The 57,671-nt window shown below is 48.1% G+C and carries 52 protein-coding genes (2 of these 52 cut by a window edge); 15 read left to right on the top strand and 37 right to left on the bottom strand.

Going from position 1 to position 57,671, the window contains the following annotated elements; translation table 11 throughout:
• Positions 1 to 158 carry the 5' end (the start) of a hypothetical protein gene (locus ABV409_RS01150; protein ID WP_353875694.1) on the bottom strand. Its footprint begins 358 nt before the window's first position, so 158 of the gene's 516 nt are visible here — the first part of the coding sequence; the start codon lies at positions 156 to 158; its stop codon lies off the left edge, out of view.
• Positions 158 to 1,792 (bottom strand): hypothetical protein, encoded by a 1,635-nt coding sequence (locus tag ABV409_RS01155; protein ID WP_353875696.1) that lies wholly within the window; start codon positions 1,790 to 1,792, stop codon positions 158 to 160. Before ABV409_RS01155 ends, ABV409_RS01150 begins: the two co-directional genes overlap by 1 nt.
• Before the next feature lie 110 nt (positions 1,793 to 1,902).
• Between ABV409_RS01155 and ABV409_RS01160 the strand changes: the two genes are divergently transcribed.
• The 9 genes from ABV409_RS01160 to ABV409_RS01200 all read left to right on the top strand — a co-directional run bounded on the left by ABV409_RS01160 (position 1,903) and on the right by ABV409_RS01200 (position 10,020).
• Positions 1,903 to 2,670, top strand: a complete 768-nt coding sequence (locus tag ABV409_RS01160) for a DUF6090 family protein (RefSeq protein WP_353875697.1) — start codon at positions 1,903 to 1,905, stop codon at positions 2,668 to 2,670.
• Between the two features lie 112 nt (positions 2,671 to 2,782).
• Positions 2,783 to 4,117, top strand: coding sequence for a purple acid phosphatase family protein (locus tag ABV409_RS01165; RefSeq protein ID WP_353875698.1), 1,335 nt, complete (start codon positions 2,783 to 2,785; stop codon positions 4,115 to 4,117).
• Between the two features lie 69 nt (positions 4,118 to 4,186).
• On the top strand, positions 4,187 to 4,780 hold the full coding sequence (locus ABV409_RS01170) for a DUF8453 domain-containing protein (RefSeq protein WP_353875699.1): 594 nt from the start codon (positions 4,187 to 4,189) through the stop codon (positions 4,778 to 4,780).
• A gap of 197 nt (positions 4,781 to 4,977) precedes the next feature.
• Entirely contained in the window at positions 4,978 to 5,787 is an 810-nt protein-coding gene (locus ABV409_RS01175; protein WP_353875700.1) for a hypothetical protein, read from the top strand.
• A gap of 89 nt (positions 5,788 to 5,876) precedes the next feature.
• Positions 5,877 to 6,275 carry a VOC family protein gene (locus tag ABV409_RS01180; protein WP_353875702.1) on the top strand — a complete coding sequence of 133 codons (399 nt, stop codon included), beginning with the start codon at positions 5,877 to 5,879 and terminating at the stop codon, positions 6,273 to 6,275.
• A 244-nt stretch (positions 6,276 to 6,519) separates the two neighbouring features.
• Entirely contained in the window at positions 6,520 to 7,431 is a 912-nt protein-coding gene (locus tag ABV409_RS01185; protein ID WP_353875704.1) for a hypothetical protein, read from the top strand.
• 101 nt (positions 7,432 to 7,532) lie between these two features.
• Positions 7,533 to 7,976, top strand: coding sequence for a hypothetical protein (locus ABV409_RS01190; protein ID WP_353875706.1), 444 nt, complete (start codon positions 7,533 to 7,535; stop codon positions 7,974 to 7,976).
• A gap of 74 nt (positions 7,977 to 8,050) precedes the next feature.
• Positions 8,051 to 9,226: a DmpA family aminopeptidase gene (locus ABV409_RS01195; RefSeq protein WP_353875708.1), complete on the top strand. Its 1,176-nt coding sequence runs from the start codon at positions 8,051 to 8,053 to the stop codon at positions 9,224 to 9,226.
• Between the two features lie 38 nt (positions 9,227 to 9,264).
• Positions 9,265 to 10,020, top strand: a complete 756-nt coding sequence (locus tag ABV409_RS01200) for an SOS response-associated peptidase (RefSeq protein WP_353875710.1) — start codon at positions 9,265 to 9,267, stop codon at positions 10,018 to 10,020.
• A 36-nt stretch (positions 10,021 to 10,056) separates the two neighbouring features.
• On the opposite strand, the gene ABV409_RS01205 is transcribed toward ABV409_RS01200, so the two are convergent.
• From ABV409_RS01205 to ABV409_RS01250, 10 genes are all read right to left on the bottom strand, one after another.
• Positions 10,057 to 11,097, bottom strand: a complete 1,041-nt coding sequence (locus ABV409_RS01205; protein ID WP_353875712.1) for a UDP-glucose--hexose-1-phosphate uridylyltransferase — start codon at positions 11,095 to 11,097, stop codon at positions 10,057 to 10,059.
• A 3-nt stretch (positions 11,098 to 11,100) separates the two neighbouring features.
• Entirely contained in the window at positions 11,101 to 12,219 is a 1,119-nt protein-coding gene (gene galK / locus ABV409_RS01210) for a galactokinase (RefSeq protein WP_353875714.1), read from the bottom strand.
• Between the two features lie 23 nt (positions 12,220 to 12,242).
• Entirely contained in the window at positions 12,243 to 14,021 is a 1,779-nt protein-coding gene (locus ABV409_RS01215) for a glycoside hydrolase family 36 protein (protein WP_353875715.1), read from the bottom strand.
• 146 nt (positions 14,022 to 14,167) lie between these two features.
• Positions 14,168 to 15,763 (bottom strand): RagB/SusD family nutrient uptake outer membrane protein, encoded by a 1,596-nt coding sequence (locus ABV409_RS01220; protein WP_353875717.1) that lies wholly within the window; start codon positions 15,761 to 15,763, stop codon positions 14,168 to 14,170.
• Positions 15,764 to 15,777: 14 nt separating this feature from the next.
• Positions 15,778 to 18,837, bottom strand: coding sequence for a SusC/RagA family TonB-linked outer membrane protein (locus ABV409_RS01225; RefSeq protein ID WP_353875718.1), 3,060 nt, complete (start codon positions 18,835 to 18,837; stop codon positions 15,778 to 15,780).
• A gap of 149 nt (positions 18,838 to 18,986) precedes the next feature.
• A complete protein-coding gene (locus ABV409_RS01230; RefSeq protein ID WP_353875719.1) occupies positions 18,987 to 20,000 on the bottom strand; it encodes a GntR family transcriptional regulator in 1,014 nt (337 codons plus the stop codon).
• Between the two features lie 111 nt (positions 20,001 to 20,111).
• Positions 20,112 to 20,309, bottom strand: a complete 198-nt coding sequence (locus tag ABV409_RS01235) for a helix-turn-helix transcriptional regulator (protein WP_353875720.1) — start codon at positions 20,307 to 20,309, stop codon at positions 20,112 to 20,114.
• The gene (locus tag ABV409_RS01240) at positions 20,309 to 20,743 is read right to left on the bottom strand and encodes a hypothetical protein (protein ID WP_353875721.1); all 435 of its coding nucleotides are present in this window, start codon (positions 20,741 to 20,743) and stop codon (positions 20,309 to 20,311) included. The genes ABV409_RS01235 and ABV409_RS01240 overlap by 1 nt, the downstream gene beginning before the upstream one ends.
• A gap of 95 nt (positions 20,744 to 20,838) precedes the next feature.
• On the bottom strand, positions 20,839 to 21,864 hold the full coding sequence (locus ABV409_RS01245; RefSeq protein WP_353875722.1) for an alpha/beta hydrolase: 1,026 nt from the start codon (positions 21,862 to 21,864) through the stop codon (positions 20,839 to 20,841).
• Between the two features lie 15 nt (positions 21,865 to 21,879).
• Complete coding sequence (locus ABV409_RS01250) at positions 21,880 to 22,545, bottom strand: leucine-rich repeat domain-containing protein (protein ID WP_353875723.1); 666 nt, start codon at positions 22,543 to 22,545, stop codon at positions 21,880 to 21,882.
• 69 nt (positions 22,546 to 22,614) lie between these two features.
• Between ABV409_RS01250 and ABV409_RS01255 the strand changes: the two genes are divergently transcribed.
• Positions 22,615 to 23,865, top strand: coding sequence for an NRAMP family divalent metal transporter (locus ABV409_RS01255; RefSeq protein WP_353875724.1), 1,251 nt, complete (start codon positions 22,615 to 22,617; stop codon positions 23,863 to 23,865).
• Position 23,866: 1 nt separating this feature from the next.
• On the opposite strand, the gene ABV409_RS01260 is transcribed toward ABV409_RS01255, so the two are convergent.
• From ABV409_RS01260 to ABV409_RS01290, 7 genes are all read right to left on the bottom strand, one after another.
• A complete protein-coding gene (locus ABV409_RS01260) occupies positions 23,867 to 25,804 on the bottom strand; it encodes an OmpA family protein (protein WP_353875725.1) in 1,938 nt (645 codons plus the stop codon).
• A 10-nt stretch (positions 25,805 to 25,814) separates the two neighbouring features.
• Positions 25,815 to 26,762: a PorP/SprF family type IX secretion system membrane protein gene (locus ABV409_RS01265; protein ID WP_353875726.1), complete on the bottom strand. Its 948-nt coding sequence runs from the start codon at positions 26,760 to 26,762 to the stop codon at positions 25,815 to 25,817.
• Between the two features lie 38 nt (positions 26,763 to 26,800).
• Positions 26,801 to 31,588 carry a T9SS type B sorting domain-containing protein gene (locus ABV409_RS01270; RefSeq protein WP_353875727.1) on the bottom strand — a complete coding sequence of 1,596 codons (4,788 nt, stop codon included), beginning with the start codon at positions 31,586 to 31,588 and terminating at the stop codon, positions 26,801 to 26,803.
• Between the two features lie 182 nt (positions 31,589 to 31,770).
• Positions 31,771 to 32,655 (bottom strand): ACP S-malonyltransferase, encoded by an 885-nt coding sequence (gene fabD, locus ABV409_RS01275; protein WP_353875728.1) that lies wholly within the window; start codon positions 32,653 to 32,655, stop codon positions 31,771 to 31,773.
• A 32-nt stretch (positions 32,656 to 32,687) separates the two neighbouring features.
• Positions 32,688 to 33,197 carry a gamma carbonic anhydrase family protein gene (locus ABV409_RS01280; protein WP_353875729.1) on the bottom strand — a complete coding sequence of 170 codons (510 nt, stop codon included), beginning with the start codon at positions 33,195 to 33,197 and terminating at the stop codon, positions 32,688 to 32,690.
• Between the two features lie 5 nt (positions 33,198 to 33,202).
• A complete protein-coding gene (locus ABV409_RS01285; RefSeq protein ID WP_353875730.1) occupies positions 33,203 to 33,934 on the bottom strand; it encodes a LytR/AlgR family response regulator transcription factor in 732 nt (243 codons plus the stop codon).
• Entirely contained in the window at positions 33,934 to 36,141 is a 2,208-nt protein-coding gene (locus ABV409_RS01290) for a tetratricopeptide repeat-containing sensor histidine kinase (protein WP_353875731.1), read from the bottom strand. The genes ABV409_RS01285 and ABV409_RS01290 overlap by 1 nt, the downstream gene beginning before the upstream one ends.
• Before the next feature lie 194 nt (positions 36,142 to 36,335).
• On the opposite strand from ABV409_RS01290, the gene ABV409_RS01295 reads away from it, so the two are divergent.
• On the top strand, positions 36,336 to 37,496 hold the full coding sequence (locus tag ABV409_RS01295) for a vWA domain-containing protein (RefSeq protein WP_353875732.1): 1,161 nt from the start codon (positions 36,336 to 36,338) through the stop codon (positions 37,494 to 37,496).
• Positions 37,497 to 37,559: 63 nt separating this feature from the next.
• Here ABV409_RS01295 and ABV409_RS01300 read toward each other — a convergent pair whose 3' ends face one another.
• Positions 37,560 to 38,555: a PorP/SprF family type IX secretion system membrane protein gene (locus ABV409_RS01300; protein ID WP_353875733.1), complete on the bottom strand. Its 996-nt coding sequence runs from the start codon at positions 38,553 to 38,555 to the stop codon at positions 37,560 to 37,562.
• Between the two features lie 123 nt (positions 38,556 to 38,678).
• On the opposite strand from ABV409_RS01300, the gene ABV409_RS01305 reads away from it, so the two are divergent.
• From ABV409_RS01305 to ABV409_RS01320, 4 genes are all read left to right on the top strand, one after another.
• The gene (locus tag ABV409_RS01305) at positions 38,679 to 39,575 is read left to right on the top strand and encodes a NifU family protein (RefSeq protein ID WP_353875734.1); all 897 of its coding nucleotides are present in this window, start codon (positions 38,679 to 38,681) and stop codon (positions 39,573 to 39,575) included.
• 70 nt (positions 39,576 to 39,645) lie between these two features.
• Positions 39,646 to 39,846 carry a dodecin family protein gene (locus ABV409_RS01310; RefSeq protein ID WP_353875735.1) on the top strand — a complete coding sequence of 67 codons (201 nt, stop codon included), beginning with the start codon at positions 39,646 to 39,648 and terminating at the stop codon, positions 39,844 to 39,846.
• 135 nt (positions 39,847 to 39,981) lie between these two features.
• Complete coding sequence (locus tag ABV409_RS01315) at positions 39,982 to 42,012, top strand: thioredoxin domain-containing protein (RefSeq protein ID WP_353875736.1); 2,031 nt, start codon at positions 39,982 to 39,984, stop codon at positions 42,010 to 42,012.
• Positions 42,013 to 42,039: 27 nt separating this feature from the next.
• Positions 42,040 to 42,867: a mechanosensitive ion channel family protein gene (locus ABV409_RS01320; RefSeq protein WP_353875737.1), complete on the top strand. Its 828-nt coding sequence runs from the start codon at positions 42,040 to 42,042 to the stop codon at positions 42,865 to 42,867.
• 6 nt (positions 42,868 to 42,873) lie between these two features.
• Here the strand turns inward: ABV409_RS01320 and tsaB are convergent, their stop codons facing one another.
• The 17 genes from tsaB to cyoE form a co-directional block, all read right to left on the bottom strand.
• Positions 42,874 to 43,551 (bottom strand): tRNA (adenosine(37)-N6)-threonylcarbamoyltransferase complex dimerization subunit type 1 TsaB, encoded by a 678-nt coding sequence (gene tsaB, locus ABV409_RS01325; RefSeq protein ID WP_353875738.1) that lies wholly within the window; start codon positions 43,549 to 43,551, stop codon positions 42,874 to 42,876.
• An 18-nt stretch (positions 43,552 to 43,569) separates the two neighbouring features.
• Positions 43,570 to 44,910 (bottom strand): TolC family protein, encoded by a 1,341-nt coding sequence (locus ABV409_RS01330; protein ID WP_353875739.1) that lies wholly within the window; start codon positions 44,908 to 44,910, stop codon positions 43,570 to 43,572.
• 39 nt (positions 44,911 to 44,949) lie between these two features.
• Positions 44,950 to 46,062, bottom strand: coding sequence for an efflux RND transporter periplasmic adaptor subunit (locus ABV409_RS01335; protein ID WP_353875740.1), 1,113 nt, complete (start codon positions 46,060 to 46,062; stop codon positions 44,950 to 44,952).
• A gap of 35 nt (positions 46,063 to 46,097) precedes the next feature.
• Positions 46,098 to 47,297 carry an ABC transporter permease gene (locus tag ABV409_RS01340; RefSeq protein ID WP_353875741.1) on the bottom strand — a complete coding sequence of 400 codons (1,200 nt, stop codon included), beginning with the start codon at positions 47,295 to 47,297 and terminating at the stop codon, positions 46,098 to 46,100.
• Positions 47,298 to 47,360: 63 nt separating this feature from the next.
• Positions 47,361 to 48,590 (bottom strand): ABC transporter permease, encoded by a 1,230-nt coding sequence (locus ABV409_RS01345; protein WP_353875742.1) that lies wholly within the window; start codon positions 48,588 to 48,590, stop codon positions 47,361 to 47,363.
• Positions 48,583 to 49,284 carry an ABC transporter ATP-binding protein gene (locus tag ABV409_RS01350; protein WP_353875743.1) on the bottom strand — a complete coding sequence of 234 codons (702 nt, stop codon included), beginning with the start codon at positions 49,282 to 49,284 and terminating at the stop codon, positions 48,583 to 48,585. The genes ABV409_RS01345 and ABV409_RS01350 overlap by 8 nt, the downstream gene beginning before the upstream one ends.
• Before the next feature lie 95 nt (positions 49,285 to 49,379).
• Positions 49,380 to 50,492 (bottom strand): efflux RND transporter periplasmic adaptor subunit, encoded by a 1,113-nt coding sequence (locus ABV409_RS01355; RefSeq protein ID WP_353875744.1) that lies wholly within the window; start codon positions 50,490 to 50,492, stop codon positions 49,380 to 49,382.
• Between the two features lie 28 nt (positions 50,493 to 50,520).
• Positions 50,521 to 51,777: an ABC transporter permease gene (locus ABV409_RS01360; protein ID WP_353875745.1), complete on the bottom strand. Its 1,257-nt coding sequence runs from the start codon at positions 51,775 to 51,777 to the stop codon at positions 50,521 to 50,523.
• Between the two features lies 1 nt (position 51,778).
• Positions 51,779 to 53,029 carry an ABC transporter permease gene (locus ABV409_RS01365; protein ID WP_353875746.1) on the bottom strand — a complete coding sequence of 417 codons (1,251 nt, stop codon included), beginning with the start codon at positions 53,027 to 53,029 and terminating at the stop codon, positions 51,779 to 51,781.
• Between the two features lie 105 nt (positions 53,030 to 53,134).
• Entirely contained in the window at positions 53,135 to 53,350 is a 216-nt protein-coding gene (locus ABV409_RS01370; RefSeq protein WP_353875747.1) for a hypothetical protein, read from the bottom strand.
• Positions 53,340 to 53,873: a DUF420 domain-containing protein gene (locus tag ABV409_RS01375; protein ID WP_353875748.1), complete on the bottom strand. Its 534-nt coding sequence runs from the start codon at positions 53,871 to 53,873 to the stop codon at positions 53,340 to 53,342. The genes ABV409_RS01370 and ABV409_RS01375 overlap by 11 nt, the downstream gene beginning before the upstream one ends.
• The gene (locus ABV409_RS01380) at positions 53,874 to 54,617 is read right to left on the bottom strand and encodes an SCO family protein (protein WP_353875749.1); all 744 of its coding nucleotides are present in this window, start codon (positions 54,615 to 54,617) and stop codon (positions 53,874 to 53,876) included. It lies immediately after the preceding gene.
• On the bottom strand, positions 54,598 to 55,230 hold the full coding sequence (locus tag ABV409_RS01385; protein WP_353875750.1) for a hypothetical protein: 633 nt from the start codon (positions 55,228 to 55,230) through the stop codon (positions 54,598 to 54,600). The genes ABV409_RS01380 and ABV409_RS01385 overlap by 20 nt, the downstream gene beginning before the upstream one ends.
• Positions 55,231 to 55,300: 70 nt before the next feature.
• Positions 55,301 to 55,684, bottom strand: coding sequence for a cytochrome C oxidase subunit IV family protein (locus ABV409_RS01390; RefSeq protein WP_353875751.1), 384 nt, complete (start codon positions 55,682 to 55,684; stop codon positions 55,301 to 55,303).
• Between the two features lie 37 nt (positions 55,685 to 55,721).
• Positions 55,722 to 56,699, bottom strand: a complete 978-nt coding sequence (locus tag ABV409_RS01395) for a cytochrome c oxidase subunit 3 (RefSeq protein WP_353875752.1) — start codon at positions 56,697 to 56,699, stop codon at positions 55,722 to 55,724.
• A 92-nt stretch (positions 56,700 to 56,791) separates the two neighbouring features.
• The gene (locus ABV409_RS01400; RefSeq protein WP_353875753.1) at positions 56,792 to 57,373 is read right to left on the bottom strand and encodes a cytochrome c oxidase subunit 3; all 582 of its coding nucleotides are present in this window, start codon (positions 57,371 to 57,373) and stop codon (positions 56,792 to 56,794) included.
• Between the two features lie 7 nt (positions 57,374 to 57,380).
• On the bottom strand, positions 57,381 to 57,671 hold the 3' portion of the coding sequence (gene cyoE, locus ABV409_RS01405) for a heme o synthase (RefSeq protein WP_353875754.1). The gene runs 609 nt beyond the window's last position; 291 of the gene's 900 nt are visible here — the last part of the coding sequence; its start codon lies beyond the right edge, outside the window; it ends in the stop codon at positions 57,381 to 57,383.

Genomic DNA, 57,671 nt, shown 5'->3' on the forward strand with positions numbered 1-57,671 from the left:
GGATTGGAACCCACTTCGAACACTATGGTATCCTTGATCTTGTTTTGCACCTTTTGTAATGCTTGGGCGTAAATTTGGTAATCATCTTCAACATGTTGCGATTTAACTCCTTCAAAACACAAAACGGACAGTATAATTGCGTAAATATAATTTCTCATCAGAACAACTTGTTTTTCAACATTACAAGGCCGACATTGGACCTCCAAACTGATTCTCCAAAAATCTCCTTTTCAAAAACAAGGCCAACTTCATCTTCATCTGCCCGAGACTCTGCATGCAGTTCACCCCAGAATTCGTTCCCAAAAACAGTATCGCCTAAATGGGTGTATTCATGTAATATAGTTACAGCAATCAAAAAAGCCATAGCGTCAGTAAAATTTTGGTCTTTTTCAACATTCTCAAAATCATTAACCAAATCTATATCCAAAAACAACGTATTTATATTTTCTGGGATTACATGACCGTTATAAACACCGTAAAGCTCATTATCGCCATCCCCGCCTAACTGCGTAATTTCTATCTCCGGTCCTTTTCCCCATTGCAGGGCTTCCTTAATCGTTTCAATCGGGGCCTCGGTCAATCCGTGTATAACGTTAACAATATCTTCATTTTCAGCTACTTTTGGCAATTCTTCCATCAGAAACTCCGTCAATCGAGGGTATCTCGTTTTGTATTCTTCCGATTTGGATTCCGGATATTTTACGAACGGGAACATCGACAATTGGGCGTTGACGATACTCGCATTAACCAAGTTTTTGATATAGCCTTCCATTTGTATATCATTGTCAATGTTCCTCCAAAAAGAAACAATGTTTTCCGTTAATCCCCAATTTTCAGGCAGGTTCAAAAAACTTATCTGCTCTTGCGTCAAACCGATATCGAGATCCAACGTGTCAACTAAGAGCGAGATGCGAGCGGCCATGGCCAGGTCGATGTTGATCGCTGCACCACCCGATGGGCCCGACCCGCAGTCATCACACGCATCGTTGGCACCCTTCAAGATGTGGGTGCTACCGCCGTTGGGGCAGCTTACATCCAACACCCAATACGACCCATCGCCGTTGCCTCCGCAAGAATCTGATCCATGCAAAGTGTATTGATTCGAACCACCACATGGCACAAAGGTGTTATCATACGTACAACCTCCACTACTACCACTACCGGATCCAATGCCTCCACTAGCAGCCCCGCCACCAGCGCTTCCATCCGAAAAGTCATCCTCGTTGCAAGGGATCGGATCTCCTACGGCATCGAACTGCGCTTCACAATCGTTTTTCGAAAACAGACCTTCATCAAAATAGCTACTGAAGGCATGTTGCTGCACCGTGCCGGTGAAATGACCGAAGTCGAAACCACTTTCCGCCCAGGAATCATAAGTAGCCTCATCAGAGCTATACTTCAAAATGATGGGGACGTATTGTACTCCTAAGGAATCGACCCCGACCACGAGATTATGAATAACCGTCTTAGGGGCATCAGGAAGGGTAAAGCCGAAAGAGTACAAAGTATTGTTCAGGGTATCGATGACCCTTGCGATATGCTCGATATCGAAAACGGCTTTCTCATCATCAGCCTTGCCCGTTATCATGTCCTTTCCTGCCCGGGCATTGATGAAATCAGCTATCTCGGGGATTTCATCAATGGAAACCGTTTCCGTAAAGAAGGTGGTCGTTGGCAAGGAAGCTGGTTCTTGAGTTGAACCGTCTTCTAAGACAGGCTCGTTCATAGGTTCTTCACAGCCCAAAAAAAGCAGTATTAGTGCAACAAACAGGGTTGGACAAAAATACTTCATAGCGTTTCGTTTAGTTTTTAATGCGGAATGAAACTAGGCTCCCACACCCGCATTTTTTGATAATTGCCACCCCAATGCTTTCATCGACCACTTCTTCGTATCTTAAGGCCATGCTACGTTTTTTTACGACCGTTCGCCGTAAGTTGTTGTCCGAAGGCAAGTCCGCCCAATACCTTAAGTACGCGCTAGGAGAGATCGCCCTGGTAGTCATCGGCATCTTGATCGCACTACAGATCAACAACTGGAACGAAGCCCGAAAAGAAGAAAAAGCACTGAAAGAATACCTGGTCAAAATCAAATCGCATACGCAAGAAGACCTGCGCCAGCTTGAAGACATCACCGTAGGCCGCAAACGCATCGCCGATCTCTGTAAAAAGGCACGCAACAGCATCTTGGACAAAACCGAAGATCAGAACCTCCTGCTCTTTATGTTCAGTGGTCTTGCCTTCGCCGATTACTACTTCAAACCCAATGTCGGCGGGTATGAAGCCTTGAAGAATTCGGATTATTTCGGTAAGATCAACAACACGCCCTTGGATTCCCTTTTGGCCAAATACCACGCCATGGTCGAGACCATTGCAGAAAACGAAAAGAGCTACAACGATTACACGGTGGACCAAGAGGGGTTCCTTTCGACCCAATACGATCGCTCCTTGATCTTGGCTTCGGCTTTTATGCCCCAAGATTCGCTCAAGAACCGGGCGACCACCCAACAAGAAATCGATGCTGCATTTATCGAATACACCCGATCGGCCCCGTACCGAAACGTCATCAGTCTAGCCGCCTTCCAAATCGATGCCATGGTGGGCCAGTATGGCGAGTTGAGCGCCCTGGGCACGCAGGTCATTTCGGAAATCGATTTGATGGTTTCCGAATAAGGCCATTCAATGATGAACGAAAATTTAACCCACGCTTAAAGACCAAATCCATTCCTAACTTAGGAAGAAGCGGTATCTTCATCAGATCAAACACCACCATAAGACACTTGCTATGTACGCTTCGCTTACCGCTAAACCGCTAACTTTATGTATCGCCATTGCATTGACCTTTACCCTCTCGGCCCAACACAGCCATACGCACGAAGGGTTGCACCACTGGGAAATTCCGAGTAAAGATCCAGATCGGATCATGCTTACCTTCAAAGGCGACCCTGCGACCAGTAGGGCGGTAACCTGGCGAACCGACACCAGTATCGAGAATGCCGTGGCCCAAATCGCCGAGGCGATGGTCAATTCGAACTTTACGGCCAATGCGGCAACCCTAGCGGCAACTACCGAAAGTTTTGATTTAGGGTTGTACAAAGGAAACAGCTCCTTAAACGTACATTACCACAGTGTGGTTTTCGAGGGTTTGAAAGCCGATACCCAGTACGTGTATCGGGTTGGTGACGGCGAATCACACTGGTCGGAATGGATCCAATTCAAAACCGCGAAAGCCGAATACGCCCCGACCCAATTCGTGTATTTCGGTGATGCCCAGAACAGCGTGCTCGAGCATTGGTCACGTGTCATTCGGCTGGCTTTTCAAACCGCGCCCCATGCTTCGTTCGTAGTACATGCCGGTGATCTCATCAACGATGCCCACCACGACCAAGAATGGGCCGAATGGTACAAGGCCGGTGGGTTCATACACAGCCAATGGACGGCCATACCCGTTGTGGGCAATCACGAATTCAGATCCCTGTCAAGGGGTGACGCACGCCAATTGGCCATCCAATGGCGCCCACAATTCACCCTGCCCGTCGAAAACGATTTGCCAGCGGCCTTGCATGAAACGGTCTATACGGTCGACTACCAAGACATACGGGTCATCGTGCTGAACTCGAACGACCAATTGGAAGCCCAAACGGCCTATTTGGAAACCCAACTGAAAAATTCAACGGCAAAATGGAACATCATTACCTGTCACCATTCGGTCTTTTCACCCGCCAAGGGGCGCGATTTCCAATTCGCCCGTGAACATTGGAAACCCTTACTCGACCAATACAACGTCGACCTGGTCCTCAATGGCCATGACCATACGTACGCCCGGGGGCATGTACCGGTGCGATCGACCGATAGCACCTCCGATGAGGACCTCAGCACCGTTTACGTGACCTCGGTCAGTGGCCCGAAACAATACGAGCTTGATGAGGAACAAATGAAAGCCTACACCGCACAAGGGTACACCTTGGACAAAGCTGCGGAACAGACCCAGTTCTATCAGGTCATCACGATCGACGGCAATACCTTGACCTATGTAGCCTATACGGCTTTGGGTGAAGCATACGATCGAGCGGTGATCACCAAGGACTTTGCAACCGGAAAGAAAAAATTGGGCGAGTGATACGGGAATCCATCGGATAGGTCCGGATCATTGCCCCAAATTGGGTAACTTATTCCCTCAACCCACAGCATGGAAACTGAGAAAGAACACTTTCCGACCAATCGGCGACAAGATACCAATCGCATCATGGGCATCGCGGCGATCGTAATCAGCGTTTTTTCGATGTTCGCGGTCATTTACCAATCGTATCTCGCACGGGAAGAAAACCGATTGATGCGCATTCAGCAAAGTGCTTCGGTATTGCCCTACTTAAGCCATTGGTACAGTGATATCGACCACCAGCTCAAATTCGTCATCGAAAACAAAGGGGTTGGTCCGGCGTTCATCAAGGAAGTACGGTTCAGGGCGCTAGACCCTAAGACCAAAGACACCTTGGTGTTCGCGAGTAGCGATCTTTTGTACCGCCACCTGAAAAAACACTCCCCCCTGATCGATTCGCTGGCTATCATCAAATCAAGCTTTCGGCAAAACATGCTATTGGCCCAAGGCGAATCCATTTCCGTGTACAACTTCCCATTTGAAGATGAAGCCGCTGAACGCCGGCTTAAAATCGCTTTTTACGGGCTGTTCCCAAGTTTTCAGATCCGTTATGAAGACGTTTATGGAGCTTCATGGTTGCTCGATTCCGAAAAAGGGTATCCCGTGGCAATCACACGTCCCTAACCCTTTTCATCCCTTCAACTTACCGAAATCCGTCGAACCTTGCCAAGACGGGCATCGATTATGGCCGACACCCTATACGATGTCGCGAAAAATCACGTTTCCTTTAGGGTGGCCCGATACCCCAAAATCAACCAAAGTCGCCCGTAATTAAACCTTAGGGTGCCTTTCGGGTCTAAGCTTACAAAAACACTCCCGCTATGAAAAACCTATGGATACTCCTACCCCTATGCCTGCTTTTGGCTTGTAGTCCCTCAGATGACACTGTTGATGATTCGGCCCCGGAAGACAATCAAGATCCCGTGGAGTCGGTATTGACAGAAAGCCTTGTGGCATTAGGCGTGGCTTACGGTGATGATCCCCGTCAATATGTCGATATCTACAAGGCCGCCTCTGCCTGCCCGACACCACTTTATTTCGATGCCCACGGCAATGGCGGTACGACGGCCATGCCAAACTCGATCGTTGAGGAATTGAATGCGGCCGGAATTTCGGTAATCGCCTGGGAATCGTTGACCTCGGTCAATACTCAGGAAGAAGTTGAAACCGGATGGAACGATGCCGAATTGATGTTCGCCTGGGTCATGGCAAATGCCCAAGCCTACAACTTCGACACCTCGAACATCATCATTGGCGGTTCTTCTCGGGGAAGCATCCTGAGTTGGAAATACGGTCACAACGGAACCGCGGGCATCAAAGGGCTCTATATGTACAATGCCCTACCAGGCAACACCTGGGCCGATCCCGATTGGTGGTACCCCCCGAATGATGTTTCGGCTGACGCGCCACCGATCCAATTCGTTTACCGAAGAGAACCGGGTTCTTCGACCGATGCTGACGATCCCGACATCCACGACCCTGATTTCGGGTACATCATCATGGAGACCTACGAAGACCTAGGTATCGGTGAAAAAGCGGCTTTGGTGCATAGCATCGGTGAGACCGATAATACCGACAAATACCAGTTCTTGCTCGATTTCGCCCTGCCCCTGCTCGACGACTGTCAATAAAGGGTTCGTTTTCAAGCCAAAGCCCGGAGGTTCCCTTGCCCTTCGCTGCACAATTCGTATTTTTTAGCGACGAACGCGAAATCAAACGGATGCGACAATCCATCGTACATGTGGCCCTGGTGGTACGTGATTATGACGAAGCCATTGCTTTTTACACTCAAAAATTGCGCTTTGAATTGATCGAAGACAGTGATCAGCCCGAGCAAGACAAGCGATGGGTGGTGGTTTCGCCTCCCAACGGATCCGGCACCAAGCTGTTATTGGCCAAAGCCAGCACACCCGAACAAGAAAGCCGCATCGGCAACCAAACCGGTGGCAGGGTCTTTCTGTTTTTGAATACGGACGATTTTTGGCGTGATTACCATGACATGGTGGCCCAGGGAATTGAATTCGAACGCCCTCCCAAAGAAGCCCCGTATGGTACCGTTGCCGTCTTTAAGGACCTTTATGGCAATCTTTGGGACCTCCTTCAATTAAAGGCAACATGAAAACAACACCTGGTATTCGAATGGCGCTGGCCATCCTTATAGGATTGTTAAGTGTTTTCATCACCACCTTTTCCTTATAGCTAATCAAGTTGCACGAGTGTGCTTACACGGTTTACCCCCTCATTTCCCACTTGTTAACTTTTCAAGCCCGGCCATACCGTAAACAGACCCATCGGCTACCTGGTATTATGGCCACTCAACAATTCAAGCGAAATTGAAGTTCCAAATCTTTAAAACTTTCCCTATGGATCATGCTCGATTAGCCGCCGAATTCTACGCAAAGAAAAATGCCAACAGCGACATCATACAATTGATGATCGGTTTAAAATCCAAATTAGCAGTTTTGGGTCTTCTAAGCCTTATGGTCTTACTGTTCGCTTGTGGCAGCGATGATAACCAAGCCGTAATTGTCAGTGAGGAACCGGTGGAAGAGGAAATGGCAGAAGATCCCGGCGAAATGGACGAAGCAACGGACCCTGATTCGGATGATGACATGGATTCCGGCGACGATTCCGATTCCGACACCGATGACCCCAGTGGATTCGATATTTCAGGAAAAGTCCTGCTCTGGCTAGATGCTTCAAACCATGGGGCATTGGCCTTGGAAGGTGAGCTCGTATCGGGCTGGCAAAGTGAAATCGGTGATGTCATGGCACTCCCGCAAGCCGAACGCATGGTGTTCGATGCCGAAAACGATCAGGTCATCGGGTTTTTCAACGGGGTCTTGGGGGTTGAGGACCTTGGCCAAAACGTAACCGCCTTTTTGCTGGTAGGCACCATCATCGAATCCGATAGCTACAGTACCATACTAGGGAACAGCCTCATCGATTTCGGCGATGCATCACGCTACCTGCTACGACAGGCAAACACCCAACGGTTCGGAAGTATGCCTGAAGGGTATTTCAATGGTAGAATGGAAAAAGTCAATCCTGATGCGGCCGACCTTCCGGGCAATGATGGGCGCCATCTCTTTTATGCCGAGACCGACGATGAAGATCTCTCGAATGCTTTCTTTCTCGGTTCTAGTGGCAATGGACAAAACGGTCAATTCGGTTATCATGAGGTCATTGCTTTCCATACACCATTGACACCGGAGGAATTGGATCAAGTTGTCACCGAATTGCTTGAAAAATGGGCGATTTCGACCTCGAATTGAGTGGGCTTAGCTTCCATTATGCCTTGTCCCAAAACGATTTTCTAGCATAGACAGCCATCTGGCGTCTGCAAATTCAACCTATAAAACCTACAACCACGATCATGGTAGCCCTAATTTCATACCACAACGTCACCACGGCCATCCTAACATCACAAAAATTAAGGAACGCAGGTCTAAGTACCCTCATCAAAAAATATCAAGGCAATCCCACGACTTACACCATCACCATTGGAGAGGAAGACTTGGAAAAAGCCCAAGAAATCTTGAATCAACCCACTGAGCGTCCGAAAGGGACCGGCGTTCAAACCGAAGAATACGCCAAGGATATTCCAAAGGCACTTCATCTTGGTCGGAGCCTAAGCCAACGCCTTGACTATATCTTCTACCGGTCAGAAATCTGGAAATACTTGGCAAGCGCCTATCTCTTGTGCGGTCTTGGTATTATCACCTTCTCATCGCACAAGACCCTTGAAATGGAAACCCTTTCATGGGCTACTATATTCATGTTCATCGGGTTTATGATGTTGTGGACTTCACGAAAATAACCTGGGTAGATTTGTTGTTTTGTTGATTTTCGGTAGCTTACTGGTGCATCTGAACACCAAAAACACCGAAACCCATGAAACGCACCACCATCTTTTTGCTATTCGTATTGGTTACGGCCCATTGTTTGGCCCAAAACGCCAGGGCACGTGACTTGGGTATTCCTTTTTTCGGAAAACCCGGTCCATTGAACGCCATCACCGACGTGAATGGTCTTGAGGTAGGCTATGCAACCATTATCGAAGGGGATGGGGCGAATATTGTTGGTAAAGGACCCATACGTACCGGGGTCACTGCCATTTTTCCTCGCGGAAAGGCCAAAAAATTCAGTCCCGTTTTTGCGAATTGGTATAGTTTGAACGGGAATGGCGAAATGACAGGTACGACTTGGGTCACCGAATCAGGTTTCCTTGAAACACCCATTATGATTACCAATACCAATAGTGTGGGTACCGTTCGCCAGGCGGTCTTAAAGTGGTATGTCGACTCTGACTGGTACCGTGGGGAAGACTGGTGGTATACCTACCCGGTAGTCGCCGAAACCTACGACGGGTTTTTGAACGACATCTATGGTTTTCATGTGAAGGAAGAACATGTGCTCGAGGCCATTGCCGATGCCAAGACCGGTGCGATCCAAGAAGGGAATATTGGCGGAGGTACGGGAATGATGTGCCTGGGATTCAAAGGCGGTACCGGAACGGCTTCAAGACAATTCAAAATCAAGGACTCGACCTACACCCTCGGCGCCTTGGTGCAGGCCAATTTCGGATTTAAATCCAATTTGACCATAGCCGGCGTCCCTGTTGGCCAAGAACTTCGGGATACCCTGAATTACAAATTAAACAAACCGCCCATGGCCAATCGGCAAGAGGGTGATGGTTCGATCATCGTTGTCATTGCCACCGATGCCCCATTGCTGCCGCATCAGCTTAAACGGGTGGCGCAGCGGGTACCTTTGGGTATCGGCAATGTGGGTGGCCGAGGTGCTAACGGGTCTGGGGATATCTTTATCGCTTTTTCAACGGCCAATGAGGGTGCCTTTGATCGAAACGAAATCGTTCAAGTCGAAAGCCTTCCGAACGACCAAATGAATTGGATCTTTCAAAGCACGGTGCAAGCGGTGGAAGAAGCCATCATCAATGCCATGATCGCCGCTGAGGACATGGAGGGGATCAACGGCAATACCGCCTATGCCATACCGCACGATCTTTTGATCGCCACCTTGAAAAAGTACAACCGGATCAACGAATAACCAGCCGTTTCACAGCCTTCATCGACCCAATCATCAGTATGTGTTACAATACCAGACAATCACGAAAAAAAGCCTCCATCCAACGTTGGGCGAATTTGGAAGCCGGATTGGGGGAAATCCCCGATGACCTTGAACTCATCCTGTTCCACGCCAACGGCTGGGCGCACCCGATCATGTGGTCCATTACGCAAGAACGGCCGGATCACCTCTCCCCGAACATGTGGGGCATCATGCCCCCGAATCGGCGACAGGCAGAATTCGCTGAATACTTTAAGAATCCAAAAACCTTTGGTGGACTGAATGCCAAATCGGAAAAACTTTTCGACCATTTCATTTATCGTCACGCTTGGCGCCACCAACGTTGCCTGATTCCGGTAGATGGGTTCTTCGAACCCCATAATACCAGGGTCAAGGTAAAAGGTCGCGATTTCAAAGTCCCGTTTTATTTCAGTCGAAAAGACAACGACCCCTTGTTATTGGCAGGCATTTATACGAATACGGTCGATGGCAGGCGCACCTTTACCGTGTTAACCAAGGCCGCCACCCCCATGTTCGCCAGCATCCATAATGACAAACAAAGGCGACCGGTCATCATCGATTTGCAAGACAAAGACGAATGGCTTTATGAAGGCAACGGGGAACAGGAAATCCAAAACCTCATCGATAACGATCTTTGGGAAGGTGCGTTACAGGCCCATCCCGTAAGCCGGGATCTGTACAGTAGATCCGTTGATTCAAACCACGATACTATCATCGAAGAAGTCCCTTACCCTGAAGTTTCGATATCGTATTGACCCTAAGGCAAGGTAGCATCCTTGCTCATGACCTCCCTACTTCTTCAGATAATGGACCTCGGAAAGCATCTTCAAGGTATCCGCTGCTTGTTCGGCGGTAATATCGCGCTGGGGATTGCCGAACAGTTCATACCCGACCATGAATTTTTTTACCGTGGCCGATCGCAACAAGGGTGGGTAAAAGACCATATGAAAATGCCATTCCGGGTGGGGTTGACCGTCAGTCGGGGCTTGATGGATCCCTGCCGAATACGGAAACGAGGTTTCGAACAAGTTGTCGTATTTGGTGGTGACCCTTTTGATCATTTCAGCGAAATCCGCTTCTTCTTCCGGGTTGAGTTGACCGATATGTTGCATGTGGCGTTTCGGAATGATCATCGTTTCGTAAGGCCAAACGGCCCAAAAAGGGACTAAGGCCACAAAATGGGCACTCTCTGCAACGATCCGTTCACCCATCGCCAACTCTTGGTCTAAATAAGAACCCAAAAGGCTTTGGCCCTTAGCAGTAAAATGGGACAATTGCTGTATCCCTTTTTTCAAAGGTTCTTCGGGGATTGATGATTGTGCCCAGATCTGACCGTGCGGATGGGGATTGCTGCATCCCATCAATTCCCCTTTGTTCTCAAAAATCTGCACGTGGTTGATTTCGGGGCGGCTACCCAAATCACTATACTCCTGCTTCCATAGCCGCACTACCTTTTGAATAGCGGGTACCGACATCATGGGTAGTGTCAAACTATGGTCTGGTGAAAAGCAAATGACACGGCAGATGCCTTGTTCGCCTTGTGCACGTAACAGTCCATCTTCATACAAATCCGTACTACTGTCGAAGGTTATCGCCCCAAAGTCATTGTCAAAAGCGAACGTATCCGTATAGACTTCGTTGATTGCACCGTTTGCCCTTCGGTTACCCGGACATAGATAACAATTCGGGTCATACAATGGTCTTGAGGTAAGGGGCAGCTTCTCGACTTTGCCTTGCCAAGGCCGTTTCGTACGGTGCGGAGAGACCAATAGCCACTCACCGGTCAAAATGTTGTAGCGTCGATGCGGGCGTTCTTTAAATTCGGTATCCATAAGTTAGTATCGTTGTCTGACCCCGTCACCAATGGCAACGATATGGGGGGTAGGTTGTCGTTTAAAAGTTTGCTGGTACCGTTTCGAAACGGTAGCGATAAAGGCATCAACATGGTCTTGGTGTACGATATTGATCGTGCAGCCCCCAAAGCCGCCTCCCATCATTCGGGAACCGATGACCCCGGCTTGTTTTTCGGCCTCCGCTACCAGAAAATCGAGTTCAGCACAACTGACTTCATACAAGGTACTCAAGCCCTGGTGCGATTCGTACAATTTACGGCCGAATCCGACCAAATCCCCTGCTTCCAAAGCCTTGCTGGCATCTTTGGTGCGTTGGTTCTCTTCGACCACATACCGGGCCCGTTGGTAGAGTTTCTTGGCCATATTCGTTTTGTTCGCCTCAACGATCGATCGTGGTATCATCGCCAAAGCTTTCAGGTCAGGATGCTGTTGTTGTAGGAGTGCGAACGCCGCTTCACATTCTTGACGTCTCAAGTTATATTCACTGGTAGCCAAGTTGTGCGAAACATTGGAGTTCATCAAAACGATGGCGTAGGGTGACAGGGCGGCAGGTACATAGTGGAAGGAACGGTCAAAACAATTCAATTGGATCAGATGATCCCCTTTGCCTTTGACAACGGCAAACTGATCCATGATACCACATTTGGTGCCCACAAAATGATGTTCCGCGCGATGGGCCACGGCAATGAGTTGATCATCGGAGAGTCCGATCCCGAAAAGGGCATCCAATCCTTTGGCGATGCCACATTCCAAAGCGGCCGAAGAACTCACCCCTGAACCAATGGGCAGATTACTCTCGACTTCACATTCGAATCCTTCAACGCTTCCTGGAAATTCCTGCTCGATAAAATAGACGACCCCCAAAAAGTAATTGTGCCATTCCTCATTACTGACCTCAAGCTTATCGAGATCCATATCAAAGGAGGCATTGTAGTTCTTTGAATACACTGAACCGAACCGACCTGGTTTTTTGGAAAGACGTAGCCCAACGGTCAGATCGATGGCGGCAGGTAACACCAGCCCACCATTATAATCAAGATGTTCCCCGATCAGATTGATCCGTCCGGGAGAGCTGATGACAACATCCGCAGCTTGTTCCATAGTTAAAATTAGGGATTATCGAATCAATCGGAAACCTGCTTCGCCTTCGACAATTTGGCCAATCCGCCCTTGGGTATCGATAGAAGGTTGATCCCTTGGGCAACGGCCAGCAATCGTTCTTCCAACAACTCCCCCACACAACTATATACCTGGAGGTGGAACAGCAGCTCTTCGGATGCCATAAAGACCACCGATTCACTTGGCGAAGCATTCAATACCTCGATCTGATCCGCTGTCGTATCCAAATCAAAAAATCGGGATTCAAATACCCCAATGATACATTTTCCATCGAGGTTGGCCTTTTGTATAGGATAATTGCCCAATGGGGCCGTCGGTATGAATTTCCCGGAAAGGAAGACGGAGGCGTTCTCAGTCCAATATTGGGTATAAAAAGAAATCATCCGGCGATGGGCCATCGGCGCATCCTGTAACATAACCGATATCTGGGGCACGCCGAACAAGGTGTTCATATAGTGCAAAGCGGCGGTTTCTACCGTTTCTTCAAAGTGCCAGGTGACCATGTCGGAATGCACCGCGGTCGAGCCGCAAAGCATTTTGATATCGGCGATGCGCACCCGGTTCATGACATAATCGCCAGGGCAGTCGAAAGCACGGAGCATATTGCCGTACTTGCGCATGGCCGGGCCGGTATATTTTTGACGGAATTCGATGAAAATATCGGGTTTCAACTCACGCACTGCCGTGCTCACACCGGTCAATAAGGCGTCAACAGCCTCGTTTATCGAAGCGTAATCGCGAGCTGGATCTGGTCGAAAATCCGTATCGGGATAACTTTTGAAGTCATCGATAAAATCCAATTTCAAGCCATCGAGGTTCCAGTGTTTGACTGCATTCACATAAATACCCGTCAAATACGCCCTCACCTCCGGATATCTGGGGTCGAAAACAGGGGCCCAACGGTGGTTTTCGGTCAAGAATTTACCTTTAAACCTTGTATAGGCGTCCGACTTTACCCCACAAAAAGGCACCGAAAACCAAAGTCCGACTTTTAAACCCAACTCTTGGATGTCCTTTACCAGTCCGGGAAAATCATCAAAATGCTCCGGTCGCCAATCCCCGGTATGATCATACCCCCGGTTGTTGTCTTTGGTCTGCCAACCATCATCGATGATGATGGCCTCAAACCCCATTCCTTTGGCCAGCCCGCATTCCTTGAGCAAGGTATCGCGTTCGAGGTCTTGATGAAATTGGTACCAAGTCGAATAAAGCGGTAGCTTGGCTATAGCAGGGACAAAAGCCGGTTTTAGATGGTCGAAACTTTCCCACCAACTTGCGGTATCGGCAATGGCATCAGAAAAATGAAGCGGTCGATAATCAAGTCGGATATGCACATTGAAGTCCTTGATCGGGTATTTGCACTCGGTGAAGAAGACGATCTTACAGTAAAATTTGTTGTCTTCTTCGCGGTATTTGGCCGCCATCTCCAGTTTATTGATGGCATTTGAACAAGAGAAGGTCAGCACATTTTGATCGTTACCCCCGAAAAGGGATAGGATCGGCGCATCGATGGAGATGCGTGATTCGTGATAGTCGAGCTCCCAGTCGGCTTCGATGCGTTTTGAAAAATCGGCTGTGGGCTTCCAGACCCCTTTGACGTCGACTGCTGGAATCGACCATTCCAATTCAATGGGTTTGGGTATAAATTCCGTTTCGTTTTCGATGTTCAGCCCATAGATGGAGACGCCACTTTGGTCTTCAATGCGTTCCAATTTGCATGCCATGGGGTTCGCATTGGATTTCAAGCGTACCTGATCGTAAATCGTATTGAGCACTTGCTTCATGTATCGGTTCGTTTATCGCTAGGTTGTCGGCGGTCGTTTGTCGTACGGTTATGATGAGGGGTTCGGTTAGCCAAAAGGCCAAGTGTTTTCATCTTGGCCTTTTCCTCACTTACTGAACTTAAAACTAACTCAAACTTAAAACTTTATCAATAACCGGGGTTTTGTACCAAATTCGGATTGGCATTCAATTGCGGCACCGGAATCCAGAGTAGTTCATCTTGACCTACCGTGAAAAAGGCCGATTCACCTGCCAACGATTTCGGATGTCTACCCCCTGCAATGGTGGATCCTTGGCCCATAACCTCATCGGCCAATCCCCAACGGACTAAATCCAAGAAGCGATGACCCTCACCGGTCAATTCCATGATACGCTCATCGACAATGGCGTTGAAGAGGTCATCTTGGGAGAGGCCGGCGGGCAAATCAGCGATCTCGGCCCGTTGACGCACTTGGTTGACCAAGTTCAGAGCTTCTCCACCATTCCCCAAAGCGTTTTCCGCCTCAGCGAGCATCAACAGCACATCCGAATAGCGGATCAAACGCCAGTTCACTCCGGTCGTTTGCCCGAAACCAGGCAGTTCTTGACGGGTACCTGCGAACAGGAAGGCATACTTACGGGTAAACAAGGCATCGACACCGGCGACTTGCGCAGCTTCGATATCGGGCGCGAAATCTTCCAAAAACGGCACTCCCCCATACCCGGTCGCTCCTGGGTAATCGAAAGCGATGGTCGCGTTTCGTCGCACTACATCCCCATTATCCTCAAAAACCTGAAGGATATGCGGGTTGATATAATGGCTACGATCCAGACTTACCGTCGGTGGCGAATAATCGATGTAGAAGTTACTTTGGGACCCTGTCAACGGCACATCAGATCCCCAAACGAAATTGTCTTGAGGGGCGAACTGTAATTCGAATACCGATTCGATGTTGTTCTCATTGGCCGTCGTAAAATTGTCTTCGTATTGGGCCGCTGGCAGCAGATCGTACACCCCACTATTGACTACGGCCCTCAAATCGGCCGCCGCCTCTGCAAAGTTATTGATGTACAGATGGGTCTTACCGCGTAAGGCCAGTGCCGAGCCACTTGTTGGTCGACCTGCATCGTTTCCTGACCAAGTAGCCGGAAGCATATTGGCCGCCATGGTCAAATCATCGATGACCGCATCATACATCTGTGCTTGGGTGGCTTGGGTCGGAAAGAAATCTTCTTGGGTCACCGGTGTGTTCAACACCAAAGGGACATTACCCCAAAAGGCCGCCAAATACCAATTGGCAAAGGCACGCATAAAATATGCCTGGCCTAGGATCTCATCACGGGCACTACCGGCCGGAAGGTTTTCATCATTGGCCTCTTCCAGTATCGTATTCGCCCGAAAAATGGTCTGATAGAGTTGCGGGAACATATCGACCGACCAACGACTGACCCCAGGCACCCCTTGAAGGGTCGATAGGGTGGTGTTGTTGGCAAAGGGTACGACGTTAAAGGCATCTGAGCGCAATAGTGGTCCGGTATGAACCACACGGCCCCAGAAGAACACGGCGGTAATCGGGTGGATCATTCCATTGACCGCTACCCTGAAATCGGCTTCGTTGTTGAAGAAGTCAAGTTGCGATACGGTATTCGGATTGGCGATCTGCAATTGATCTTCATCACAACCGTTCAATGGCAGTAGCATGGTCGCTACGACCAAGAGCATCAAAATTTTACTCGTCTTGATTTTCATTGCTTTAATTTTCATGATTCATTAGCTTTTTAAAATGAGACCTGGAGTCCGAGCAATAAGGTCGTCGGTCTAGGTTGTGCACGCAAATCGATACCCCTTCCGAAAATGGGTGTGGTCTGGGCAGGGAAACCGAAGAATCCGCCGCCGGTACCAGCCGCAGTGGATCCGATTTCAGGATCATAGCCACTGTATCCGGTGATGGTGAATACATTTTGCATGTTATAGTAAACCCGTGCGTTGGACACCCATGGAATGTCAAGGGCAGTGGTCAGGTCATATCCGATTTCCAAGGAACGCAATCGAAGGTACGATCCATCTTCCACATAAAAATCGGAAGGGAGCTGGTTACCCGCCGCATTCGGCAAAGAAGCCCTTGGAATATTGGTGTTTTCATTTTGTCCTAGAACAAAAGCATCGCGTACATATCCGAATTTATTACCATCCAAGAAGAAGGTACCGGTGAACCGCGTGGCATTGAAGATCTCGTTCCCTTGAACCCCGTTTAGGGCCATACCGAAATCCCAATTCTTATAGGTACCGTTAAAGGTCAATCCATAAGTGAAATCAGGAACCGGAGAGCCCAGGTTTACGCGATCGTCATTGTTGATGATCCCGTTACCATCGACATCGACCCTTCTAAAGTCACCGGGCTGTAAGATCGCACGACGCTCGGGATCGTTCGCCAAACCGGGATCACTGTCGATTTCGCCCTGGCTTCGGTAAATTCCATCATTTTGGAACCCAAAGAAGAAACCGATCGGTTGCCCCAACTCAAATCGGTTCGGGGTATTGCCCTCTTCATCGATCGATGGCCCGACCAAAGGATTCGGTAGATCAGTAAGCTCATTGCTCAAAGTGGCAAAGGTCAAACCGACATTGAAATTAAAGTCACTACCCGAATCATGGTTGTAATTCGCTTGTAGTTCAAAACCGGAGTTTCGGATCGAAGCCGCATTTTGGGTTACCGGAGTGGCCGAGCCCGTAGTCGACGGTACGAATACCGGTGCTAACACATCATTGTTGTTACGCACGTAGTAATCGGCACTGACAGTAAGACTGTTGTTGAGCATGGCGGCATCGATACCTACACTGGTCGATTCGGCGGTCTCGAATGAAATCGATTCATCAACCAAGGAAGTGATCGCGAATCCGGAAGCCGTTGTATTGTTGAAGCTCACATTCGATGAGGAATTCAACACGGATTGGAAAAGGAAATCACCGATGTTCTGTGAAGCCAACTCCCCATAACCCCCACGTACTTTGAAGGTATTGAAGAAAGAGTCTTCAGGCCACCAACTTTCGTTGCTCATCACCCAACCCGCAGAGAAAGCCGGCAAGACGATACTGTTGTTGTCGTCGGAGAACCTCGATGAAGCATCACGACGTACAATGGCGGTAAACAAATACTTGTCGTCGTATTTGTAATTCACCCTACCGAAGGCAGAGAAAATACGGGATAAGAAACGTCCTCCCCCACTGTTGACGATCTGATCGGCGAAAGTGGCGATGTTGGTGATGTTGTTCGACGGCAAACCTTCGGCATATACAGCCAAGGAATTGTTATCGATTTCTTGACGGGCACCACCGAGTAACACATCGATGTCATGTTTGCCAAATCGCTTTTTATAGTTAATGGTCGGTTCGATATTGGTCGATAAGATCTCGCCCCGTACTTCGGTCAAGTCGTTCAAAGGATTGAAATTGACCTGTTGATCGGTCGGGCTAAGGTCGAAGGTCGGCTGAAAGGTGTTGATATAGGTATTTCGATAATCGACACCCATATTCAAGCCTACGGTCAAGCCTTCGATCACTTCATATTTTACGTTCACGTTCCCCAAAATGTTGCGTTGGGTCGTTTGGTCCTTTACCAATTGGGCCAAGGCATAGTTATTGGTACCCCCAGATCCGTTGAAAAGATTCGAATCGATGGCTTCAAAGCCTCCGAGTCTCTCAGGGGCCGATTCACGCACTACCGGTGCAGTAAAGGTGTTATTGCCAAAGAAAGGGTTTTGATCCCTATTGATCTGATTATAAGCAAAGGACTCCTCAATAGTAAATTTCCCGATTTTGAACCTACTGTTCAAACGGGCATTGATGCGCTGGAATTCGCTACTGATTACGATCCCTTCTTCATCATAGTAGTTGGCTGAAAAGTAATAGGACGAATCCTCACCACCTCCACTGACATTGAAACCGTAGTCTTGAATGGCTCCGGAATTCAATGAAAGATCTTGGAAATCGGTGTTGACTCCCGGATCGACGATATTGGCCGGTTGCCCTTCATTGATACTTCGCTGGTTCAAAAAAGCAACGAATTCCGGACCATTGAGAAAATCCAAGGTCTTGGAAACGGCATTGAAACCACCTCGAATATCGACGGATACCCTCGGGGCCGTGTTGGCCCTACCCCGGTTGGTCGATACGATGATCACCCCGTTTGCGGCCCGAGTACCGTAAATGGCCGCGGAGGTCGCATCCTTCAATACTTGAATATCCACAATGTCTTTGGAATTCAAAAAGGTAATGTCATCGACCACCACCCCATCGACCACATATAGTGGAAAGGTATTGGTCAATGAGCTGATTCCACGTACGATAACGTTGGTACGCGCACCTGGTTCACCACCACCACTTTCGACCTGCACCCCTGCCAAACGCCCTTGAAGCGCATTGGTTGGATCGGAATTGACGATTTGTTTGATTTCTTCTTGTTTGATTTGGGAAATGGCACCCGTCACATCGACTTTCGCCTGTGAACCGAAACCAACGATAACTACTTCGTCGAGGGCTTGGGCATCCACTTGAAGTACAATGTCCATTTGGGTGTTTCCGGCAACCGGCACTTCTTGGGTCATGTATCCGATATAACTGAATACCAAGACCGCATCGCTGGCGACCGAGATCGTGTAGTTTCCATCAAAGTCGGTGGTCACCCCATTGGTGGTACCCTTCTCGACGATGTTCACCCCGGGCAATGGCCCTTCGGTGTCGGAGACTGTTCCTGAAACCGCTAGTTCTTGGGCCATGGTCGTGCAGGTAAAGACAAGGGCCACGAAAAACAATAGCTTTTGAAGGAAAGTTCGTTCCATAAAAATAAGTTTTAGTTAATCATTCTGTGCTATGATAGTCTATGCTACTTTTCAAAAGTATAAAAATATTGTTAAAAACAAATTTTTAGGATGTTTTTTTAACTCTTCATCAAAAAAATAGGGTTCAAAAAAAGAATAGCGCAATTACCTTACAAGGAATCTCTTTCAATAAGCGTGGTGGGAACTACCGTATTCACCGCTTTGATATTCCGGATATGCTCCGCAGTAGTCGCTGCCATACGATCGAAATCAGTTGATATGGTCGTAATGCCCCCTGATACGATTTCCTTGACGATATGATCATTGAACGAAAGAACGCCTACATCCTTGCCGATACGGTAATCGGAGTTGCGACAATCCTTGAGCAACAACCAAAGATCGGAATCACTGATGAACAAATACGAAGTCCCCTTTTTTACCGAATTGGCACGATAGGCCTTTTCGACCTTAAAGGTCAAGCCATGGTCTTCACAAAACCTCACGAACGACTTCAATATCCCCTCAGGATAATCGAGATCGTTGCGAAAAAATAGGATGACTTCGCTATACTTCTTGATCTTGGGGAGTAAACCACTTAGATTGACGTACGTACTTTGTTCGAACTCCTGGGTGATATACGTATAGGCATCGCCCAGGGCAATATATCGGTCAACCACCACCAATTTCTCTGGCGGAATCGTCGAAAGCAGCCCCTTGACAGGATCTGCTTCAATCGGAGCGATTACATACATGCCATATTTACCACGGATATTGAGGAATATGGTTTCGAACACATCCATGTTATTGTGGTGGAAAAACACATCGATCTGCACCTTCTCTCCCAACTGCTCGCGAAGGGTATTGTAAAACTCCTGTTGGAACCGCTGGAAGGAATACATCAACAGGGCGATTTTCAAAAATACCTTGGTCTCGTTACTGACCACGAAATAGCCTTTCGTCTTCTTCGACTCGACCAAACCCCGATCCTTCAGCTCTTCGTAGGCCTTTACGATGGTCTTTCGGGCAAATCCCAATTCTTCAACCATACTATTGATCGATGGCAATTGACTCCCTATAGGCAAATTTCCCGCATCGATGGCCTCCATGATACCCAAGACCAAACGCTCGTGCTTCGAGAGTGCGTTCACATCTTCGAGTTGTATAATAAAATCAACTAATTGCATCGATAGTCTTGTGATAGATCGCTAATAATACGAAAAATGCGAAGTCGCGGCAAATCAAGTCGCCCAACCTACTATTGAACCGGTGCGATGGCACTTTTGGGTACAACACCATCATTCCTCCAATTCAAAGAGGTCATTGACCGGAACGCCAAAGACCTTGGAGAGCTTCAATGCCAATTCGGTCGATGGCACATAGCGGTTCTTTTCAATGGAATTGATCGTCTGTCTTGACACTCCGAGCAAATTCGCCAACTGTTCTTGGGTCAGGTTCTTCATTGCCCGTTGCACTTTAAGGGTATTACGCAACATCAACCCAACCGTTTCAATTGATGGAACGATGCCAGCTGAACCAATAACATAAAGATCAATACCGGAAAGAATCCTTGGTCTAGCTCAGGGTTCGCCTCTCCCAAAGCCCAATCAACGGCATAGTTGATATAGGGCTGTATCAAGGCATACAATACGCCCATAACAAAAGCCCAACGATACGATAGGGCGCGAATGCTGTTGATGAACTCGTCCTCAATACGTTCCTTGGCCAAAGAAACCACCAACAAGGCGATGATCAAGGTACTGGTCAGCACAGGCTTTACCCATACTGGGGCATCGATAAACTTTTTTCCGATCATGAGTAGCACGATACACAAGGCCGCCCATAACCCTAGACGTTTATAAGAATGGGCGATTTGGAAGTTCGCCCAGCGATGGATTCGCTTTCGTTCGGTTTCACAATAGTCACTCATAGCCTACACTTTGCAGTAAAAGTAAACTATATTTTACTAAATGTAAAGTTTATTTTACATTTTAAAGATGAAGAAGTGCCTTTTCGGGCTATTTGCTATTTCAATACGGGGGCAACCGAAGGTAGGGCCGGAGTCAATTTCAACACCGTTTCAAGAAATTCATTGGTTTCTTTAGTGACTCCCTCTAAGTCTTTTGACGTAATGTAGGAAGTCATGACATGGTCACCCGCTTCAGGAAAAGCGACCTTTTCCTTTAGGTTCGTCGGGGTGCCGAGTTCATCGAACATGGTCAACATGGCCGGTACGGAGACCACATTATCTTGGATGGAATCGTTTTTATAGAAATACCCTAAAAAAACAGGTTGTTTCACCGCTTCAAAGGTTTCGGGCAGCATGGTCTCATCAACCATGGCCTGTAAATGGGTCAAGGCTTTCAAACGATAGCGGGTCGTCCAATATTGGTTCTTTAGGTCGATATCGGTATCGAATTCATGATATTCGCTCCCTGTGACCCATTTTGCCATCTGTAGACCCCATGGTTTGGCCAAAAGTGTGGCACTGGGATCGAAAATCGCCACATTGGGCGAATACAGCAGCAGGGCTGCGATATCAGGATCCCCTCCTGATAAATGTAAGGCTAAAGTACCTCCGGTAGAGGTGGCCATTACAATGACCTTTTCACCGAGTTGTTTGGCCACGGCAATGGCTTCTTTAGCAGAAGCGATGACTTGATCGGCAGTAAGATCCGACATGGGGTCATCTTCCTGCAGCCCATGACCGGCCAAACGGGGCAAATAAAGGTTGCATCCATAGCGTCGGGCGGTTTCTTGGTGTAAGGGGTCGCCTTCTTCTTGGCTTGCCGACCAACCATGTAAATACACGATACTGTAAGGAGTCTTTGTAGGAACGCTATCGGCCCAGATGATCCTGGCGTGGTTATCGGGGCGGATGTTGGGTGTGGCCTTCTCTTCCGCTACGATGCCGGCTTCAAGGGCGACTAGATCACTAGTGACCTCGGGAAGTGTTTTGCCCAAATCAGGTCGATCGACCCGGGGCCCGAGCAAATAGACAACGATCAATAATGCAATGCCTCCCAGCAATCCTTTCAATATGCGTTTCACAAGTCTTATGTTTTATCAGTTACAATCCAAGGCATACCGATCCTCATCATCCTTCACCCAAGTTTCCGGAATGGTTTCCAATTGGGTCGAATTCACCTTGATACAGGTCAACGGGTTGTCGGTTACATCGAAGTTGTTCAAATCAAAATTACTGGTCACATCGATGGACTCGATCTGGTTGCCATCGACCACCAAAAGCTGCAAGGCCGCATTGCCTGAAACCGGCATTGCGGTCAATTGGTTTCTAGAGGCGCTGATCTTCTCCAAGATACCCAAACCCTGTACTCTGATTTCGGTCAGGGCATTGTCATCGACAAACACGAATTTGAGCAGGGTATTCGACGTGAGATCCAAGGTAGTCAGGTTATTCTCGACGGCCCAAAGGTTTTCGAGCATCTCGAAATCTTCGATGCCCTCGAAACTTGAAATGCCCTTGTCGTTCAATATCAGTTCTTTGATCCCTTGTATATTCGAAGTTCGGACCATTCCGTCTTCTTCATCATCAAAGCCCAATTCAATCAAATTCCTTTCGAATTCGATATCCGGAATGGCCGTCATGGCGATAACGGGCTCATCATTAGTGGGAGTGGTTACTATTTGGTCTTCGGTATCGGAGGCATCATTCGAACACGACCAAAGTAAAATGCCCGACATGAATAGCGCAAAAATTGTTGTTTTCATAGCGGCCCAAAAATACGATTTTTCATATGAATCAAATTATCTTAAATTTCATGTCAAAACCGAAGCCGATTGAAAACCAAAACTTTACTGAAAAATCTTGGTCCGGGATTGTTGTTCGCCAGTATGGCGATCGGCACCTCGCACCTGGTCCTCTCCACAAAGGCAGGGGCCCAATACGGATGGATAATGATCATTCCTATCGTATTGGCCAATGTCTTGAAATACCCCTTTTTCGAGTTTGGTGTACGCTACACCAATGCCGCCAAAAAGACGCTCATTCAAGGGTATCTTGAATTGGGAAAAACCTATCTCTGGCTCTATGTACTGGTTACTTTGGTCAGCATTTTTACGATTTTGGCAGCCCTATACGTCGTTACCGCCGGACTGTTCATGAACTTGTTCGCCATAGATCAGGCTTCGATCGGATGGGTCTCCTTAGGCTTGTTCGCTTTCATCAGCGGCTTATTGATTATCGGTCGTTATCGCTTTCTCGAACTGTCGCTAAAGTTCGTCGTCGGGATCCTTTTCGTTGCCTTGGTCGTTACCACTGTTTTGGTGGTTTGGCAAGGCCAAGTAGCACCCGTAGCTGATTTCACTGCCCCTCCGATGTTCAATGAAGTGGGCATTCTCTTCTTGATCGCTTTGATGGGATGGATGCCGACCGCCGTCGAAGCTTCGGGATGGGTCAGTATGTGGAGCGTTGAAAAATTGGAGGCCATGGATGCGCCCCCTACCGTAAAGGAAGCCCTTGAAGAATTCAACCTAGGGTATTTCCTGACCGCCTTATTGGCCGTTTTCTTCTTGATCATCGGGTGGATGACCCTCTACGGAACGGGAACCGTGCTCAGTGGAAACGCCGTGGTGTTTGCCGACCAAGTGGTCACCTTGTTCACTTCACATATTGGGCAATGGGCGTATTTCTTGATCGCAATCGCTGCTTTTGCGACCATGTTCAGCACCTGTATGACCGCCCATGATGCGGTTTCAAGGGTCAGTCTGGATATTTTGGACAAACTCTTCGTCGATTCACAACGGTTTACCAAAAAATGGGCTTTTGCCGTAACCGTCCTTTTGTTGGCCCTAATCAATTGGATCGTAATCACCCTTTTCAGTGCGAATATGGGCAATCTGGTAGCCTTGGCCACCTTCGTTTCTTTCGTCATGGCCCCTTTGATCGGATGGATGAATTTAAAAACGGTGACTAGCCTCGACTTTCCAGAACGCTATCGACCGGGTAAAGGAATGAAAACCTTGACCTATCTAGGAATGTTCTTCTTAACGGCCTTTGCCCTATATTACTGTTGGATCGTCTTCGTTTGAATTACTCAAAAAGAAGGTTGTCGTTTAGAACGACGATCAGGGATCGTTGGTTTTGACGATGCAGCATTTCTAAGCAATACACCCCATTTTTGCAGTTGTTGAGGATGTTTTTCTCACCAAAACCGATCGCATAGGGAATGGCGGATGCCGCGACACCATGACTCACCAAATAGTTTTTTATGGCATCAGAGCGCGCTTGGGTCAGTCTGAAATTGGTGGCACTGCCGCCGCGACTGTCAGTATAGGTCTCGATACGCAGTTGTACTTCCGGGAAGAGTTTGACCGCCTCGACTACCTTATCCAATTCAATGGCGATACTCGGGGTGATCTTTGATTTACCACGATCAAAATAAAAACTACGAAGCTTGATGACCGTTTGGCCCTCCTTTTCCTCGACGATATCCTTGTAAGCGGTCAACCCGATATTCGAAGGCATTTCCTGCAATTGTTCCAGGGCCATCTCGGAATAGGTTTGGGAAAATACCGAAAACCGATCTTTCACCACTTCAAGGGTCGCCTCCTCTTGCCAAGGCACCTCAACCCGATAATCCCCTTCGTCGTTGGTTACCACTTCTTTCAATACCTGGCCTTGTGCGTCTTTCAAACGGACAATGGCCCGTTCTACGGGACTGTTGTTGATCGGCTGGATGACCTTACCGTACAGGGCCAAGGTTTTAATACCCGGTTTTTCATCGACCATGAACCCGTAGATGTCATCACCGCCTTTGCCGCCTTCACGGTTGGAGGAGAAGTACCCTAGCAAGCCTTCACCGTGGTCACGGATGATAAAGCCAAAATCATCTTTATTGGAATTGATTTGTGCGCCCAGGTTGATGGGGATGGTAAATCGGTTCTCGACATCCAAATTGGATTTGTAGACATCCATACCGCCCATCCCATAAAAAACATCCGATGAAAAATAAAGGCTGTTATCGAAAAAGTAAGGAGCGATCTCATTACCGGGAGAATTGATCCTTGGGCCGAGATTCACCGGTGCCGACATGATCTGACCGGCATTGGTATTGACGTAGTAGATATCGGTACCACCGTAGCCACCTTCCAATTCAGCCACGAAATACAAGCGTTCGCTCACTGGTTCGAAGAACGGATAGTAAAAGGAAGTACTGAGATCTTTCCATAAATATTGAAAATCACCGTTCAGTTTTTGAAACCCTATGGCTAAGGTGTTCTTGCCATTGTCATCGAATTCCAATTTGCCATCAATCGCGTTCGAAAGCACGTAGAAGACCCCATTGAGCGTTTTGGAGAAAAAGGGGGTCGCCTTATGGAAATTCGATTGTTTCACATGAATAAACATGCCCGTACTGCCTACTTGGCCCACCTCATCGATCTTTCCTGAAAAAAGATCCAAATAGGTTTCCCCACTGGGTATATAACTCTTCTTTTTACCCAACGGCCTGCCGCTGGTAAAAAGCAACTGATCATTGAAAAAGGCCGGCGAGAAATCGGATTGTGGACTATTGCTCTCCAAATTGAACACCCTAAACTCGATTTCATCCAAATCGGAGGCCGAATGCAACACATCTTGGTTGAACTCGCTGTTTTCGATCAATTCGGACGACAACTGGGTTTTCTTGGTATTCAAAAAGGCGTTTACCTGTTCATTGCCCGAAGTCTTCGAGAGGCTTTGCAACATCTTATTGAAATGATGGTCGCCCATGATGGAGTCGTTGGTAAAGACATCCATAAAATACGTTTTAGCTTTCTCGAAATCCTTTTGATTGAAATAGCTGTCAGCAAGGTTCAAATATTGTTGCGAACTCAATTGATGTCCTTTCGCAATATCCTTTTCGTAAGCGGCAATGGCCTGTTCGTAGGCATATTGGAAAAAGTAAGCGTCACCTTTTGATTTCTTCTCTTGGGCAACCGTAAAAGTAAGACCCATGAAAAAAAGTGCTATGCTACAACGTATCGACATCTAAGTGAAATTAAAAAAATCGTGGCGAATCAATTTGCTTCGGCTTCCCTTTTAACTTTTTATTGCGCTCCCTTGAGGCTCCTGAGTCGCCTCCCCTACCCAGGTAAAACTTCAGGATCGCTTCGTGCGACCCCCCACTGAACTCCCCAAGTCCATTGGTGTTATAATCGTAGGAATACCCCAAAAACAGCCCTGGCGAAATCTGGAACCCGGCCAGGCCACTCACCGCATTATCAATACGGTAGGCCGCCCCCAAGGTAAAGGCGTCCAAGAACAAAAAATTGGCCGATAGGTTGACATTGACCGGCAACCCATCCGTATAATTGATCAAAAACGCGGGTTTGAATTTGGTTCGGTCCGATAGTTCGAAGACATACCCCCCGATAAAGTTGTACTGGTTCTTGCCGTCTACAACGGTGGCGACTTCGTCATTGAAAATGCCATCGGTCAAAAAGTTGGGCACTGAGATCCCCAAATACCAATCCGTTGAATACATAAAGGCCCCGGCCCCTATGGTCGGGTAGAAGTTACTAAGATCTTGGCCCGTGATCAGGGGTTCACCCGGGTTTTGGAAATTCCCCTTTGAAAAGTCAAGGTTCAATAAGGACCCTCCGGCATTGACACCGAATGAAAGCCATGCCTCTTCCGATAAAACGACCTGGTACGAATAGGATACATCGATAAAGGTTTGGGTCGTAGGACCAAGAGCGTCGTTGACGACGTTAAAGCCCAAGCCCATTTTTTCATTGGCCAAAGGGATATTCGCGCCAAATCGAAGTGTTCGCGGGGCTCCTGGCACATCGATCCATTGAGAGCGGTAAAGGGCCGCTATCTCAGGACTTTCGACCGTACCGACATAGGCAGGATTGAAACTCCCGATGTTATACATGTATTGGGTATACTGCGGTTCCCTTTGGGCAACGCTTGTCAAGCCCGCCAACAACAGCAATACCACCATACTATGTCTAATCCTACTTTGCATCCTGATCCTCCTGCTTATCGTATTATCTGAATCCAGCCTTTCGTTACTTCCGACCCATCCCCTAAATCAAGGATATAGAAATAGGTCCCTTTGGGCAATTCGCCATTTTCCCCGGTTCCATCCCATCTTCCATCATATCCATTCGCTTTGAAAACGCTATTGCCATAGCGGTCGAAAACCTCAAAGGTATTGTTGGGGTACAGCTCTGGGCAATTGAGCACCAAAAAGTCGTTCACCCCGTCACCGTTCGGTGAAAATAAGTTACAAAGCGTTCCACAATCAAGACATTCACTTTGGCTAACGCTCAGGGTTGCCGTCGCCGTGTTGTTCGAACTGTCGAAATCCGAAGGTAGTGAGCTGATCAGTGTGGCGGTGTTCTGAAGGTTGCCGACCTGTCTAACGACAACGGTCAGTTCCAAAGTCACCGATGCCTCGGCCAGCATTTCATCGATACTCCATATTCCGGTACCCACATCGTATAGACCCGAAGAAGCGAAATGTGATACGTATTCGAAGCCCGAGGAATCATCGATCAAATCCGATATCGTGATATCGATGACCCGATCCATGGTCAAGTTAGTGACCGTTACAGTGAAGACCACATTGGTATTGACCAATGGGGTATCGAAATCAACGGTCTTTTCGACCAAGAGATCAATGGGTATCGGGTTACAATCTTCGGTAAGGTTAGGGTCACAGGGATCCAAGGGATCACTGCCATCCATCACCTCATCGCCGTCGAGCAGTCCATCACCATCCGTATCCGGATTATCGGGATCTGTGCCCAAATCCCCTTCTTCGGCGGTAGTCAACCCATCTTCATCACAATCACTATCGGGTAGGGCCATTCCACCAATCGAATCACAATCATCCAACGGATCGGTACCATCGGTAACTTCCTGTCCATCCAAAATCCCATCCCCATCCGTATCCGGATTATTGGGATCCGTTCCAATATCTTCCTCGACCTCATCGGTCAGCCCGTCATTATCTGCATCGAGCACACAATCGATTACGGTAATGGTCACATCAACGGATTGATCGGTACATGGGGCTTCGGCACCAACCGTTGTAAATCGGAAAACATAGTCCCCTTCAGGTAAGCCAGCAAAATCAACAACATTCTCAGCATCGATAACCACCGAGCCCCCAGAAGGGTCGGTAATGATCGACCAGAGTCCGCTATCTTCCCCTTCCAAAGTGGTGTCAAGGTCCAATGTGGTCACCTCGCCTTCACCGGCCTCATTACAGGCAAAAGTGTCCGTTGGTGTCCCGGTCGAGGGTTCGATATTGACCATAGCTACCACTTCGGTACGGGCCGAAGGACAACCGTTCGCGGTGGCCTCGACATAGAACGAGGTGGTCATATCGATACTCGGGGTGGTAAAGTTATTTCCGGTACCCAAAATCGTAGTGCTCGTTGGTGAATCGTACCAGTTGATGGTGGCTCCTACGGTTGCTTGGGCCTCCAGGTCAACCGTTCCCGACCCACAACGCAATCCACCGGCCGTACTATTGATGCTCGGGGTACTATTCAAAACCAGCGTTATTTCGAGAACCGGACTCGCACAATCCACGCTATTGGTAGCGTCAGCATCATCGAAAAAGAACCCGTAATACGTACCTGGGGCAGTTACCATGTTACTTCTATGGGCACTGATCTGTAAGGGGTCTGAACTGGTACTCCAGGTCAAGACACTACCTGCCGGTGCGGTATTGGTTACGTAATCGTTCAAATCGGCATCCAAAACATCACAAAAGTTCGTGGGTTGATCCGGGTCCAGTTGCGGTGCACTATCACCGGCGTCGCAGGGTATCGAACAATCAATGACAGAAACGATCAAGGTGGCCGATTGATCGACGCAAGGAGCAGCAGCTCCCGTAGTCGTATAGGTGAATTCGTAATTGCCTTCGGGTTGGTTGTTGAAATTGACCAAATTGCTGGCGTTGATCGTAATGGAAGCCCCTGCCGGAGCATCGGTCAACACCCAGTTGCCAGCATCTTCTCCTGTTATCTGATCATCAAGATCGATAACACTGTCGCCATCGTCTGAATCACTACATGCAGACACGTTGGTCGTAATACCGGCCGAAGGTGTTTGATTGGCCACAATGGTTACGGTCAAGGTGGGGCTCACACAGTCGTTCAAATCGTCGAAAAAGAACCCAAAATACGTTCCACCGGTACTGACCACACTAGATGGCAAATGGTTACTATCGTTATCCAATCCGGTGCTGGAGGTACTCCACTTCAATTCAGCACCTGTCGGTGCGTTGCTGGCTACGTAATCATCCAAATCCTTGTTGAAAGCATCGCAGAACATCGTAGGTTCAGCAGCGTCCAAAACCGGGGCATTGGTGCCTGCGGCACAGCTGTCATCGTTCTGTAGGGTAATCGTCGCCGTATCTGAAATATCAACAGCTACTGCCGGAAGTAAATCGGCCATGCTGACCGACAGCGATTCATCGGCCTCGATGACCTCATCAGGAGTCGGGGTTACTGTAAACGTCTGCATTTCGCCCGCATCACCATCGAAATTGAGCAATCGATTGGTTACCGCACTGTAATCGTTATCGGCTACCGTAGCCGAGCCATCGTTGGTCGATACCCTCAAGGTAAAGCCGCCGACTACGTCGATATCCAAAGAAGCAGTTACGGTAATCGGTCCGTCATCTTCAAATGACGCTACATCGGCAATTGTTACCACAGCTGTATCGTCGTCAGTATTCGATCCTGTGATCTGTTGATCGGCCAAAACATCATAAGCGGCATCACTGGCTGCGTCATCAACACTAAAGGTAATATCGTAATTCTGGGTGCCGTCAACACGATTGTCGTCAACACCGGTAATGGTAACCGGCTGGGGCGAGGAGAAGTTAGCTGCATTGAACGAAATCGAGCTAGGTGAAACGGTAGCTTCATCGGTATTGTCGGAAGCGATGTTTATCGTGACATTGGCAATAGGTTCGGATTCCAAAACGACAAAGACCGTATCGCTCGAGCCCGTTTCGGAAGTGATGGTACTGCCGTCGGATTCGGTAATCGTAAAATTCGCGGTATCGTCATCCGTATTGGTCACCGAAAGGTCGGCCACATCGCCGGCACCCAAGGCATCATAGGCCGCATCGCCCGAGGTCGGGTCGCCCGTGGTCAGCGTATAGTTCACGTTGCCGTCGACGATCGCATCGTCCAATCCCGTTACCACCAGATCGACTCCGGTGTCCCAGTTCGTATTGTTCAAGACCACGCTGGCCGCACCACTGCCCTCAGAGGTGTCGTAGCCCGTGATCGGTATGGTCACCGCAGCGGTAGGCTCACTGTCCAAGGTAAAGCTGAAGGTCGCCTGGCCACCGGTCTCGTCGGTCGTACCCGTGGTCGGCGTTACGTTGATGCCCACCGTATCGTCATCGTTGTTGGTCACCGAAAGGTCGGCCACATCGCCGGCACCCAAGGCATCATAGGCCGCATCGCCCGAGGTCGGGTCGCCCGTGGTCAGCGTATAGTTCACGTTGCCGTCGACGATCGCATCGTCCAATCCCGTTACCACCAGATCGACTCCGGTGTCCCAGTTCGTATTGTTCAAGACCACGCTGGCCGCACCACTGCCCTCAGAGGTGTCGTAGCCCGTGATCGGTATGGTCACCGCAGCGGTAGGCTCACTGTCCAAGGTAAAGCTGAAGGTCGCCTGGCCACCGGTCTCGTCGGTCGTACCCGTGGTCGGCGTTACGTTGATGCCCACCGTATCGTCATCGTTGTTGGTCACCGAAAGGTCGGCCACATCGCCGGCACCCAAGGCATCATAGGCCGCATCGCCCGAGGTCGGGTCGCCCGTGGTCAGCGTATAGTTCACGTTGCCGTCGACGATCGCATCGTCCAATCCCGTTACCACCAGATCGACTCCGGTGTCCCAGTTCGTATTGTTCAAGACCACGCTGGCCGCACCACTGCCCTCAGAGGTGTCGTAGCCCGTGATCGGTATGGTCACCGCAGCGGTAGGCTCACTGTCCAAGGTAAAGCTGAAGGTCGCCTGGCCACCGGTCTCGTCGGTCGTACCCGTGGTCGGCGTTACGTTGATGCCCACCGTATCGTCATCGTTGTTGGTCACCGAAAGGTCGGCCACATCGCCGGCACCCAAGGCATCATAGGCCGCATCGCCCGAGGTCGGGTCGCCCGTGGTCAGCGTATAGTTCACGTTGCCGTCGACGATCGCATCGTCCAATCCCGTTACCACCAGATCGACTCCGGTGTCCCAGTTCGTATTGTTCAAGACCACGCTGGCCGCACCACTGCCCTCAGAGGTGTCGTAGCCCGTGATCGGTATGGTCACCGCAGCGGTAGGCTCGCTGTCCAAGGTAAAGCTGAAGGTCGCCTGGCCACCGGTCTCGTCGGTCGTATCCGTGGTCGGCGTTACGTTGATGCCCACCGTATCGTCATTTAAAAAGGAACTGCTTCCAAAAGCATCTAAAATGGTCGCATTGGCACTTGGCGCCGACAAACTCACACTCACCACCTCATCGGATTCAACGATATCGTCCCCATTGGTGGTGACATCGATGAATTGGGTCGTAGTCAATCCTGGTGGAAAAGTCACCGTACCCCCGGTTCCGTTTTCATTTCCCCCACTAATGGTATACAAAACGGTAACGGCTTCGATAGGGACAATGATATCGGCTTGGTCCAATGTGACCGAAAAGGTAATCGTAGCCGTACCGGTATCCCCCTCATTGACATCGGCAGGGTCGTTGATCGAAATTTGTTGTCCTTGGACCCAGGTCGCACATAGCAAAGCCAGACCAATCATAAATCGGCCTATTGGCTTGACAGCTTTTAAGAATGGGAAGGGCACCGGTTTTGTGTTGTTCAAATCAAGTTTCCAGTTGAATTTAGGCTAGCTCCAATATTACTAAAAAATGCAGGAATTGACCAACTTTAGGGATTAAATCGATGTTTCTTGGACAAACTACACGAATAGTCAAAACCGTTTTAATCTACTGTGGCTGAAGCGCTTTCCGCTTCACGATCGATTTTTCGCACCAAGCCTTGCAGTACCTTACCCGGACCGACTTCCGTAAATCGTTTGGCGCCGTCGGCTATCATATGCTGTACGCTCTGCGTCCATTTGACCGGTGCGGTCAATTGGGCGATCAGGTTCTCTTTGATTTCAGAGGAACTCGACACCGCCGAGGTGGTCACGTTTTGATAGATCGGGCAGTTGGGTTCATTGAATTGGGTATCGGAAATCGCCGCCGCCAGTTCTTCTCGCGCGGGTTCCATCAATGGGCTGTGAAACGCACCCCCTACCGGTAGTACCAATGCCCGTCTTGCGCCTGCTTCCTTGAGTGTTTCACAAGCGGCATTGACCGCTTCGATCTCGCCTGAAATGACCAATTGGCCCGGACAATTATAATTCGCAGGAACTACGATACCTGAAGTTTCGGAACAGATATTCTCAACGACCTGGTCTTCAAGTCCCAAAACGGCCGCCATAGTACTCGGGGCCGCCTCACAAGCCTTCTGCATGGCCATGGCCCTTTTTGCGACCAGTGAAAGACCATCTTCAAAGTTCAAGGTACCGTTCGCGACCAGGGCGGAAAACTCCCCTAAGGAATGACCAGCCACCATATCGGGTCGAAAGGCATCCCCCATGACTTTCGCCATGATCACCGAATGCAAGAAAATCGCCGGCTGGGTCACCTTGGTCTGCTTAAGATCTTCAGGGGTACCCTCGAACATGGTATCGGTGATCAAGAATCCTAGAATATCATTAGCGTCTTCGAATAGCTCTTGGGCGATCGGATGGTTTTCATAAAGATCCAATCCCATCCCTACAAATTGGGCTCCCTGACCGGGAAAAACATATGCATTCATTTCCTATTGGTTTGAGGGGCTAAAATAGCCAATTATTTGAACCAGCTGGCGTATTTTACATAGTTGTTCGCAATACGGTCGATTTCGCCGGAACTCAGTTCTTTGCTGACATCTTTGAGCTTTTTGGCAGGCATTCCTGCATAGATGGTTCCTGAGGGCACGGTGGTGCCCTGGGTGACTACCGCACCGGCCGCGATGATCGAATTGCTTTCAATGACACAATCATCCATAACGATGGCCCCCATTCCGATCAAGACATTGTCTTTTATGGTACAACCATGAACAATGGCATTATGGCCAATGGAGACGTTGTTGCCGATCGTCGTCGGGGCTTTTTTATAGGTACAATGAATCACCGCCCCATCCTGTACGTTGACCTTGTTCCCCAATTTGATGAAATGGACATCACCCCTTAGCACCGCATTGAACCAGATGCTGCATTCATCCCCCATGGAGACTTCGCCGACAATAGTGGCATTGGCCGCGATAAAACAATTTTCCCCGATTTGGGGATGTTTCCCATTTACCTCTTGAATGATCATAGCACTTATTTAAAGAAAGATAATAACCCGGATTTTCTCGAAGCCGATACCGACAGTTCCTTTCCATTCGAAAGCACTACACTGCCGCCTTTCCCCTTTCGGTATTTGATGATTTCATTGACATTGACCACATACGATTTGTGGATGCGTGAAAAGGAAAACTCCGTCAAGGCATCTTCAAAATACTTCAAGGTCTTGCTCACCAAGATCTTGCGCTCTTTCAAATAGATCTCGGTATAATTATCATCAGCCTTGCAAAAAAAGATATCGGCCACATCCAAAACCTGAAATCCATCTTGTTGGGGAATGGTGATCTTACCTTCGGCTTTTTTCAATTTCGAATGTAAAACCTTACCGTCAAGTGCCATTTCGCGCTTCTTGATTTCTTCAACATAGTCAACGGCCTTGATGAGTTCATCGATATTGATCGGTTTCATCAAATAATAAGCCGCATGACTGTTCAAGGCATCTTTGGCATAGTGGTCATACGCAGTGACGAATACCGTTTCGAAATTACGATCGGGCAATTGATCCAAAAGATCAAAAGCATTGCCGAAAGGCATTTCAACATCTAGGAAAACCAGGTCCAAATCGTTTGCCTTGATCAATTCGACACCTTCCTTAATACTTGCGGCCTCACCCACCAAATTCACCGTTGGGCAGTATTTGTTCAAATAATTCGCAAGGATCTCACGGCTGTTCGCCTCATCCTCAACTATGATCGCTTTTAGTTCCATTAGTCCTTTTTTAGGTTCAATACGACCAGGGTTCCCGTTCCGTCATCAAGAAGGTCTTCTATGGTCACATCGATCTTGTTCTTATACATATCGTTCAGAATGGCAATGCGCTTTTTGATGTTCCCCATTCCTTTCGATTTTTGACGCATTTGATTTTTGGTCTTCAGTGCCATGGATCGCTTTCTACCGATGCCGTTATCGGCAATTCGAATGCGTAAGATCCCAGCGTCGATCTGCTCGGCCTCGATCTTCAAATAGCCCTTTTCTTCACGATACCTTAGGCCATGCCAAATCGCATTCTCAATATAGGGCTGTAAAAGCATGGGCGGAATTTGGAAGGATTCGATAGCAATGGCGGGATCGATCTGTAGCTCATAATCGAACTTGTCGGGAAATCTGGAATGTTCCAATTTCACGTAGAGTTCCAATAGATCCAACTCCTTGGACAGGGGGATGAAATCCTCTTCCGAATTCTCCAGCACGGAACGCATCAAGACCGAAAAGTCACTCAAATACCGATTCGCGCTCCGCTCATCGCTCTTGGCTATGTAGTTGTTCACCGAGTTAAGGGCATTGAATATGAAGTGCGGATTCATTTGCGAACGCAGTGATTTCAAAGCCAACAGGTTATTGGCCAGTTTTTGCTGTTGTCCGCTTCGATAGAAAAAGTAGACGGCCATGGCCAAGAGGGCAATCCCCAATAAGAGCGAATAAATGACCCATTGTTGTCGCCGGGTGGTTTCTTCGAACAACTCCTGCTCGGTAACCGCCAAGTCGTATTTGCTTTGCGACAATTCACGATCTTGCTCCAATGAAGCGATCCTGTTCTGCTTCTCCAAGATGTCGCGATTCAATCGGGCGATCCGAGAGATTTCCTGCTCTTTCAAAGCATAAAGGCTGTCGACCAACTTGACGTAGGCCTGGTACGTGCTGAAGGCCCTATTGAAATCGCCTTGGTATTCATAAACTTCGGAAAGTTTGCGGGTAGCGTCTTTCTGAATGACGAGATCATTCCCATTGTTCGCCTGTACGATACTCTTTTCCAAATACGGGATCGCCTCGCTCAATTGATCTTGGGCGATATACGCATTGGCGATCTCATAATTGATTTTTTGGGAAGTAATCGAATCGAGACTGGAAATCCCATTGGAGGCAACGAACGATTTGTTGGGTAGTTTTTCCAAATCACGGAGGTTCTTTTTCCGCAGTTGGATTTCATCTTGATACCGATTGGAGCGTCGGTAAAAATCAGCTACTTTATCGCTTTCCTGAATCGCCCTTTCGGGGTTTTGCTGCTTGGAAAGTTCGAGGGAATTGTCATAATATCCTTCGGCCTCGATGTTGCGGTTCTCGGTGGCATAGGTATCGCCGATCTTCGAGTTCAAATCAATGATCTCTGAAGTGAATTGGTTCTTTTCGGCAATGGTCAGGGCTTCCCTGTAAAACCGTAGCGCCCTTTCCGTCTCCCCTTTCCCTAGCGCCGCGTTGCCTTGTCCTTCATACAAGCGGACACGTTGGGCCGGAGTCATTTTCTTAAGTTGGGTCAACCGGGCATATTCGGTTTCCGCCTGGTCGAATTCCCCATTGCTGACAAAGGCTTCAGCGAGCAACAAGGCCGTAGCGACCGACTTGCGGTTCAACAAGGCATCTTCAAGACTGGAAATGGCCAAGTCGTATTGCTCATGGAAGCTGTAGATCTCACCCAATTTGGTAAAGGACTCCGACAGGGCCTTTTTATTCGCTTGTTCACCCAAGACCGCAATCGACCGGGTCACATAGTCGATACTTTTTTTGATATCGGTTTTTTTATAGGTTTCCGCTGAATCAAGATACTTGGCATGATCCACCAGGGACCGGGTATTCGATTGGCGTTGTTTTCTGGATACGGCATAATCTTCTACCAATACCAGAATATTCTCATCCGTAGTGATGCGATGGCGTACGGTTTCGAAATCGGGACTTTGGAAAATGAGCAAATCACCGATTTCGGCCTCAATGGCAAACTCCCCCAAGGCATTCGTGGTGGTAAATGCCCCCTTATCCGTTGTCACCTCGACCCCCGATATCGATTCGTTGTTTTCCTTACCCCGCACCGAGCCCTCGATGCGCAGTGGATCCGGAGTAGCCGGATGCTGTGCGAAAACCGGGCTAAACAGCAGCAGCAAGAACGCCAATAGGCCCCAGGTATGGGATTTGAATTCGAACATAGGATAAACTTAGTGGAATTCGTGCGCACAAAAAAATCGCTACCTGCCCAGAACGGCCATTTTACGGTGTATTTCAGGCATTTCTCGAAGCGAGGCCCACCCATGGCTCATCGAAAAGGCGCGCTTGCTCATTTTAAGTGGAAAAGCATGCGACACACCCCTAGTTTTATCCCGTAAAACAAAAAAATAAGCAAATGAAAAATGCAACGAAATTCTTGATACCCGTATTACTGTTCACGGCGATGACCGCAATAGGAGCTGATGCGGACGGCACACCCAAGCACGCCACAACCAACATCAAAACGGAAACGGAGGCAAAATCCCAGTTTGTCAAAATCGCCCTCTTATTGGACACCAGTAACAGTATGGACGGACTCATCGACCAGGCAAAAAGCCAACTTTGGGATATCGTCAATGAGTTCACCCACGCCCGATGCGGCAATGCCACGCGCCCCGAACTACAGATCGCCCTCTACGAGTATGGCAACGACGACCTAGCATCACGTGAAGGTTATATCAGGCAAGTACTTAATTTCAGTAGTGATCTCGATGAAATATCGGAACGGTTGTTCTCATTGACCACCAACGGTGGTGAGGAATTCTGCGGTGCCGTCATCGATCGTTCGCTCAGGCAATTGGAATGGGGCAAGAACCCCGACGATCTGAAACTGATTTTTATTGCAGGCAACGAACCCTTTACACAAGGAAAGTTGAATTTTAGGGATGCGGCCTTGCAGGCCAAAGAAAACGACGTGGTCGTTAACACCATATTTTGTGGGAACTACGATCAAGGGGTGAATGGAAAATGGAAAGAAGGTGCGGTACTTGCCGGGGGCGATTATATGGCCATCGACCACAACCGCCAAGTTGTCCATATCGCCACACCTTATGACGATATCATCATCCAGTTGAATGCCAAGTTGAACAAAACCTACATATCGTATGGCTCTATGGGGAGGCAAAAAGCAGCCGCCCAGGCCGCCCAAGACAAGGAAGCCTATGACATTGCTGCCGGTGTTTCGGTAAAACGGGCGGTGAGTAAAAGCACGCGTCTTTACAAAAACAGTATGTGGGACCTGGTCGATGCGGTCGAGGAAGACGAAGTCGAACTGGCCGAAGTTCCTAAAAGCAGCTTGCCCGAAGAACTCCGGAACAAATCGGAACAAGAATTAAAGGCCTACGTTCAAGCAAAAAAAGATGCGCGTGAAAACATCCAAAAAGAGATCCAGATCTTGAACAAAAAGCGGGAAGCCTTCATTGCTGAAAAGCACAAAAACGAAGAAGGTGGTCTGGAGAACGCCATGATCCAGGCGATCAAAAAACAGGCTGCGGACAAGAACTATCGCTGGGAGTAACCCATTGAGTGAGGCTGGCAAGTTGTCGGGCGTTCGTACCGGCAGCTTGCCTTTTTCAAGGCATCAATAATTGGCCGCAGGACAGTAGCAATCGTAGCGGTTCTCCGCTTTCTCACCAAAATCATACCCTAAGGTAATCTGGTGGAAGCCACCATTGTCAAATCGGATATCACCGGTTTGGTATGAATAATTGTAAGAGAACATGAAGCGGTTCACATTGACCCCAACGATCGGTGTGAACAATTGCAAGCGTTGCTCTCCGAACTGGCCGTTCTGTTGAAACTGTGCCCCGTCGAAACTACGGCGGTAGGACAATCCGCCCCAAATGGTGCCGAAACCGACATCGCGATATACCTTGGCGTTGAAGTCAACGGTCTTTTCTTCGGTAAACTCGGTAAGTTGAAATAAGACTGATGGCTCGACCCGCCATTTGCTCCTTCCGAACACATACCCCACGGAGAACAAATACCGGCGTAAGTTATCGAACTCAGCAGCGGTATATAGATCACGGCCACTGCCGAGGATATTCAAAATGGCCGCATGGGCATAAAATTCCAAATAGTTGTATGAGGCCCCTAAATCGAGATTGAAGTAACTCGTGGTGTTCTTGGTACCGGTGATGATCGGATCTGGAATCACCGATCGGAACTCCGTTTCATCCAAACTGCTCAGAATAACCCCTGCGCTCAACCCAAAGGACAATTGATTCAAACTCCTGAAGTCGCCGGCCAATTTCAAATGATGGGCATAGGTTCCCTTGAAACCCACTTGGGAGTGGTATCCGTTCGAGTCGTTGAACAAAATACCGCCGACCCCGCTGCGCTCCCCTACCCTGAAATGGGCATTGAAAGTCTGCAAACTCGGTGCTTCATCGACATTGAACCATTGCTTTCTCGCCGTTAGACGTACTTTGCCACCCTGTCCGATACCCGCCATTGACGGATAGACCAAATAATAGTTGTCTGATAAATAATCGAAGTATACCGGAATGCCTTCTTGGGCGCTGAGCCCGGGTCCCATAAAGGAGGCCAAAAGCAATAGAGTTAGCAATCGTTTCATGTAGGCAATGGGGCTAAGTGTTAGTTATAATGTATGCGAACACATACTATAACGTCCTAAATGTAACATTATTATGGCAATCGTTACCGTAATAAGTTCGTATTTTTGCCCAAAATTCGAGCTATGAAAGAGTACAACATCACCGTTGTAGCGACCAATAATCCAGCGATTTTAAAATTCGAGACCAATCATTTTTTGGTCCAGTCGAATTTCGAATATAAAAACATCGACGAGGCCAAAAATTCACCCTTGGCCCAACAGCTATTTTACCTGCCATTTGTAAAGACCGTTTACATTTCAGGGAATTTCATCGCCATTGAGCGTTTCGATATCGTCACCTGGGACGATGTCAAGGATGCTGTAGCCCAACAGCTGGTCGAATATTTGAATGCCGGTGAACCGGTAGTCAATGAGACCGAACAACCCAAAAAAGTGGCCATTACGGTCTATGCCGAGGTTACCCCCAATCCGGGTGTTATGAAATTCGTGGTCAACAAGGCCATCGTGCCCGCTATTTTCGAATACAAGAACATCGACGAGGCCAAAGATTCCCCGTTGGCCCAAGAGTTGTTCCATTTTCCGTTCGTCAAGGAGGTGTTTTTCGACAAAAACTACATCTCGATCAGTAAATACGAGGTGGCCGAATGGGAAGAAGTGAGTATGCAGGTGCGGGAGTTTATCCGTGATTACCTCATGGATGGTAAAACGGTCATCGCGGAAAGTGCCGAACAAACAGCCAAGGCCGAAGCACAGGACGTTGCGGAGGGAAAGGCATACGACGACACCTCACTCCAGATCATCGATATCTTGGAAGAGTACGTGAAACCTGCTGTAGCCAGTGACGGGGGCAACATTTTGTTCCAATCCTATGAAGCCCAAAGCGGTACCGTGAACGTGGTACTCCAGGGCGCCTGCAGTGGTTGTCCATCTTCGACCTTTACCTTGAAGAACGGGATCGAGACCATGCTCAAGAACATGATGGGCGATAAAGTCAAGGAAGTCGTCGCCCTCAACGGGTGATTTTTGGGATTCCATTGTCCGATTTTTGTTGATAATTCGCTAAATTGAAGGAATTTAAAACACAAGAACCATGGCAATATTAAAGGTAATCGAAGTCTTGGCCAACTCTAATGAGAGTTGGGAAGACGCTACGGACAAAGCAGTGGCACAAGCCTCCAAATCGGTAAAGAACATCCGTTCGGTTTATCTGAACGAACAGAGCGCTACCGTCAAAGATGGCAAGGTCGATGAATACCGCGTGAACGTGAAAATCACGTTCGAAGTAAAATAATCCCAATTAAAACATGCTAAAGCGTCCTATTGGGGGGCGCTTTTTTTATGCCGTTCGAACGCTATGATGAAAATGAAACCCATATCCGTTTTGTTGTTTGTACTACTTCTCGGATGCGCCCAAAAGAAGGAAAAAATGGCCTACGCACATACCAATGCCCTGATCGAGGAGACAAGCCCTTATTTGTTGCAGCACGCCCATAACCCGGTCAACTGGGAAGCCTGGCACCCTGAGGTACTCGAACGGGCCCAAAAAGAGAACAAACCCTTACTGATCAGTATCGGTTATGCCGCCTGTCATTGGTGCCATGTCATGGAAGACGAATGCTTCGAAGATGAAGCGGTGGCCCAACTGATGAACGATAACTTCATCAACATTAAAATCGACCGCGAAGAACGGCCCGATGTCGATCAAATCTATATGGATGCCATCCAAATGATGACCGGCAACGGGGGTTGGCCCCTGAACATCGTGGCCTTGCCCGATGGTCGACCGTTTTGGGGAGCGACCTATTTGCCAAAGGACAATTGGACCAAATCACTGAACAGTTTGATTGAACTTTATAACACCGATCCCCAACGCGTCGAGACCTATGCCAGTGACCTACAGCGGGGCATCCAATCGATCAATCTGGTCGAAAACCAAGAAGATCCCAATGCTTTCGACCTAGACCAATTGCAGGCTTCAGTCACCAAGTGGACGACTTATTTCGACACCTTTTTGGGAGGTTATAAGAGCGCTCCCAAATTCATGATGCCGAACAATCTCGATTTCCTTTTGCACTATGGCACCGTTCAAAAGGACGATGCGGTCTTGGAATACGTCAACACCACCCTCACGCGTATGGCGTACGGCGGCATCTTCGACCAAGTCGGTGGCGGCTTTTCAAGGTATTCGGTCGACACCAAATGGCACGTACCCCATTTTGAAAAAATGCTCTACGACAACGGTCAGTTGATCAGTTTATATGCCAAAGCCTATGCCCTGACCAAAAACCCGCTCTACGAGCAAATCGTAGCCCGTTCAACGGCCTTTGTCAAGGAAGAATTGCTCGATCCCAGCGGCGGATTCTATTCTTCACTCGATGCCGACAGCAAAACCGCCGAAGGCGCTTTAGAGGAAGGGGCCTACTATGTCTGGACCAAAGCTGAGCTCGAAGCTCTTTTGACGAGTGATTTCGAGTTGTTCAAGGATTATTTCAACATCAATCCGTACGGCTTATGGGAAGACGGGCACTACGTCCTCATACGGGACAAAACCGCCCAGGAAATCGCCGACAAACATGGGGTCGCCCTTAACGAATTCCACCAAAGGATCGATAAGGCACTCGCTATTTTGAAAGCGGAGCGCGACAGCCGTGACAAACCCCGATTGGACGACAAGATCCTGACCTCTTGGAATGGATTGATGCTGACCGGCCTGGTCGATGCCTATCGCTATCTCGGCGAGGAACACTATCTGGAAACCGCGTTGAAAAACGCCGAATTCATCAAAAACAACCTATTGCGCGAGGATGGCGGATTGTATCGCAATCACAAAAACGGCAGCAGTAGCATCAACGGGTTTTTGGAAGACTATGCCACCACGATCGAAGGCTTTATCGCCCTTTACCAAGTCACTTTTGATGACGAATGGTTGTTCTTATCGAAAAAATTGGCCGACTATGCCATTGCCCACTTCAGGGATGCTGAAAACGGTATGTTCTATTTCACTTCCGATGAAGATGCTTCCCTGATCCGAAGGACCATCGAAGTAAACGACAATGTCATTTCGGCTTCGAATAGCATCATGGCCAAGAACCTTTTGAAGCTGCACAAGCTTTTTTCGAAAGATGGGTATGGGGCGTTGGTCGACCAAATGGTGCGCAACGTGCAATCCAACTTTATCGAAAACGGCCAAAGCTTTTCGAATTGGCTGCATTTGGTGCTCTACGAAAACCGCAATTTCTATGAAATCGCCGTTGTCGGTGAAGATATGGAGCAACTGGGTAAGGAATTGCACCGGGCTTATGTGCCGAACAGCATTTTGGTAGGGCATCGGAGTGAAGGTCGTATCGATCTTTTGAAGAGTCGCTATAACGAAGGTCAGACCTTAGTCTATGTCTGTATCGAAGGAAGTTGCAAATTACCCGTCACTTCGGCCGAAGCGGCCTTGGGGCAACTATAAACCCGTTTCATCCCAATTTAAACGAACATGGAACACGATTTGACGTATTACGAACAGCTATTGGAAAAGGCCATCGCCTGGTTTTGGGGATTTTTACCCTCGCTGCTGTTGGCCTTCTTTATCTTGGTAGTCGGGTTATGGGTCATCAAACTGATCAATCGCTTGGTTAAAAAATTCTTTGACCACAAAGACTACGACCCGACCCTTGAAAGCTTTTTACAAAGCTTTTTCGGCATCACCTTAAAAGTGTTGCTCTTTGTATTGGTCATCACCCAATTGGGGGTCAAAACCTCCTCTTTGATCGCGATGATCGGTGCGGCCGGACTCGCCATTGGTTTGGCCCTTCAAGGTTCCTTGGCGAATTTTGCCGGTGGGGTATTGATCCTTTTGTTCAAACCGTTCAAAATCGGGGATTGGATTTCGGCTCAGGGGATCGATGGGGCCGTCAAGGAAATTTCCATCTTCAACACCAAGTTGACCACTTTTGGCAATCAGATCGCCATCATCCCCAATGGCCAACTGGCCAATGGCAATATCGTCAATTACAATGCAGAGCCGAACCGGCGGGAAAACTACATCGTCGGGATCAGCTATGGATCGGATATCAAGTTGGCGAAAGACATCTTATTGGAAATCTGCGCAGAAGACGAGCGAATTTTAAAGAATCCGGCCCCTGAGGTCTATGTCAACAGCCTAGGCGATAGTTCGGTTGATCTTACCTTGCGCTTTATGGCCCCGAACGAGGTGTTTTGGCCCGCACGTTTCAATGTCATCGAACAATCGAAACTCCGGTTTGAGGCGGCAGGCATCGAAATCCCCTTTCCACAACGGGTGGTGCATTCCGTTGCGGATTGATTGCCGTTATTTTTTTTGCTTTTGTTGTAGCACAAAATCCTTGAGGTAAAACGGTTCGAAATAGGCAAGATCTTCGAAGTCCTTCGCCTCGAATTTCCGCTGGGCCAGCATCGCCATTTCACGTGCCGATGGCATGAGTTCGGGTAGGTATTCAAACGAAGCGTTCGTCAAGACCTGACTGCATTTCTCGGCCCCGTTGCCCACGAATACCACCTTTTCGATTTCTTGGTAGGAGGCGAATGAATCGGCTTCGAGCACTACGGCCTTGACCGGCTCGTGGGCTTCATATCGACCATTGAAAACCCCGGCATACACCTCCATGCGACGTGCGTCCAAAACCGATATGATCCGATGGTCTACCGCGGTCTGCACTTGACAAGCCATACTTTGTAAGGTGGATACGGATATCAATGGGACTTCCAATGAAAAGCACAGCCCTTTGGCTGCGGATACCCCGATCCGGAGCCCGGTATAGGAGCCCGGTCCTTTACTCACGGCTACGGCGTCGATGTCGGAAAAAGAAAAAGAAGCCTCTTTCAAGGCTTCTTCTATAAATTGGTGCAATTGCTCGGCATGTGAATAATTAGCTGCATTGTTCTCCACCAAGGAAACCAGGTCTCCATTGACGGAAACACTTACCGAGCAATTGGTCGTTGCGGTCTCTAAATTCAATATCGTGCCCATAGGGCCACAAAGATACCGCTAGTCCAGTGAAATCGGAATACCGAAATAGAATTCCAGGATCTTCAATCGGAAAATGTAATCGTATTTAGTTCGGATCGCATCGGCCTCGGCATTGTCGACCCGCGATTGGGCCTGACTAAAGTCAAAGGCGTTCATCAAACCAACATCAAAACGGTCTTTGGCATATTGGTACGAGAGCCTTCGGGCATCCAAGGTCTTCAAAGCCGCTTCATACGCCTTGAAGAACACGGTGACGTCGACGTAGGCCTGTTGGATATCACTTTCCAAATTCAATTTGTCTTGCTCGTACTGCAGCTTGGCACGTTCTAAGGTGATTTTCGCCCTTCTAATACCATTGCGGGTGCCCCATCCATTGAAAATGGGCACATCCAACTGGGCTCCGTAGGAAATACCGTCATTGATCCACAACTGATCGACAAATCCAATTTGTTCTCCCGTTAGGGGATCCAAGTTCTGATCAGAGTATCGGGTGTTGTAGTTGAAGAAGGCTGAAAGGGTAGGATACACCGCTCCCTTCGCAATCTGAAGGTCTTTCGCCGCCAAATCAACGTTCGATTGTGAAAACTTGATATCGTTTCGGAAGGTCAAGGCCTTGTCGAAAATCACCTTGGCCGAATTATCCAAAATATCGGAGGGTGGAATATCAAAAGCCTCATCGGCAATGTCGAAGTTCTGATAATCGGTGATTTGGAGCAACTGCGCCAAACTGACCCGTGAAATCAACACCAAACTTTCACCGTTGATGATCTGTTGTTCTTGGTTCGCGGCCGTGGCTTCGATTTCCAAAAGATCTCCTCTTGGTGAGACGCCTGATTCGACCAATTCCCTGGTGCGTTTCAAGTCTTGCTCGGTAACCGCATATTGAGCCCTAAAGGTCTTCAATTGCTCTTTGTTCGACAACACCTGCAAATAGGCATTGGCGACGTTCAATCGAATGTCGTCTTTCAAGTCGTCTAGGCGGTATTGGTTCGCGATGGCGTTCAATTTGGCCCGATTCAAACGGTGCACGTTTCGTAGACCGTTAAAAAGGGTCACCGCAGAGGTCAGGTTCGCGCTCGAAGACAAAATGGTACCCGTGACCAGGTTGTTCGTCGTTGGATCGAGGATCAGACCCGTATTCCCGGAGACATTGGTTTGCCCGTTTAAACTTGGCAAGAAATCCCCAATGGCGTCCGACTTGTCGATTTGGGCCGTTTCAAGATCCAATTCGAACTGTTCTATAGTCAAGTTATTTTCAACTGCATAGGTGACACATTCTTCGAGTGTCCACTTTCGCATCTGCGCATTTCCTACAAATAGGGCACAGAAAACCAGCAGTATGGATATTCTATACTTCATTCGTTTTTTGATTTTGGTTCGTATCTATGGGTTGGTCAATTAAGAATCTTCGTCGCTGCGCTGTTCAAGTTTGTTCCAAACCTTGACCTTGGCATCCTCTTCGATCCCTGAAAGGATCTCGACATCGATACCATCGCTTACGCCCAATTCCAATTCTTTCTTTTCGAATTCATTCTCGGCGACCTCTACCTCAACAAAAGGCTTATCGGTTTCCTTGTCGAATTGCAACAAGGCTTCCTTGATAGCCAAGACGTCTTTTTTCTCTTCCAGAACGATCGAGGCGTTCGCACTATAACCGGCCCTTACATAGGTGCTGTCGTTCATGACCAAGTCACCTTCGATCTTGAACTGCACGGCTCCTTCTTCTTCGACCCCTTTAGGTGCGATGAACTTCAACTTGGCATCGAACTTATCCTTTTCCAAGGCCCCCAAGGAGATTTCCAAAGGCATTCCTACGTTCAACTTGCCGACTTCGGCTTCATCGACTTCACCTTCAAAGATCATTTTGGTCATATCGGCGATAGTGGCAATGGTGGTCCCATCGTTGAAGTTGTTACTCTGGATCACCTGATCACCCTCTTCTACCGGTATCTCCAAGATGGTCCCTGAAACAGTGGCCCTGATATTGGTATTGGCACTTGCCGAACCTCCTGCGGAACCTTTCAAAATGATCTGATAATCGTTTTGGGCGTTCTGCAATTCCAGTTTGGCTTGATCATATGCCAATTGGATGTTTTGGAAGTCTTGGGCCGCAACCACCCCTTTAGAGAATAGGTCTTTGTTCCTGTTGAAGTCCAACTCCGCATTGTTCAAGGCGACTTTGGCATTGTTCACGCGACCACGGGCTTGGAACAATGACTGCTCGTTCGGCACGACTTTGATCACGGCGATCAAATCCCCGGCCCTCACATCGGCACCTTCTTCAAGGTAGATGCGATCGATGATCCCAGAAATTTGGGGCTTGATGTTGATTTCGTCTTCAGGAATGACTTTTCCGGTCACGATGACCTTGTTCACAATGTCTTTGCGCTCTAAGGTTTCCGTATCATAAAGTTGTTTCGGTGTACTGTTCTTTTTAAGAAAGTGTACGACGGCATATAAGATCCCTACACATACAATGCCTATCAATCCGTACTTAACATACTTGTTCATTTCAATTTATTTGATTGTTATTTAATTCTATTTGGTTATTCTTCTCGTAACGCTTCTATAGGTTTGACCCGAATCGCCCGATTGGCCGGCAATAGTCCGATCAAGACACTTAAGCTGACCATGAGCAAGAAGGATATGCTGAATTGGGGTATGCTGATCATCGGGTTCACGAAGGGAAAATCATCCCCACTGCCCCATAAATTATTTGCGATTGCCAAAATACCGACTGAAATGGCAAAGCCGATCAAGCCCGCAAAAGCGGTTAATACGATGGCTTCGACGACGATCTGCCGTTTGACCACGATAGGGGTTGCCCCCAGCGCCCGGCGTACACCGATTTCCTTGGTTCGTTCTTTGACCGTAATCAGCAAAATGTTACTGATCGCGATGACTCCTGCCAGCAGGGTAAATATTCCAACGAAGAAGGAAAATCCTTTGAGTACATTGGTAAAGGCGGAAATGTTGTTGAAAATTTCCGACATGTCGAAACTACCAATGGCCCTTTCATCATTTGGGGCGATACTGTACTTGTTCTTCAAAATCGCCTTGATCTGACTTTCTACGATGGCCACCTTGGTACTCGGTTCAACGGCAATAGCCATCCAACCCATCCGATCGCCGGTATTGAAGGCTTTCTGGAAGGTGGTGAAGGGTACGAACACCGCGTTTTCCCCATCGATATTGATGTTGTTGTTGGGTTTGTAGATCCCGACGACTGTAAAGAACACCCCATTGATACGGATGTCTTCCCCAATGGCGTCTTCCCCTTTTTCGAAAAGCAGCTTATAAGTTTCCTCCCCGATGACACAGACCTTCTTCGATTCGTCAATATCGTTATCATTGAGGAAACGGCCTTCGACCAGTTTCTTTTTGGTAATGTTATCGATTTCCGGATAATCGCCATACACCGAAGAGCCGCTTGTCTGTCCGTTTCTATACACAGTGACCACCCCTCTATGGTTCCCCAATTCGATGCGCGGGGCCAATACTTCGATTTCAGGAATCTGTTCTTTCAAAATGGCGGCGTCTTCGATTTTATATCGAATGCGACGTCCTCTTTCAAAACCTTTATACGGTTCGGAGGTGCGCTGACCCCAAACGAAAAGGCTGTTGGAAGCCGTTCCGGCGAAAATTTTGTCGAAGCCGTTGCTCATGCCATTGGCGGAACCTAAAAGCAGCACCAAAATGATCATTGCGAAAATCACCCCCAACATCGTCAAGAAAGTACGGAACATGTTCTTCCCTAACGTGTGGAATATTTCAAACCATAAATCCCTATCGAATAACCACATGATCTCTTATTTATCTCTTAATGCTACAATCGGTTTCACGTTCGCCGCTTTTATCGCGGGTATCAATCCGGCCAGTACCCCGGCGATGATCAAAATGACCGTTGCCGTAATTACCGTCGACGCCCTTACATTGGGATTGGTAAAGGCAGGTGTCTCAATTGTCGGACCGATGAGGGCTAAAATCGCCCAGGCGAACAACAGTCCGATAAAACCTGAAATCGTCGTAATGAAAATTGATTCCAAAATCACCAGATTGATGATTTGGCCAGGCTGGGCCCCAAGTGCTTTTCGCACGCCCATTTCTTTGGTTCGTTCCTTGATCGTAAAGACCATGATGTTACCGATACCGACGATACCAGCAATCAATATCAAAAAGGCAACGGAAATTCCAATGACCCGCAATACTGTCGTAAAACTGCTAATATCCTCGAAGGCCTGGGCATAGTTCCATACGAACAAGCCCGATTGATCATCCGGAGATACATTGTGTCTTCGCTTCATGACCAATTCCAACTTATCGGAAAATTCCAATGCCTTGGTCAAGTCATAATTTGGATTATAGGTCAATAAAATCGCATTGATATCGGAGGTATTCCCATAGATACGTTGGTAGGTACTGATCGGGGCGTAGATCCTACGTTCCGCATTGTCATCCCCTTCATCCGTAAATACCCCGATTACCTTGAAAGGCAGGTTGTTGAATTCTACGAACTTGCCCAATGGGTCTTCGTCTTTGAAGAGGTCTTCAGCGACCTTGCGGCCGATAACGGCCACCTTAGCTTTGTTCACCTGGTCTGCCTCATTGACAAAACGCCCTTTGGTTACGATCGTCTTTTCGATAATCTGGTGGTCCGGATGTACGGCCTGTACTGAATAGGTGCCGGTTTCCGTTTTGTAACGGGCGACGGCATTGGCGTAGTAGCGTGCACTGATCTCGACAAAATCGTCAGGAAAACTGGCTCGGATATACGCAATATCATCGTTCTTGAATTGGATCCTACGACCGGCCTCGAAACCTGCATAGGCTTCGGATGTCGTACCGGGACGGATGAAAATGGAATTGGTGGCATCGTCGTTGAACTGGCTGTAGAAGCCATTCTGCATTCCATTGATGGAAGCCAAGATCATCACCAGGATGAAAATTGCCCATCCTACCGAAAAACCGGTCAAAAAGGTTCGAAGCTTGTTCTTCTTGATGGTATTGAATATCTCTTGCCAAATATCACGATCAAACATACTGCTCGGCCCTTACTTGTTCTATCTTTTTGTCTTCTACGATCACCCCATCTTTCAGGTGTACGATGCGCTTGCACATGTGTGCGATATCTTCTTCGTGGGTCACGACCAATATGGTGTTGCCCTCGTCGTTGATTTTTTGGATGAGGTCCATGACCTCGTATGATGTCTTACTATCGAGTGCCCCTGTCGGCTCATCGGCAAGCAATACTTTAGGTTCGGCAGCCATGGCCCTAGCAATGGCGACCCGTTGTTTCTGCCCCCCTGATAGCTCACTGGGCAAATGCGTCGCCCAAGGCTTCAATCCGACCCTATCCAAATAGTTCAAGGCTTTTTCATGACGTTCCTTACGCCCTACTTTTTGGTAATACAAAGGCAAGGCAACGTTCTCTAGCGCTGATTTGTAATTGATCAGGTTAAAGGATTGGAAAACGAAGCCCAAAAATTTGTTTCGGTATTGGGCCGCTTTCTTTTCATTCAGGTCCTTGATCGGAACTTCGTCCAAATGGTACTCGCCGGAGTCGGCCCCATCCAACATTCCGAGAATGTTCAACAAGGTTGATTTTCCGGATCCGGAAGAACCCATAATGGCTACTAATTCACCTTCTTCTACACTGAAATTGATTCCTTTTAAGACGTGAAGCGAGTTGCTACCCATCTTATAGGACTTATGAAGATCTTTGATTTCTATCATGATTGGTTTGTTAGCTATCTGGACTTGAAATCCGCTTATAGGACTGACAAGTTCCCGAAATGTTACAAGAAAAGGTTAAAAGTTTTGTTAAATGATCAATTGCCGGAATCGTTGGTCTGATCGGTATTCCAGATCTTGATATCGTCTTCCTCGGAAAGTCCCGATTTGACCTCTACGAAGATGCCATCACTTAGACCGAGCTCGATATCCTTGCGTTCGAAATTCTGATCCCCATTGGCTACCTCTACAAAGGGTTTTTTGGTTTCCTCATCGAATTGCACCAGGGCTTCCTTCAATGCCAACACACTATCGGCCCGTGCCAAAATAATGGATGCATTCGCACTAAGACCGGCCCTGATAAAGGTGGTATCGGACTTCTTTAGCGTGCCTTTGATCTCGAATTGAATGGCACCGTTTTCTTCTTTTCCTTTGGGTGCGATGTAATCGAGAACGGCATCGAATACTTGGTTTTCAATAGCTCCCACGGTAATCTCCATAGGCAGGCTTTCTTCGATCTTGCCCACTTCCGATTCGTCGACCTTTCCTTCAAAGATCATTTTTTCAATATCGGCCACGGCCGCAATGGTAGTTCCTTCATTGAAGGTATTGCTTTCGATGACTTGGTTCCCTTTCTCAACGGGTACATCGAGTACCATGCCGCTCACCGTTGATTTGATCAGCGTATTCGCTTGGTTGCGGAAGCCACTGGTCGTTCCGGTCTTTACGATATCGTATCGTTTGTTCGCAGCACCGAAAGTCTGTTTCGCTTGATTGAACGTCAGTTGGGCACGATCCATATCGGCTTGTGAGACCACCCCCCTATCAAAGAGCGCTTTCTGCCGGTCATAGTTTCTCTTTTGGTCGTCAAGGTTGATCCTGGCTTGGTCGATGGCATCACGGGCATCGTTCAAGGCATTCAAGTTCGGCACCACTTTGATCCTAGCGATCAAATCGCCTTCTTTGACATAGTCGCCCCCTTCTACAAAGACCTCTTCGATAACCCCTGAGATATTGGGCTTGATCAAAACCTCTTCCAAAGGGAGGATACTACCTGTAGCCACCGTCTTTTTCACGATGTTCTGTTTCGAAGCCTGTTCAGTCTCGTAGACTACCGGGTCTTGGCTATTCTTTTGATAGAGGTAATACATGGCCGCTGAGAAGGCGACTACGATAAAGAGCAAGATCCCTATGGTTACTGATTTTTTCATTTCTATAGTTTTTGATTGATTTTAAATATTATTCGGTTCGCAGGGCCTCGATAGGGCGTACTTTGATGGCGCTTTGTGCAGGTATGAAACCAGCGAAGAGCCCAGACAAAATAAGGATGCCCAAGGCACTGGCGACTACCGAGACACTGACACTCGGGTTTAAGAACATATCGACGGGGCCCACACTATCGAGCAAGGCATTGATCCCATAGATACATAAGGCACCGAAAACGATTCCTGTCATGCCCGACATGATGGTCAAAAAGATGGATTCCATTAGAATCTGTTTCTTAATTGACCAAGGTTGTTCGCCCAACGCCCTTCTGATCCCGATTTCCTTAGTGCGCTCGCGCACGACGATCAGCATGATATTGCTAATACCGATGACCCCTGATATCAGGACCAAAGTACCCACGATAATGGCGACCCAGCGCATGGCCATGAACAGACTTTCAACGCGGTTGTATTCGCGATATAGGTCAAAGTAGCCGATGGCCCTTTCATCGTCAGGATGCACCTTTCTGCTCTGTTTCAAGGTATTGATGATGGCTTCGCTCTTTTCGGATATCGATTGCCCATCTTGGGCCGTAATCGCCATCCAACCCACATTATCGGCCCTGTTGAAGGCTTGCGAGAATGCCGTAAAAGGAACATAGATCTGTCGCTCGGCATTTTGACCGTTGCCGTTACTTGATTTCTCTTTGTAGGTGCCGACGACCATAAAGTTCACGCCTTGGATACGAAGGTAGGTCCCCAAGACATCCTCCCCTTCCTCATAAAGGTCTTTACGGATGCCGTCACCGATAACCGCTACCTTACGGTTCAAGTTGATATCATTATGGTTCAAAAAACGCCCATAATTCACGTACATGGAATTTTGGAACAGGATTTCCGGATAATCGCCGAAAATGCGATAGGATCCGCTTTCGGTTTTATAGAACACATTATCCCCCTCATTGCTTCGGGCGGCATTTCTTGGCGAAATGATCTTCAAGCCCGGTACGTCACGCCGAATAAGATCGACATCCTCCAGCTTGAAATTGAACCGCCTTCCTTCGGGCAGTCCCTCATAGGCCATGGTGGTACTTTGGGTCCAAACGAACATGGTATTGGTCGCCACCCCGCTAAAGTCCTGTTTGATGCCGTTTTCAAGCCCTTTTCCGGCGGCCAGCAACAAAATGAGGATGAAGATGCCCCAAAAGACGCCAAAGGCCGTTAAAACGGTTCGAAACCAATTGCTGGTCAGCACTTCCAATATTTCTCGCCATCGATCTCTGTTGAACATGCTATTCGTCTCTTAATGCGTTAATGACTTGAACTTTCGCGGCACGCCATGCCGGAAAAAAGCCGGCTATGGCCCCTGCGGTCACCAAGACCAAAACGGTCGTAAAGGCTACGTTAAAGCTCACCGATGGGTTGACGACATAGTCTACCTCGATATTGGGCCCGACGAATTCAAGAATGCCCATGCTCAATATCAAACCTGAAAATCCGGAGATAGCGGTCACGAAAATCGATTCCTGTAAAATCATTCCGACGATGGCCCAGGGTTTGGCCCCCAATGCTTTTCGAATCCCGATCTCACGGGTCCGTTCCTTAACGACGATCAACATGATATTGCTGACCCCGACGACCCCTGCGATGATGGTACACACCCCGACGAACCAAAAGAAGAATTTGATGTTTCCGGTCAAGGCATAGTAGCGTTTGGCCTCTTCGATAGGATTCCAAATATGGATGGCCCTTTCGTCTTCGGGAGCAATGCCATGGGCGGCGTATAGATACTCCTTGATGTCCTTCTCGAATTCGAGCGATGAAGCCACGGTTTGATCCAAGTTTTCCTTTTCAGGAAGCATAAAGGTGAGGTTGTTGATCTTGTCACCACCATTGAAAGCCAATTGGGCGGTCGACAACGGAATCCAAATCCGTTCTTCTTCGTCCTCGTCAAGGCCGACTTCACTGAACACCCCCACGATCTTAAATCCGGCTCCTGAGATATTCAGGTATTCGCCTAGGGGCGATTCAACATCCTTGAAAACTTCCCGCTTGATTTTTTTACTGATCACGGCCACCTTGGCAAAATCCTCGATATCCTTTTCATTGATAAAGCGGCCTTCCTTCATATACTCGTTCTCGATTTCCTGGATTTCACCAGTTGTGCCGATGACCTGATAAACCAAGAGGTTCTCTTTATACAGTACTTGCAGGTTTCTGGGGAAGTAAAAGGTGGAGGCCTTTTCATAATCTACGCCCAATTCTTTGGTGATGACGTCGTAATTCTTGTTTCGAAGCTGGATGCGACGCCCCGGATTGAGACCGTTGTGCGCAATGGTAGTCCGCCCTGGCCAGACCCAAATACTGGTTGCGGCATCGGTTTGGAATTCCTTCTCGATTCCGTTTTGCATGCCTTGGCCGAATCCTAATAAAATGACGAGGATGAAAATCCCTGAAGCGACCGAAAGTCCGGTCAAAAACGTCCGTAATTTATTTTTACGGATCGTATCAAAGATTTCTTGCCATCTTTCGATGTCAAACATTGGGTTGGTTTTTTTGATTGATGAATACGCAAGCGTATGTTAATTAGACTGTAACTTATTTTTTTTGTTACAGTTTCATCACCAAAAAAATGTTAAATAACGCGACTATCCCTTTAATTTGCGATAAATAAGATAGAAGAGTCCCCCGACCAAAACGTAGGGTATGGCCATCAGGTATACGATGCCATTGTTCACGCCTTCGGCCGTACTGGTATCGGCCTCGCTCTCCAATGCCGCCCTACACATCGAGCATTGTGCCTCCACATCGGCGGGAAGCACTAGGAGTACCAATAACATCGTAACAAGGAGTCTAATACGCATAATAGGGCGATATCATTAGATAAACCACCACCCCGGTCACGGCAACATACAGCCATACAGGGAAGGTATATTTTGCCCATTTTCGATGGGCCTCAAAGTCTTTCAAATAGGCTTTTGAATAGGTGACCAAGACCAAGGGAATGATCACGATAGAGAGAAAAATGTGCGAAATCAGGATGAAAAAATACAAGTAGCGTAACCAACCTTCACCCCCGTAGGCAGTTGATTCAGAGGTCATGTGATAGGCGACGTACATCACCAAGAAAGCTACTGAAAATGCAATGGCCGTGGTCATGAGACGTTGATGCAATTTCCTATTCCCTTTTCGAATGGCCGAAACGGCCACTACCAAAAGAACTGCCGTCAATCCATTGATCGTCGCATATATCGGGGGCAGGAAACCCAAAGGTTCGGCATCGGGTATCTTATACCCGAAAAGCAGGACGACTACCAGGGGGATGGCAATCGACAAAATAGTGATCCAAACCTTGATTTTTTTCTCTTTCCGTAACTGTGCTTCCATTTAGTCCGCCAATAATTTTTTAATGTCTTCCTTGAGCATGGTGATCTGTTGGGCCTCCCCTTCTGCATTCGTTCCTTGCGCTTCGGGAATCATTCCACGATAGTAGATCAATGGGTTTCCGAACTTATCGGTTCGGGACCGCAGATAGCCCTGCTTATCGACCAGGGCGAAAAGGCCGCTATGCTCAAAGCCACCCGGGGCTTCGCCATTCTCGGCCGCCAAAATGTAAAAACCCTCATTGGCCAACCGATGAATCTCGGACTGGTCTCCGGTCATGAGGTTCCAATCCGGATCGGCAACCCCGTATTTCGAGGCATACGTTCGCAGTACATGGGGCACATCGTACCTAGGGTTTATCGAAAAGGAGGCTACCCCAAAAGCATCCGATCCAGAAAACGTATCTTGGATCTCGACCAGGTTCTGGGTCATGACCGGGCAGATGGTCGGACAGGTCGTAAAAAAGAAATCGACCACATAGACCTTTCCTGCATAATCTTCATTGGTCACGCGAACGCTATCTTGGTTCAAAAAGGAAAAGCGGGGTACTTGGCGTCTTCCATTCGTATCGGTAATGTAGGAGAGGGCATCGGCATCGGGCGTTCCGTGCATGCGGTCCAATTCGACCACACTGCCATCCGCAAAACGTTTTCCGATTTCCCGAACGGCGAAAATACCGAATACCAAAACCACCAAGGATACCCAGACGTAGGTATATTTCTTCTTCTTATTTGCTCCTGTCGGCATTGTTCTGTTTTAAGGCCAATCGGTATTCGGCAAGAATGATCTTGACATCATCTTCCATTTTGTTGTTCAATTCAGCAACGGAATTGGAATCAAACCCGAATTTGACCCCATCGTCGATGTCATCGTCCCTACCGCGAAGGTTGCGGTCTTTATCGATGATATATACATAGGAGGTGCCTAAATCGGCATCCAATCCAACGGGGCTGTCCAAACTTTCGAATACCGCGACTATGGCGGATGAATCGGCATGGACAAAGTGCCATTTCGAAGCATCGGACAACTCGCCCAATTCCTTTTTCAAAGCCGCTACTTTTTCTTGGGTACCCTTGGGTACCAACATGACGAATTGAAAATCCTTGAAACCACTGAACCGCTTGTAGATCTTTTGGTTGAGATTGAAGGCGTTGCCTTTACGTGTTTCAAGCTCTTCACCCAAGAAGCCCAGCACGGTAATGTTGCCTTTTAAGGCATGGTTACCCGCATTCGCCGGCAATTCGACCACACCCTCGGAAAGCGTGGGCAACCGCCCGAAATTATTGACCCCTGAGGCGAAAAAAAGGTAGGCTACCAGAGGCAAAATGAACAATACGATAAGGACCAGTGTCTTTTTCATGAGCTGCTATGCAAAAATAAAAAAAGGCGGTCATAAAACCGCCTTTTTTTGATGCTATACCTCGTGTTAATTAGAAGTCCCACGCCATGAACGCGTTCTTGAAGACATCGTAGATATAAGTGGCTTCAAAAAGCAATATGGTGATCAAATAAACGACCAAGAAAATCGGTGTCCAAACGATGGCCCTTCTTAGGGAGCTCTTTTCATCACGAAGGTGCATAAAGTCCCATGCGATGTAATATGCTTTTACCAGGGTAAGGATGATGAAGATCCAATTCAAGAGCTTCATATCCAAGAAATAGGTTTTTGTCAAGAATTCCGGTTTAACGATACCCAAACCGACTTCAACGGCTGTGACGATCGAAAGAAAGATCAAAACGCCCCAAATCTTTTGGGTGTTCGATTTGAATTTCAACAGACCCCTGAAGATTTCTAATTTATGTTCGTGTCCCATACGACTATTGTATTGCTAGTTGTGTGTTTCGAAAAAGTTAGACCAGATAAAAGAAGGTAAAAACGAATACCCATACCAAATCCACAAAGTGCCAGTACAGTCCGACTTTCTCTACCATTTCATAATGCCCTCGGCGTTCGTAAGTACCCAAGATGACATTGAAGAAGATGATGACATTGATCACCACTCCTGAAAACACGTGAAAACCGTGGAAACCGGTGATGAAGAAGAAGAAATCGGCGAACAAGCGACTTCCGTATTCGTTGCGTACCAAGTTGGCCCCTTCGACCACGCGGACCGCATCTTTCAAACGGGCCAAAGATTCACTGCGGTTCAAGAGGGTCTTTTCACCGTCTTCGTTGATTTTCTCCGTACGGATCAAGATGTTCGGATTGGCCTTAAAGCCTTCGATTACCTCGTTGAGCGAATAGGTGGTCAAACTAGCCTCATCGGTAAACCAAACCCCTTTGTCACGGGTATTCTGCACCCTTGTTTCAGGCAAGACCTTTGCAAAATCGGCAATGGCCGCCCTTTGGTTATCATTCGAGGCATCGACGAATTGGAGTACCCGACCGCCTTTGGTCTCAAGTGCCCCGAAATCCCCTTTGATGAAGGTTGCCCATTCCCAAGCTTGGGATCCGACGAAAATCGCACCTCCGATGATGGTCAAGAACATGTACAACACCACCTTGTTCTTCATCATGCGATGCCCGGCATCCACTGCCAGTACCATCGTGACCGAAGACATGATCAAGATAAAGGTCATGAAGGCCACGTAAATCATGGGATAGTTACCATGGAAAAACGGAACGTGCGTAAACACCTCATCGGCAATCGGCCAAGTCTCTATGAACTTGAACCTTGAGAAACCATAAGCGCAAAGAAATCCCGAAAACGTCAAGGCATCGGAGACGATGAAAAACCACATCATCATCTTCCCATAACTCGCTCCTAAGGGCCTATTGCCCCCACCCCAAACGTTTTCTTCAGAACCGGTCGTTACCGTTGTATCCATAAAAACTTACGTTTTAATAAAACTTTCACAAATTTACACCTTTTGTGCTATTGAAAAAGACATTCCGTATTGAAAACACGGCCTGTCCGAAATTATTTTACAAAGAACATAAATAGGATCAAATACACCCATAATACATCCAAAAAATGCCAGAAGGTCGCCCCTAATTCAAGCCCCAAATGATCCGACGGACTATACTTGCCACGAAGTTGTTGTACCAGCACCACCAAAAGCGAGATCAAACCCGCAACAACGTGTGCGATATGGACGGCAGCGATCAAAAAGACGTATGACATTTTGATATTGCTCGTCGGGCCGGTAAAATAATAGCCATTGCCCAACATTTGGGAGAACCCATAAAACTGCATGGCGATAAAGGAAATCCCTAATCCCAAGGTGACCAGTAACCAAATCGTAGCTTGTTTTTGGGTGTTTTTTTTCACTTCCCGCTTGGCCAGTATATAGGTGAGACTGCTCAAGACGATCAGCGCGGTGCTGATAAAAAACGCCTGTGGCAATTCAATGGTATCCAACCAGTCTTTACGTTTGCTGCTTACGATGTACGCACTGGTCCAACCGGCAAACCCCATAATCAGGCTCACGATCCCGAACCAGAGCATCATCTTTTTGGCCCTTACTTGTTTTTCCTTGTTCGTTCCTTGGGTTAAATCCATAGTATCCTTAAAGAAATTTATCGATTACATAAACCAGCTGTACCAAAGTGATGTAACTGACACTGGCCAACATCAACTTCCTCGCTGTCTTGTTATCGCGTTTTTCGAAGAGTCGGAATGCGAATGCCAACATGACCAAGCCCATGATCAAGACGATGGCCGCACCGACCATACTTAAGTGAAGCCGCCCCGTAAACCCGAAAACGGGCATGATGGAGATGACGATCATCCAAATGGTGTACAAAATGATCTGCAAGGCCGTACCTGTATCCTTTTTACCGGTGGGCAACATTTTGAA

The organism is Flagellimonas algarum (genome assembly GCF_040513375.1).
GTDB classification, from domain to species: Bacteria; Bacteroidota; Bacteroidia; order Flavobacteriales; family Flavobacteriaceae; genus Flagellimonas_B; species Flagellimonas_B algarum.

Excerpts from the sequence above, each read along its gene's own strand:
- ABV409_RS01290 (WP_353875731.1), bottom strand. The coding sequence starts at position 36,141 with ATGTTCGAATTCAAATCCCATACCTGGGGCCTATTGGCGTTCTTGCTG.
- tsaB (WP_353875738.1), bottom strand. The coding sequence starts at position 43,551 with ATGGGCACGATATTGAATTTAGAGACCGCAACGACCAATTGCTCGGTA.
- ABV409_RS01360 (WP_353875745.1), bottom strand. The coding sequence starts at position 51,777 with ATGTTCAACAGAGATCGATGGCGAGAAATATTGGAAGTGCTGACCAGC.
- ABV409_RS01265 (WP_353875726.1), bottom strand. The coding sequence starts at position 26,762 with ATGGTGGTATTGCTGTTGTTGGCGGGCTTGACAAGCGTTGCCCAAAGG.
- ABV409_RS01320 (WP_353875737.1), top strand. The coding sequence starts at position 42,040 with ATGGAACACGATTTGACGTATTACGAACAGCTATTGGAAAAGGCCATC.
- ABV409_RS01390 (WP_353875751.1), bottom strand. The coding sequence starts at position 55,684 with ATGGGACACGAACATAAATTAGAAATCTTCAGGGGTCTGTTGAAATTC.
- ABV409_RS01195 (WP_353875708.1), top strand. The coding sequence starts at position 8,051 with ATGAAACGCACCACCATCTTTTTGCTATTCGTATTGGTTACGGCCCAT.
- ABV409_RS01285 (WP_353875730.1), bottom strand. The coding sequence starts at position 33,934 with ATGGAACTAAAAGCGATCATAGTTGAGGATGAGGCGAACAGCCGTGAG.
- ABV409_RS01220 (WP_353875717.1), bottom strand. The coding sequence starts at position 15,763 with ATGAAAATTAAAGCAATGAAAATCAAGACGAGTAAAATTTTGATGCTC.
- ABV409_RS01205 (WP_353875712.1), bottom strand. The coding sequence starts at position 11,097 with ATGGATACCGAATTTAAAGAACGCCCGCATCGACGCTACAACATTTTG.
- ABV409_RS01270 (WP_353875727.1), bottom strand. The coding sequence starts at position 31,588 with ATGATTGGTCTGGCTTTGCTATGTGCGACCTGGGTCCAAGGACAACAA.
- ABV409_RS01225 (WP_353875718.1), bottom strand. The coding sequence starts at position 18,837 with ATGGAACGAACTTTCCTTCAAAAGCTATTGTTTTTCGTGGCCCTTGTC.
- ABV409_RS01240 (WP_353875721.1), bottom strand. The coding sequence starts at position 20,743 with ATGAGTGACTATTGTGAAACCGAACGAAAGCGAATCCATCGCTGGGCG.
- ABV409_RS01170 (WP_353875699.1), top strand. The coding sequence starts at position 4,187 with ATGGAAACTGAGAAAGAACACTTTCCGACCAATCGGCGACAAGATACC.
- ABV409_RS01155 (WP_353875696.1), bottom strand. The coding sequence starts at position 1,792 with ATGAAGTATTTTTGTCCAACCCTGTTTGTTGCACTAATACTGCTTTTT.
- ABV409_RS01295 (WP_353875732.1), top strand. The coding sequence starts at position 36,336 with ATGAAAAATGCAACGAAATTCTTGATACCCGTATTACTGTTCACGGCG.
- ABV409_RS01165 (WP_353875698.1), top strand. The coding sequence starts at position 2,783 with ATGTACGCTTCGCTTACCGCTAAACCGCTAACTTTATGTATCGCCATT.
- ABV409_RS01185 (WP_353875704.1), top strand. The coding sequence starts at position 6,520 with ATGGATCATGCTCGATTAGCCGCCGAATTCTACGCAAAGAAAAATGCC.
- ABV409_RS01355 (WP_353875744.1), bottom strand. The coding sequence starts at position 50,492 with ATGAAAAAATCAGTAACCATAGGGATCTTGCTCTTTATCGTAGTCGCC.
- ABV409_RS01200 (WP_353875710.1), top strand. The coding sequence starts at position 9,265 with ATGTGTTACAATACCAGACAATCACGAAAAAAAGCCTCCATCCAACGT.
- ABV409_RS01215 (WP_353875715.1), bottom strand. The coding sequence starts at position 14,021 with ATGAAGCAAGTGCTCAATACGATTTACGATCAGGTACGCTTGAAATCC.
- ABV409_RS01330 (WP_353875739.1), bottom strand. The coding sequence starts at position 44,910 with ATGAAGTATAGAATATCCATACTGCTGGTTTTCTGTGCCCTATTTGTA.
- ABV409_RS01395 (WP_353875752.1), bottom strand. The coding sequence starts at position 56,699 with ATGGATACAACGGTAACGACCGGTTCTGAAGAAAACGTTTGGGGTGGG.
- ABV409_RS01280 (WP_353875729.1), bottom strand. The coding sequence starts at position 33,197 with ATGATCATTCAAGAGGTAAATGGGAAACATCCCCAAATCGGGGAAAAT.
- ABV409_RS01180 (WP_353875702.1), top strand. The coding sequence starts at position 5,877 with ATGCGACAATCCATCGTACATGTGGCCCTGGTGGTACGTGATTATGAC.
- ABV409_RS01380 (WP_353875749.1), bottom strand. The coding sequence starts at position 54,617 with ATGCCGACAGGAGCAAATAAGAAGAAGAAATATACCTACGTCTGGGTA.
- ABV409_RS01315 (WP_353875736.1), top strand. The coding sequence starts at position 39,982 with ATGGCCTACGCACATACCAATGCCCTGATCGAGGAGACAAGCCCTTAT.
- ABV409_RS01305 (WP_353875734.1), top strand. The coding sequence starts at position 38,679 with ATGAAAGAGTACAACATCACCGTTGTAGCGACCAATAATCCAGCGATT.
- ABV409_RS01400 (WP_353875753.1), bottom strand. The coding sequence starts at position 57,373 with ATGGATTTAACCCAAGGAACGAACAAGGAAAAACAAGTAAGGGCCAAA.
- ABV409_RS01300 (WP_353875733.1), bottom strand. The coding sequence starts at position 38,555 with ATGAAACGATTGCTAACTCTATTGCTTTTGGCCTCCTTTATGGGACCC.
- ABV409_RS01230 (WP_353875719.1), bottom strand. The coding sequence starts at position 20,000 with ATGCAATTAGTTGATTTTATTATACAACTCGAAGATGTGAACGCACTC.
- ABV409_RS01375 (WP_353875748.1), bottom strand. The coding sequence starts at position 53,873 with ATGGAAGCACAGTTACGGAAAGAGAAAAAAATCAAGGTTTGGATCACT.
- ABV409_RS01235 (WP_353875720.1), bottom strand. The coding sequence starts at position 20,309 with ATGTTGCGTAATACCCTTAAAGTGCAACGGGCAATGAAGAACCTGACC.
- ABV409_RS01190 (WP_353875706.1), top strand. The coding sequence starts at position 7,533 with ATGGTAGCCCTAATTTCATACCACAACGTCACCACGGCCATCCTAACA.
- fabD (WP_353875728.1), bottom strand. The coding sequence starts at position 32,655 with ATGAATGCATATGTTTTTCCCGGTCAGGGAGCCCAATTTGTAGGGATG.
- ABV409_RS01370 (WP_353875747.1), bottom strand. The coding sequence starts at position 53,350 with ATGCGTATTAGACTCCTTGTTACGATGTTATTGGTACTCCTAGTGCTT.
- ABV409_RS01350 (WP_353875743.1), bottom strand. The coding sequence starts at position 49,284 with ATGATAGAAATCAAAGATCTTCATAAGTCCTATAAGATGGGTAGCAAC.
- ABV409_RS01260 (WP_353875725.1), bottom strand. The coding sequence starts at position 25,804 with ATGTCGATACGTTGTAGCATAGCACTTTTTTTCATGGGTCTTACTTTT.
- ABV409_RS01175 (WP_353875700.1), top strand. The coding sequence starts at position 4,978 with ATGAAAAACCTATGGATACTCCTACCCCTATGCCTGCTTTTGGCTTGT.
- ABV409_RS01250 (WP_353875723.1), bottom strand. The coding sequence starts at position 22,545 with ATGAAAACAACAATTTTTGCGCTATTCATGTCGGGCATTTTACTTTGG.
- ABV409_RS01335 (WP_353875740.1), bottom strand. The coding sequence starts at position 46,062 with ATGAACAAGTATGTTAAGTACGGATTGATAGGCATTGTATGTGTAGGG.
- ABV409_RS01340 (WP_353875741.1), bottom strand. The coding sequence starts at position 47,297 with ATGTTCCGTACTTTCTTGACGATGTTGGGGGTGATTTTCGCAATGATC.
- ABV409_RS01385 (WP_353875750.1), bottom strand. The coding sequence starts at position 55,230 with ATGAAAAAGACACTGGTCCTTATCGTATTGTTCATTTTGCCTCTGGTA.
- ABV409_RS01345 (WP_353875742.1), bottom strand. The coding sequence starts at position 48,590 with ATGTTTGATCGTGATATTTGGCAAGAGATATTCAATACCATCAAGAAG.
- ABV409_RS01310 (WP_353875735.1), top strand. The coding sequence starts at position 39,646 with ATGGCAATATTAAAGGTAATCGAAGTCTTGGCCAACTCTAATGAGAGT.
- galK (WP_353875714.1), bottom strand. The coding sequence starts at position 12,219 with ATGGAACAAGCTGCGGATGTTGTCATCAGCTCTCCCGGACGGATCAAT.
- ABV409_RS01365 (WP_353875746.1), bottom strand. The coding sequence starts at position 53,029 with ATGTTTGACATCGAAAGATGGCAAGAAATCTTTGATACGATCCGTAAA.
- ABV409_RS01160 (WP_353875697.1), top strand. The coding sequence starts at position 1,903 with ATGCTACGTTTTTTTACGACCGTTCGCCGTAAGTTGTTGTCCGAAGGC.